Source organism: Bacteroides sp. OF03-11BH (assembly GCF_003604005.1).
Classification (GTDB): domain Bacteria; phylum Bacteroidota; class Bacteroidia; order Bacteroidales; family Bacteroidaceae; genus Bacteroides; species Bacteroides ovatus.
In genome coordinates this window covers 115,344-173,014 of the sequence record NZ_QTMW01000001.1, presented here as the reverse complement: position 1 = coordinate 173,014, position 57,671 = coordinate 115,344, and the positions used below count along the sequence as shown (strand labels likewise).

Sequence of the window (57,671 nt, the reverse complement as noted above, 5' to 3'; positions counted from 1 at the left end):
TAATTTCCTGTTTCATACTATATAAAATTTGATGATACAAAGAAAAAAGGGGGCAATTACCCCAAAAAGGACAAAGGGTGGCCGGGCATGTGCTGCCGGTCACCCTTTGAATTATATGAAAGCCGTTTATTTATGCCTCATAACGGCTTTGTTCAATCCATTTCATAGCCTCCGAACCGTCGTTAAACGCCCGCAACGTCAGTTGGGAACCTTCGGAAGCGGTAAACGTTTTACCACCTTTCAAAAGGAAATTACCGCCTTTTTCCACTGTTGGCGCAACGCCCGAACATCCCATAAGGGTAATTACCGATCCATGACTTCCACCGGTAACACCGGCTATTTTAGCCGCACCTGCGGAAAGCTGGTACTGCCCGTCCGTCTGGTAATCTATATCCGTGGCACCGGCTTCCACTACGGCCACCGGCTCTTCCAGGGTATCGGTACCCCGGTAAATGGCGATATCATCCCCCTTGCTGATCTGGGTGAAAGTAAGTTCGTTCGTATTCGATTCATTGGAACCGGTATAAGAAACGGATAACTTACACGGGTTACAGGGCGTTCCGATCAGATCGGCAGGCTTTCCGCTACAATAACGGAGCACAACGATACATTTCTTGGACAGCCAGTTTGTCTTAAACTCGCGAATTTCCTGTTCGTTACCGGGATGATTGAACTTAATGGAAGGCGTATAGCCTTCGGCGTCCGTTTCTCCGTCACTGTTGGAACTGATTTCAGCGGTACCGGGTGTCAGATAAATACCGATCGCATAACGTCCCGCCTTCATTACGATATCCTCTTCGATAACCACGCCGGCATCGTTTCTCGGCGGAAAGGAAAGAATATCGTCAACGTCGTAAATTACGAGCTGATCTTTGGGCTGAATACCGTTACCGGGATTACCGGCCGGCCTTCTTACGCTTGCTTTTACGTATGTCATAACTTAATGATTTATAAGGTTATAAAATGGAAGGGATAAAGTACCCCTTCCGTTAAAAATTAGCCTCTTGCCACTTCGTAGAATTTACCGTCGGCGGCTTTTGCCAGCTTGATAAACTTACCTTCGGAAAGCGTCATAGCTTCGGTTAAGACAAAGTTTCCGCCGGCTGCAATGGTGGAAGCATATTCAGAACCGCTTCCGTAGATCGTGTAAACGACACCGGTTTCCGCATCGGTAAAGTTAATGATTGCCGTTGCCTTTGTATTCTCACCGGTAACGAATACTTCACCGTCAAGCAAGGAAGGTGTCGTTTCATCCGGTGCAAACTGCAACGCATCGGAAGAAGCGTTTTCGCGGCCGATCTCGATAAATTTACCGTCGGCACGTTTCATCAGTTTAATAACATCCCCTTTACCGGGCTGCCAGGCGTCGGAAATAAGTTCAAAGTTTCCGCTTTTCTCAATCTTAACACCTTTATCCACGCTTCCGCATTTCAGGGAAATAACCGTACCTACCGGCGCATCTTCAATATCAGTAATAGCAAATTCGGCTGTATTGGCTACGGTAACAATGGAGGTATGAAGCTTGGCCGACGGGTTCTTGTCCTTGTCAGCGTCCACAAAGTAAGACGCCGGGCGGTCATACTCATTACAGAAGATCATCTGACGGTTATAGTCCATATCTTCTTTCTTGGTGTACTTGAAGCCCACGGCAATAGCCCAGATACTTTCACGCCAGTTACTCCAGACTTTCAGGCTCCAGTCTTCCTGCTCCAGGTTGAAAGCCGTCATTTCACCCGGTTTGTCCTCGTAGGTTTTAATGTTGCCTTCAAACGTCCAGAAGATACGGTGGTGGTTGTCAGCATTGGGAACCGGGATAATCTTCACCGCCGGATATTCCTTTACATACATGATATTAGCCTTGTAATCCTGGTTCTGCCCGTAATGCAGTTCATTGTATTTATGATACAATACAATAAAGTGCGAAGGCATATAAAGTGCCAGGTTACCGCTGTCACGAAGAACCGCCGGGATCATGGAAGTACCCTTGTACACCTTTTCACCGATGTTTGCTTCGGTAAGTTCTCCCAGCTCGAACGGTTTGATCTGGTAAACGAACTTTCCGTTATTGATATCGGTATGTCCATTCACTTTCTTGTTCAGGAACTCATACAGACCGTCAGCTGCAGCAAGTGCTTTGCCCGGTTCGTTCAAATTCGGGTCCTTACGGATTCCGTTAATACGGCGTTGTTCACGCTCGTTATGCAACTTTTTGGCGGTTTCGGCTAAGATGTACTCGATAAAAGACCACTTGATAGGGTTTGAACCTTCCTTGTTCAAAGTGCCGATCCAGGTTTTCTCCAGAGCCTTTAAATTTTTGAAACGGTGTGCAAACATCACGTTGAACATGCGCAAGGTTTCATCGTCGAACTCGTAGGAACCTTTAGTCACCTTGTCGAAGTCGGATTCCTCATTACCGGCCTGTGAGAACTCACCCAGCCAGATATTAACCAGCGTAGCCAAATCCTGATAACCGGATTCAAGCGGGAAAATACTTTCAATGGAAGGAAGTTCCATTAAAAACGACTGCAAACGCTGTTGCCAGGGAATACGGTAAAAGGCACCGAGGTCTTCCTTCAAACGGCTGTAGTCAATGGAACTTGCTTTCGGAAGAGCGATCATTTCAAAACCGGCAGCCTCCATTAACGCAGCTTTGGCACGAAGGTTATACGGGCGGTCCAGTGAGAACATTTCACCCTGCAAGCCTCCCAGCTGCTTTTCATCCTGGAGATTGAATTTTCCCTTACCGTCCGCCTGGGCGTTGTGTTGCTTCCCTTTACCCGGATCATCTTCCGCAGCGGCCGAAAGTTGGGCGATAATACCGGAAAGCTTCGTTATTTCGGCATCCTTCTTGGCAATTAACGCGGTGTTGTTTCGGTTTTCGTCACGCTGTTGCGTCTGCAAGGCTTCAAGCTGTTCCTGTGCCTGTGTCAAACGGGCGGCAGTATCACCTAACAAACCGCGAAGGAAAGCGGTAGTTCTGGGTTCCTCGGTTTCCTCTCCCTGGTTCCCGTCTTCGGCTTCGTCCTGGAAATCGTTTTCGAGAGACGCTTTAAAGTCCGTGAGGAATTTTTCGGTAAAACCGTAATTTTTCAGTTTTGCCACTTCCTCGGCCGTGATAGAGTTTTTGTCCTCTACCTTGCTCCATTCCGACAGGCCCAACAGGGCCAGAATGTGAGCGGAAAAGCTCTTAAATTTCATATATACAAAATTTTGAAGTTAATACTATATGTTATACATCGCATTTACTTTTCTGACGGTAGCCTGTGCCAGTACCCACTTTACCGCGTCTTCCAGCGTACCGAACTGATCGATATAGCCGTTTGCCACGGCTACGTCGCCGGTGAATATCTGTCCCCGGAAAAGGGGAAGTTCCGGATCGTAGGCAATACCCAGATTCCGACTGATCGCATCGCAGAAAATGCGGTGCATGACGGCCAGACGTTGCTTTATAGGCTCTTCGTTGTTGTCATCTTCAATCGCGCGGGTTTCATAGTTTTTCAGATCGGCACTATCCGGATAGATTTCCCGGTAATCAATGCCCTGTTTCTTGAAATATTTCTTAAAGGATTGGTAAGTAAGCATGATACCGACGGAACCGACTTCACACATAGGGGAAGCGATAAAGGTTCTGCCGGCGGCGGTTCCCAGCCAGAAATGGGCACTCCCCATGGTACCGGCCACATAGGTAGCTATAGGTTTGGAAGATTCGGCAATCATTTTAGCCGCCAGGTCCACATGCGCAACCATTCCGCCCGGACCGTTGATCCACAGGACCGCACCGCAAATCTTAGGATTATCGAAAACATCCCGGAGCTGCTTTTCCAGGCGGTAAGTCTCCCAGGAATACAAGGTGCCCTCCAGGATAATGACGGCCACACTGTCAGCCGGCAGCGTCTCATCGTCCAGTTCCCACCGGTTGGCAAGGTAAGGCGTAGTAGCGTAGGCGGTTATTTTATTATTGTCGAGCCGTTTTTCGATCGCATCCAGGTTGCCGGCTGCAACACACGGCACAAGTAAAGAAAGCAACCGGTAATAATCATTATCAGCGATTGCCCAAGGTGCTGTAAAAATCTCCTGTATTTTGTCCACGTTCTCTTTTTTACGACAAAGAAAACGCCTATATCATAGGTAGAGAAGGACTGAAAGGAACCTATAGGAACGCATCAACACCCAGCCCCGTACCGGACAGGGTGCAGTTATACAGGCCCCCGCCGATCTCAAAAGAAAAGGTAAGCGGGTAATCAGGAGAACCGGAAACACGGGTATTACCCGTTTCATCAGTATAGAGAGCGACAAAGGGCGTCGCTTTCAGATTTTCCAGGTAAAGCGTCTTATTTTGCGACACGTCGGCAAGCTTGAAGGTATGTTTTTTAGTATAGACGTCTTCATTTTTGCTATCACCCGGTTTTAAGGTTCCCGGTACGATCATAAGAATATCAGGTTTTCCGATAGAGCGGATAACGACTTTCGAACGCACGACGCCAAAATGAATAATGTTGTAAACGGGAACCAGTTGCAGACTATGGGCGGCGGAAATTAACTTTCTTGACATAATTACAGATATAAAGTATTGATAATCAAACATTCAGCATTTTTCAGACGTTTTTCAGCCAAAAACCGGACAAAAAAGGACAAACAGATACACTTGGTAGGTAAAAAATAACTTGCTTTTTTACACTTTTTTTCGGTTATAGGCCCTTTTCTTCTTACGTCTGAAACTATCCCGCCACCGCTGGTAGTTTTTCAGTAGTCCGTCTTCCTGAATGGAAGATATATTATACTTTTTCAGAAAGGTAAAAACGGTTTCCTTAAATTCGATACCGTGCAGGTGCTTGTTTTCGTCCATGAGTTCGTGCAGCTCGGCCCACATCAGGGCACGCAGACGCTTTTCAAGAATGGCGGTACCGCGTACGGAAATGTAATTGAACTGTTCCGGAGACTTGCCGCCGGCAAAATTGGCCTCCCGGCGGTCAGGCAGCATAAACTCCAAGTTGCCACGGTCAGCCGGACAATTTACCGGCCGTTTCTCCATGAGGTCGTAAACGGTCACATAAATATCGGACGAGGAAGGAAAACGGACGGTACCGACCGTTTCGTCGTAATATTTGCCCCGGACGTATTCGGCCAGGTAGGATTCGATCTGTATTCGGGTGGTAATCATAGCAATAACATTCCTTTTTAAAGGCAAAGATATTCCTTTATCGGCTGTTGGTCTGCCATTTACGGGAAAATGTAGGCATTCGACCGCCATTTTGATAAATATACTCCGGGAGAATAATTATAATACACTTTTTCATGCCGCCACACGCCCGGAATTTTCTCCGCCAGGCTGTGCTGATATAATCCGGTACTAAATTTTTGTAATTTCGTAACCGAGCAACCGGCAAAGATAAATTCCTGTATCTTAGCAACTTAGTAACGTTACTAATTTCCGTTACAAAAAAATGGCCGGAAAACAGTTTGTAACCGGGCTTACCGGTAGAAGATAAAAAGGCCGGTGTTACAAACCGGAAAAATTCGTAACCGTTTTGTAACTGCAACTTCGTAACCTTTATTTCCTATTTATTTATTTGATTTTCAGACTTTTTTCTTTCAAGCAAACAAAGGTTACAAGGTTACTAAAATTTTGTATGAAATAGAGGTGGGGTATGGGGAGGGAAGCCGGGCGGGACGCATCTGTTTCCATACGAAAAGAGGGACCGACACATTCGTATCTGGTCCCTCTTTTCGTATTTTATACCGGCTCCGATCCGTCTTATACGCGATGTTTGCACCTGCTTAAAATCCATTCCTTTACGTCCGGGGGTATATAGCGGTGCACGACGGCCGTATAGTCTTCGTTAAATTCATACTCCAGGTAGTTGTCGCCTTCCAGGATAAAAACACAGGCCGTTTTGATGATCCATTCGAGCTGCTCGCCCGAATAGCGTTCCAGCGCCAGGACGGTACCGGGTTTCATACGCTCCAGATAGCGGTAGACCTGTTCGGCGAATTTCCGGAACTTCTCGCCGCTGTTCCAGAGCGCGGTAAACTCGGACATGCTGTTTAATTTCAAATGCGCGTTATTCATTCATCCGGTCGTTCATCAGGTACAAACATGAGTGTCGGATCGGCCGGTTCCGTTCCACCACCGGCAGCCGTTTCCGCCGTGCCGCATGAACGCAGATAGATCATGTCGGCGGCCTTGCCGTCGTTATCCTTGCGTACGATACGCCCCTGGGAGTTACAAAGGTCCTTCGGGTTGAGTTCGTCAATGTAAGGGCAAAGGGCCACAAAGCCTTTGAGGGCCTTTGTAAAACGCTGCATCGTGATTTTATTCACACCGGAAAAGCTTTTGTAATCAGCAAAAGCCTTTTCACGGACGATAAAGCTGTCCAGGTGCTCGCTGTCCGGAGAGAAATAAGAGTTCGCCCAGTCCTCAAAGTTATTGCCCATATCGGCCTTGTATTTACGCCTGATAATGTTTTCCATGGGCGGAAGCAGTTTTATAGATTCCTCGCAAAGGGAAAGGTAAAAACGGCAGCACTGCAAGAAGAAATTTATATCGGCGTTCCACTCGTTCTCGCTGTAAGTCTTGGAAAACAAATCCTTACCGAAATCGTCCCGGATAGAACGCGTTTCCCGGTAGTCGTTATCTTCCGTACGCTGGTGGTAGTAGTCGGAGAATACCAGGTACAGCAAACGGGCTTCCGTAGACGGATCAAAATCAATAGGTACGTAATTAGTTGTAAATCCCAGCTTGGCCGATTCCTCGAAAGGTATAGTAAACGACTGGTTATTCTTCGGGTTCACGGTCATATCTGACGTGATGATATCGTAAAACAGGCCCGTATTAAGATACCGGTCGCAATCATCCACCAAAATAAAATCGGTATGCTGGTTTACCTGGTCGAACACATGCGGATTATCCATTAACTTAGGATTACGGCCGGAAAGCTTGACGGTCTTCATAAAGTAGGAAAGAGCCTTGAACATGAATGATTTACCCGAACGTCCGTTACATTCACCGTCTTCACCGATCTTGTTATCCATGGCCTGTGGTGCCCAGGCACGCGAAGGGGATTTATAACGATGCAGCATATAACCGATAGTAAATATCTTATTGATAAGATTTCTTTTCTGTTCGGCGACTTCTTCCGCCGTGAGGCCTTCCCCCTCGATATCGAATTTATGTTTTTCCCGGTAGGATTCAGCTTCCCCCACGCTCTTGTCATCGAAATTATACTCCAGTTCCTTACGCCAGTAAACGCGGCTCGAATTGATTACATAACCAAAAAAGTTAGACGGGACGGCATTGATCCGGATATCAAAAACATCGTTCCCCTCTATGTCTTTTTTACGGGAAATGGTAAACATGTCTTCCATTAGACGGACTTTGTGTTTCAGGACGTTTTCTTCCCAAACGTAGTGGGACAATGTGCTGCCGTTGGCCGGATGCTCCTTTATACCAGTACCGCTTACCTCCATGCTGCAACCGGGAAAGAAGAACATCTGCGTATTATGGGTATAATTGGTAAAGTCCAGTTCGATCTCCTGCAAGTTGTCCAGGGCCGTATCTGACAGTTTGGGGCTGTTCAGAATAAGGTTCCTTATATCGCGGGATAAAAAGCTCTCTTGGGCCCACTCACGGATAAACTTCCGGATATCCTTTGCCTTTATCAGTTTTACGATATTGCCGGTAATACGGATGTATTTCGTTGAACTGGAATTTTCATCATGAAGCGAATAGAAACCGTTAAGACGTAAAAAGTAGTGAAGGCAGTCCGCGTCTATATTGTGATCCCATTGCCGGGATTTCTCGTTAAACTTGGAATACCAGAATTTGGCGGGCATGGCAAGCGTCATAAGGTTACGGAAATCTTCGTTCTTGCTTCTTAATTCCATGAAGTCCCGGAAGTCCTTACGCGGTTTGCCCCGCTGGTCCCGGTAAGTGGTAAGCCAGGCCGGTAGCCAGATCGTATGGATATCGATAAAGCGTAATGCAAGTTCCGTACCCTTCACCCTGCCCGTCGTGTCGATATCGGGTATGTTATACAGGACCTCAACGTATTTCATGATCTCCTTGTAGTCCTGTTCGGAAAGTTTATACGTCTCCGAATTAAACCAGATCGGGGAAAAGCCCAGCGATTTAACACACAGGGCGTCGCGCTCTCCGGAACATATAAACGCCTCCTGCAGCTTCTGCTCCTTATAGGGCTTTTCAGCATTGGCCGGATTCTTTTTAAAGGCGGCTTCCTCCCTGGAATTAAATTCCCGGTATAAGGCTTTCAGTTCGGAAAGGCCGTTTATATAGTCTTTCGGCTTGACACCTTCCGGGGTGTAGGAAAAACGCCACTGCTTGTCCGGATTCAGGGGCTCGTATATTTTATAGAACTTCACTTCGGGCGTGTCACCCTCGGCCGGTTTTACCAGACATTCGCGCATAAAGATAGGGTATGTCGCAGTCGCGTATTTATAAGTTACCTCGCGATTTTTTACATACCCTATGTATTTGGCCGAATACCAGTGCAGGGCCTCGGCGTTCTCCTGGGTGACACGGGGGCCGAGTATGCGTAACTGATCCGGGGTGAGATGATCGGCAAGCTCGAAAATTTTAGTACCGTCTTTCTGATCCTGGGAGGCCGGAACCTTACGGATATCCGGCTTGTTTACGTTACGGTTGAGTTCATCGGTTACGTTGTACATGGATGCAAGTTTAAGGATAGCCTCGTTAAACCGGAGGCCTTCCTCATACATGCAGATATCGACAGGGCTTTGAGCCGTTCCGGTATCGCCGAAATCCGTTACCTTATAAACCTGCTGGGAACCTTCCTTTCCGAACAATTTGATACAGGCCGACGCGTCGTCCTCTGACGGCCGGCGTTTGAAATGGCGGTTGGTTCCGACACAATCCCGGGCTTGCGGATAATAATGTAGAATAATATCCAGCCCGTTGTTGGTTACTTTGTAGATGTCTTCTGCCTTTATCATCGTTATAAAGTTACATAGTTACTTATTTTTCGTTGTTTTCCTCCTGCTTTGTTTTCAAGTCTCCCCAAGGTTGATACAGGAAAACGAATAATAACAGCCAAAGAAAGGCGGTTTTACCCGTATAATAAATGACAAAGGCAATCAGTCCCATAAAGGCAACCACGATAATAGCGTGGGCGATGTATTTTAAATTTTTATCTTTCATTGTTCAAACATGTTATACTGAATTGAAAAACCGAATTTGCTTAATCTCCTTTCCTGGAGAAGGGAACGTTTGTCATGTGAAGGCATAATGGCCACCAGGTGCTTTGTATCGAACTGGTAACCTTTCTTCCGCATCTGATAACGTAGGTTTCTTAGGCGTCTGTCTTCTTTCATGGCATTTCGTTAAGATCGTCTTAGTTTACAGAAGGCATGGCACACTATCGCAAAGGATAGCGTTTAAATCCTCCTGTATGGTTTCCTGCTGCTTCTTGTTCAGGTGTACCAGGAAATAACCTTTTCCGCCGGAAAGATTCTTAATCTCCGCCAGATTATACTTCCGGTCCACCGCATCCACGAACGCAGGGGATTCCATGGGGCGGAAGCTACTGAATATTTTATAAGTTCCACTGCTGCCTTCTATTCGTAGCGTGGTTAATTCATCGGGGGTGGTAATTGTTGATTTCATTTCTATTCTGTTATACGCCAAACAAAATTTGCTGTTTGGCAGATTTTAAATTATAACTTTCTATTGCTCTATCCAGTATGGCACGCCCTATCAACGGGTCTACACAGTTACGGAGAAGTTTTTCTTTTGCTGGATAACTATATTTATCCAGGTCAAATCCAAGCTTTGACATTTCCTTTTTTCTAATTTCTCCCTGAGTAATTCCCAACTTATCTTTATCGCCGCACATTCGACTTATTTTTATACGGCTTTCCAGATGCGGTATTTTAAAATTAGACCAGAAATAGTGTCGCCCACTTACCTGAGGAGGAATTAACGGGTCATAATAGCTCTTCACATTTTCAATGACATAACAACCTTGAAAAAAGTGTTGTAGTAATATTATCTCTTGATAAAGATTCATGTCCGGGTAACGGATGATTCCTTTAGCATTCAGGAAGTAATTTGTTATTGAGTGAGACGGGCATGGTGGCGAAGCCCAAACAAAATCGTACTCCATATAATGTTCTAAAAGGAATTGATGCGCATCCCCAATTACTACCGTGTCACCTGGATATAAGTCTTTATATATTTCCGCAATTCGGGGGTCGAGTTCAACCGCTGTTATATGATGAATATCACCCCAAAGTTTACGGTTTCCTCCAATGCCGGCATATAAATTAAGTATCTTCATTTCTTACTTGATTTGAATTATTTTTCACCACTTATTTTTAATTTTACCAATTCACCAATAGGATAGGTCGTATGTTTCGGTCTGTTTATTTTCACTTTATGAGAAGAAAGAAACAACGGAACAGATTCTATTCGATAGAAAGTGTAGTAAGCTTCTTTAGGAGCCGTTTTTACATATTTCTTTAAATATTCTTCTGCTTTATTTCTCGTATCAAATGCGGCAAGGATAGAAAACCAAACGCCGTCTTCTTCGTATTTTCCAGATTCCCTTTTAGTTACTATGTAAATTTTGCTCATTGTTGTTTATAGCTGTGCCGGAGGATAGCATCGAACTACCAATAACACCCGCTTTCGCCCTTCGGGGTTATCTCCACACTCCGGCGGTTATTATATGGAGCGGCAAAAGCCGCCCCGGTTATTTATTCACTTTTCTTTTCCGGAAGAAAAACAAAGTCCGCCCAAATATCAAGGAATTGTCGACCGCAATACGCTGCCAGTTCTGACGTTTTGAAGGCAAGCCGAACACCGATGCTCGCATTCGCGTACGATGAATCGTAACTCGCGTACGCATACGAAACACCGCCCAACGCGACCGCGCCGTTGCTCGACCGATACACCACACGAGACTTTTCTTCCTCGTCCAACTTATTGTATTCTTCCCCTGTATAAAGAATAAACCAAGGATAATAACGGTATTCATCCTCTATAAATTGAGGTTCCCAGCCTTCATTTAAAGCCTTGACAATGATACGGAGTTTCAGGAAAGCCAGAACGTCAGGTTCAAGACCGAGGGATATTTTATCCCGGCTCCATGCTTCCGCATCAATGCCAATTTCACGGCAGGCGTCCTCAAACGTCTTAATACGTTCTTTTACGTCTTTCTCCGGTTCATCAATAAGAGTTAAGATGCCATTTCTCCAGACGGCCGTTTTACCTTCCGGAATTTCGATTTCTAATTTCTTTGATTTCATTTTTCTTTTATTTATTGATTTTCACTATGGAAGATTTTTACGCCTGTTACTTCCTCGATCTTATCCTTGGCAAGTTCGGGAATACGACAACGACTACCCCGCCAATTACGAAAGGTATGTAATGGCACTTTACATGCTTCTGCCAATTTAAGGGACATTTCAGAAGATTCTTTTACCGGCAAATTCAAAAGGTACATTCTTAGTTTCTCGCCGTCATCATTCCTTTTTAATTTTTTTTTCGTCATACCTTTGTGATAAATATACTCATTATTATTAACTTTACATAGCAAAGGTATAATTATTTTCACCACAAGTGAATAAGAATTACGTTAATAAAAGTTATAACAAAGATGTAATATGGCTAATTTCTTGTTAATAAGAGAATTATGTGAGTTAAAGAAAATCACTATACGAGAACTTGCATCACGTATAGGAAAAGAAGATAGTAGCATACAGGCTATTGTCAGGAATGGAACAACGAATACAAAAACCATTGAGGCAATAGCAAAGGTTCTGGAAGTTCCTGTAGGTGTATTCTTTGATAATATTCCCATACCTGGAATAAAATCAAATGAACTTGATAAAGATGCAAAAATAGCTGATTTAGAAAGGATAATTGAGGAGAAGGAACGTCTAATACAAGTCTTATTAAGTAAGAAATAACCTGTAATAGATAAGAAATGTAGGCATATTGTAGGCTATACAATCATGCAAATAATTAATAATCAGGCGATTAAAGAACGTTACTTGAATCACTTAGCAGAAAGGCTGATTATCAAATGGTTAATCAGCCTTTTTACTTTTCTAATTAGCTGCTATTGATTAAAAAAAACGAGAAAACTCTCACTTTTGAGCAATTTACCTTGTCGAAATCTTGTCCGAGTGTTTTCTCTAAATTTTGAAACTATGGCAACAATCAGATTAGCTCTAATCCCAGCAAAGGTGTTAAGTGATGGATCTCACAAAATTTGTATAGCCATCCATCACAAAGAAGAAACAAAGTACATTGTCACTCGATTCAAAGTCGACAGTCTTTCACAATTCAAAAACGGGCAAGTAGTCAAACGTCCAGACGCAGCACTAATCAATACCAAACTACGTAATATACTCAATGAATACCAAGAGAAACTTGACAGCGTCAAATGCATTCAGGGTTCCTTTGGGGTCAGCCCGAAAAAACTTCTATTTTTAATTATGACTGCACTGATAGTAGTTGGATGTAGTAAAAGTGATGAAGAAAAAAGTGACATTCAGGAAATTTGGCTAAATGGATACAAAGCTCTTACTCCAGAGTCTGATTACGAAAATATTTCCACCACATTTTTATTATTTAAGGCTGACAACAATGAGGAATTTGATGTGAAAAAGCAAACTTTTTCAGGGAATATACTTGATTATCAAAAAATACAAGATGAAACTTGGAATTTGCTGTCAAAATCAAAAATTAAAAAGAAAGATGGTAGCATAGTTGATGCTACTTATTCTATATTTGCCTCGTCAATAAAGGAAACATATACTTCCGCTAAAGTAAAGATTGGTAAATATTTTATGGTAGCAATATATAGCGACTCTAAAACAGGATATCATTGGCTATATTCAAATAAATATGCTTGTCAATATGTTGACATACCATATCGATATAATCCATGGGACTATTCTGTGGTTTTCCCATGTGATTTGCATAATTATGGAAAGATAGAATGGGTTTCATGGAATCAAACTCCTTATCCATATGAGTTTGAATTTTCAAAATAGGTCCATCTGCCGAAAACATTTAAAATCAGCAATACTCATTTCAAATCGGACTCTCTATAAAATAGAGCAATTTCTCAAGCTCTGAAAATAAAATATAGATACCTCTAACACTTTACTGTATCTGTTTCAAATTGCTAATAATAAAGCGATGAATTCAAATTCATCGCTTTATTATTAGCCCTAGATGGAAATATTTCCTTTACTCTTTTGTATTCTCATCCCCCACTATACCTGATGAAGAATTATCAGGAGCCTGATCTATCAAATCCATAAACTGATCCAGTTTAGGAGTTATAATAATCTCGGTCCGGCGGTTACGAGCTTTTCCTTCTGCCGTATCATTACCGGCTACCGGATTAAATTCACCTCGACCGGCAGCAGTCAGGCGTTTGGGATTTATACCATAAACATTCTGTAATGCCTGAACAACAGATGAAGCACGCAACGCACTCAAATCCCAATTATTACGTATATTCGTACGAGATATCGGATCGGTATCTGTATTTCCTTCTACCAGAACATCATAATCTTTGTAGTCCTGAATGATTTTGGCTATTTTACTAAGCACAGCCTCTGCTTTATTGCTAATTTCATAACTTCCTGATTTATAAAGCATGTTATCTGCTAAGGAAATATATACAACACCTTTCAATACCTTAATATCCAAGTCACGCATCTCTTCACGGGTAAGCGAACGGGTAAGTTTATTGACCATTACGAGATTCAAAGAGTCTGATCTATTCTTTTCTTTAACCAAATGCTGGATGAAACGGTTTGAAGCATTGATCTCATCTATTAACTTACCCATATTCATATTCCCTTGAGAGCTCTGTGTAAGACTCTTATTCAAGATGCTTTGCATATCGGACAAGCTCTTGCGTAACTCACTATTATTCCGCTGCGCTTCGGCAAGTCTCTCCTCAAGACTTGTTGAACGTGCCTGATTTTCTCTTAGCTGCAATTGACTTTCCTGATATTCTGTTTGCAACTTTGTATAATCAGTTTTTAAACCTTTAAATTGCTTCTGACTTACACAACTCGCCAATACTATACATCCTGTCAGTACTAACAACGGTCGAAAAAGATTCTTCATAACTCTATTATTTTAATTACTAACTTTTTAAGTGACCAACTGCAGCCGTTTCCACAACAATTGCGTAAATCGGTTGGTTATGAACACATTTATCGAGATAAAGCTCGAACGACCTTATAACATTTCAAAAGAACGAAAGGTTTAGTATGTAAATAAAATCTGTTTTTATCAGAGTTTGATCCATCCTGCCAAGTTATCCAACTTAATTTTATAAATTTGCACCATACTAAAACATTACTGCGTGAAAAACAAACGTTGGATTTATTTAGCAATTACTTCCGCAATTATAGTGTTAGGATTGGCTTCCCGAAAACATGGTGATATATTGCCCGAATTTATCGCAGAGTATTCAGGCGATACGCTTTGGGCAGCCATGGTGTATTGTGGAATACGCTTTCTTTTCCCGTCATTATCTATACTCAAGACCATTGTTATTTCCTTATTATTTTCTTATTGTATAGAAATTAGCCAACTATACCAAGCAGACTGGGCAAATACTGTACGAAACACCACACTTGGAGCATTAATCTTTGGACATGGTTTTCTATGGTCAGATATGATCTGTTATACTGTTGGAGTATCATTATCCGCTGTTATAGATTCAGGAAGGATTATTATCTCCCAAAAGAGAAACCCCTAGAAAAAAAGCACTGCAAACCTACTTTGTTTACAGTGCTCTTTCCGATTATCATTTAAACTACCTATCACAATCTACAATGAAAACTATCGCTCAAAGGTAACTTCTTATTAGTGGAAACAACCTTTATTTCATTTTCACCAGGTTCTAGTTCCACATTTTTCCATTCCAGAATAGCATACGAATCCGGTGTTGTTTTACCATAACTCTTACCGTTTACAAACAATTCGGCTCCTGCCTGATTCGTGAAAGCAATAATTGTTTGCAAACGTTGTGTACGTACTGTGTTACGTTTGCCTGTTAAATAAAGCATTGGTTCTTCCCTATTCCAGTTGGCTTTATAGAAGTAGAAAGCATCTTTACGAACTTTCCGGTCGAAGGTGACCAAACCTTTATCATTAATTCCGGGACGGTCTCCTTCAGTGCGATGTGCAGCGCCAAAATCAAACATATTCCAGACAAAGCTCCCCCATACATAAGGACGGGAAGAGATTGTTTTCCAGTTTTCAATGTGATAATACGTCTGCCAGTTTTCAGGATGCCACCAACTGGTTGGTACAGTTTTAACCAACGAATCTTGTTGATGGTAAATACTTGCGCCGGCACCATATTCACTGATAGCAATACATATTTCCGGATGATCCTTATGCATTCGATCCAACCATTTCCCCAAATCAGCGGGAGTGCCACCATACCATCCATCATAACGGTTCCAAGCAATAGCATCCGTTATGAAATTCAAATCTCCCATTTGATTACTTGCGGAGGTCGTAGGCCGGGTAGTATCTTCCTGATGTGCCAGCACATTTAATTCTTTGATGTACTCAACCGGATTATCTCCCAACTCCGTCAACTCATTAAACAGCCCCCATACACAAATAGAAGGATGATTATAATGTTGACGAATCAGTTCTTTGAGCTGCTCTTTTCCGTTGGCACGGAAAGCAGGTAAATCCACAAAACCTTTATCATTATATCCACCAGGACCCACAAAAGGTATTTCAGCCCATACAATAATACCATTTTTATCCATCAGATCATAAAAATAAGTAGCCTGCGGATAATGCGCCAAACGAACAGCATTCACTCCCATCTCCAACATCAATGCCACATCTTCCTCATGGTGTTGCGGGCGCAGCGCATTGCCCACCTCACTCCTATCCTGATGACGGCAAACGCCTTGAAGAGGCAAATGTTTTCCATTCAGGAAAAAACCTTTATCAGGGTCGATCCGGTAAAAACGAAGTCCTAACGGTTGTGTAACACGATCTACCATCTGAGCATTCCGGAAAAGAGTCACTTCCGCCTGATAAAGGAAAGGATCCTGACGACCATTCCACAAATGAGGCTGATCGATTTCAAATGTAAGTTCCTGCTGCATTACTTCGTTTCCAGAAAGATTCACATTCTTTGTTCCTTCTTTCACCACCCTTTGACCATCTAACAGGCGTACGTTAAGCTCCACTTCCTGATTACCACTACTCCCGTTTGATAAATCAACAATAGCCCGCACCTTAGCATACCGATGGCTCACACTATCCTGTATCAGACGTACTCCGGGGGAAGCATAATCCAAAGGAGAAATACACGTCTCATCAGTAATCAACAAATGTACATCACGATAAATACCTCCGTAAAAATTAAAGTCACCGACCAGAGGCATAATATCCAACTGTTCACCATTATTCACCCGTACTAATATAGAGTTTTCTTTTCCATATTCCACCTTTCCTGTGATCTCAAAGATAAAAGCTCCATATCCCCCACGATGCTCACCTATATGACGACGATTTATAAACACATCTGCAATGTTATTCACTCCTTCGAAACGAATAAAAAGACGTTTTCCTTTCCATTCGGGACGAATAAATAAATTCTTCTCATAATTACCAATTCCCCGTTTATAGTCTATCTTACCGGACAAAGCATCCTGCGCATTCCAAGTATGAGGCAAATCAACTCTTACCTCTGTTCCCTTCTGTACCTGATGCGAAAACCGGAAATTCCAATCATTATTTAGCAAGATATCCTGTCGCTGGGCAAACATCGACATTCCGTAAAGCATGAATAAAACAACCGATACCAAACGGCTGGACTGTAATAAAACTGTTTTCATATTATTTCTTTAATGATGACTTCTTTATTCTGATAAAAGAAGATAATGATTCAACCTTATTCTTATATTTTTTTTCATCGACCCGATTCTTGTTTTCCTTCCCGTCAATCCGATGGTCAAACAACATACTGGCTTTCTTCACGTCGCCTTTCATCCATTCCGCATAACTATAACGCCGGTCAACGGCATTATCTCCTCCTTCCCACTGAATATAGACTTCACCTTTCGTCTTAGCTTTCAGATTCTTGAAAACCCCGGCAAAGCTTTGCCCGCTTAGCTGTTCAGCGGGAACAGGCAGTTTACAAAGTTCACATAAAGTCGGGTACAAATCAACAAATTCCACCATCGATTTTGTTTTTCCTTTTTTCATTCCCGGCACACGGACAATCAACGGTACATGAGTAGAAGTATTCATCAGATTATGTTTACCTATAAAATCATGTTCTCCCAGATTCCAGCCATGATCTCCCAACAAAACCACAATTGTATTATCCGATAATCCCAGTTCATCCAATGCATCCAATACCTTGCCAATCTGTGCATCCACATAACTCATACAAGCATAATATCCATGTTTTACCTCCCGCTGGAAGTCAATATCACTCGTATCCGCAACCCGTGCATACGCATATATCTCGCTCGAATTACGAACCTGCTCCGGCAATCCTTCAGGTCGGAAACGATTGGTAGCCAAAGGTATTTCCTCCCGTTTATATAAATCCCAATATTTCTTTGGGGCATTGAACGGCAAATGAGGTTTCCAGAAACCACAAGCCAAGAAGAAAGGTTTGCCAGCCTCCTTCATCCTTTTCAAGTCACGAATAGCTCGGTTTGCAAGTTTCCCATCATCATAGGCAGTATCAGGAACATCAGCAGATTCACAAAAAGGTCCCCTCATCGTTTTCGGATTAATCGTTTTTCCCGATTCCGAATTCATCCAAAGTTCCCATTTATTATATTCCGCCCAATATACATCATATCCATCCGGATGATTCCGGTAAGGAGGCTCACTCCACGAATCCGCATGATCGCTGATATGATGAAACACCTTGCCGTCCGAAATAGTATGATAACCATTCCGGGTGAACCATCCCGAAATAGGTATTGCTTCGGGACAATCTTTGCTGGCATAGGCGGAAAAACTAATAAAGCGATCGGGGTAATGAGGATATACACCCGTCAATAAACTAGCCCGGGATGCCCCACTCACAGGAATATTACAATACGCATTCTGAAACAAGACGCCACTTGCCGCCAAACGGTCCATATTAGGAGTTTTCACTACATCTACCCCGTAACACCCCAGTTCGGGGCGCATATCATCAGCCATTATAAAAAGCACATTCATTTGGGATGCATCCTGTTGTGCACGTAGTATAGATGAGATGCAGCAAGCTGTTCCACAAAAAAACGCATATTTTATTGATATTCTATTTTTCATTTTCTACCTTAAATTTTCAAGACCTGCAATATACTAAAATATTACAGGTCTTGTGCATCATTTCAATTTAAAATTACTTTGTCCATACCGGATTTTGTTCCAAATTCGTATTTAACGCCAATTGCTTCAAAGGCAACGGATACAGATAATAATGTTCCTGCCATCCAAGCGGGGTATCAAAGAAATAAACATATCCTTCATCAGCACCTGCACCACCCGTTACTTTCAAATTCTTGGCCGAAGCCCCTGTCACATAGGCACCCAGCGGTTGTTTGTTAACATAGTCTCCTTTCTTCCACCTGCGCAAATCATCCAAACGGAAACCTTCGCCCATCAATTCAACTCGTCTCTCTCTACGCACTTCCCACAAAAGAGCAGGAACGGAAGGATCACGCTTCGGATCAAAAGCATCATTAATATCATTCACCACCATTTTCGCCACATTAGCTCTTGCCCGAAGTTTGTTAATAGACTTATCCGCAGCAGCCTGGTCGAACTTGTTCAATTCGCACATCGCTTCGGCATAGTTTACCATCACCTCACCTATACGGAACAGCGGGGCATCTGTTGTATTCACCCCATTCGCGTTGGTAGCTACAGTATGTGTATTATAATATTTCCATACCCAGAAGCCCATTTGGGAAGCGTTCCAGCCCTGTCCCCAGTTCATATTCTTAAAGTGAGGTTGTCCTTGCACGGTGAATCCTTTAAAGTTGGAAGACGGCAAACGATGATAAGTTTCACCGGAAATCGTAGCCATTAAATCTATAAATTCCCTGTCCTGTGCATTATCCGTATATTTCCAATCAGCCGTACTGGGTCCGTTTTCTTTCTTCACCATATATGGAGGGCAGATCGTCAAATACAACCGGTAATCACGATCACGGAATTGTCCATACATATTCTTATCACCCCCATAACGGCTAGTCGTCGTGCTAACCGGTCGTCCATCCGTACAAAGATAACTGTCTACCGCGTCTTTCGTTGCCTCAATATAAGATTCACCTGTACGCACCATACGGGTCAAACCATGCATTAACTGTCCGGTTTCATAAGCCTTATACAAAAGAATACCTGTCACCCCATCCAGTGTTTCCGAATTAAACAACTCATCATATTTAGGATGCACATTCGGATATTGCTTAATCACCTCTTCAGAAGCACGGGCACATTCTTCCAGATAAGTATCCGCTCCCGACAAACCATGATATTTTCTCCAAGTTCCTTCAAATAAAGCAAAACGGGAAATAAGAGCTTTCACCACATACATATTAATTGTATTTTTCCCATCCGCTTCGATATTACTGCCAATATGTGTTTCCGCATATTTCAAATTAGACAGAATATTGGAAGCCACCAAGTCACGACTATCACGTTTTCCATAAAGCTCGGGACTTTCCTCAGTCAAAGCATGCTCTACCCAAGGAATATCACCAAATTTAGAAAGCATCTGAAAGTATTTATAAGAACGGAAGAAATATCCCACACTTCTCCAATGCTCCCTCTCGGTTTCACTCATTTCCGAATGATCAATATTATCGAGCATCAGGTTAACACGACGGATATAATCATAATCCCAATCTTTAGACTCATCCGTAGCCTTTGCTTTGCGATATGCCCACTGACCTTCATATCCATCCAATCCTTTTATCATGTTATCCGATTCAAAATCACCACGGAAAATTTCATCCGTTTGCCCTGTATCATACGTATATCCGAAGAACACGTTATACAATCCCCATGTATACGTTTTAAAGTTGTCATAGGTAGTAAAGACCGATGCTTCTGTTTGCTGTCCTTTGGGATAAACCTCCAGAAATTCGTCATTTAGACAAGACGACATCAACAAACAAAGACTAACGCTTACACATAGTATATATTTATTCATAATAATTACTCTTTAAGTTGTGAAACAATCAGAATGAAAGGTTTATACCGAACGAATACTGTCTCATATACGGATAGGTAAAACCACGTTGTCCTAAATCATCCGTGACAGAACGTTCCGGATCAAGTCCCTTCGGCAAGTGGTCGAACGTATAAAGATTCTCACCACTGAAGAACACAGCCAGATTATTAACTCCAATCTTACTCATCCACTTAGACGGGAAATTATAAGAAAGCGTTATATTACGAATACTTAAGTACGATCCATCCTGTAGATAACGAGTCTGTACACGTGTATTGGCATCTGTATTTCCGGCCGCTTTCTCATAAATACGGGGGAAATAACTATTCGTATTTTCCGGAGTCCAATAATTCAACTGTGAATCATAAACGGTAGTCCAAGCATCATAATGCGGATAAAACAGATCGTTCATCACCCACAAATCTCGTTTACCAACTCCTTGCAGCAAGAATGACAGAGAAAAACCGTTCCAACTTGCACTACCATGAATACCATACTGATAACGCTGGGTATTATTACCAATGATTTTACGGTCTCCCGGATCTTTCGTTGTACTGGTACCACTGTTGATAATATCATTACCATCCAAGTCCTTATATAATATATCTCCCGGATTCGGATTATAACCTTCCACTTTAGCAATACCCGGTTTCAGTTTGCCATCTGCATCGAAATCATCCACTGTGTACAAACGATCGGTCACATACCCCCAAATTTCACCCAGTTCCATTCCTACGCGATATGTTTCATTATCGTTCTTGTCCTTGCCAAACAGTCCTGTTTCGTTGTTGTATTTAGTAATCTTTGTTTTCGCATCGTAAAGATTAAAGCCTATGCTATATTTCACTTTTCCGATCTGATCGTTCCAGTCAACCGAGATTTCCCAACCTTTAGAACGAAGGTCAGCCGTGTTCTGTAAAGGGGCACTTGCACCTAATACACCCGGAAGTTCAGAGCCCGGAGCAAGCATACCCTTAGTATCTCTACGATACCAGTCGAACACCATATTCAATCTGTTATCCAATAGCCCAAGATCGAATCCGACATCAATTGTCGTTACTTTTTCCCAAGTAAAGCTATTGCTAACCAAAGCAGCTGGTTTCAAAGTAGTAACTTTAATACCGGAAACAGTCCAATAAGCCTGTTCCGCATCCATACCGGGAATATATGCGTAAGGAGTGATGCTCTGATTTCCAATATTGCCCCAAGAACCACGCAATTTCAAGTTCGAAAGAACAGAGTTCAAAGGTTTCATAAACGCTTCCTCGCTGATACGCCATCCGGCGGAAACCGAAGGGAAGAAACCGAAACGGCTATTCTTCGGGAATTTGGAAGAACCGTCATAACGTCCGTTCGTTTCAAGCAAATACTTGCCGGCAAACGAATAGTTAATGCGATAGAATAACCCTCTTACCGTATAACGTTCAAATTTGTCTTTAGCAAAATAATCACCTGTCGACTGCGAAATAGACGGCAGATCTTCATTAATCATATTCATACGCGACATCTCAGCATAACGATAATCACTACTCTCCTGATTGAAACCTCCCATCACCGTTACATCATGTTTGCCCCATGAGTTGTTATAGTTAGCATAGAAGTTCAATGCATTATAATCCGTAATACCATTGGAATATTCATACTTGGAATTGGCAGTGGAAACCTCTTTCACAAAGTTACCTCCATGTGCATAATAGAACTTCTTCTCAAATTTCGTTTTCTCGTTACTTAGATGATTGAATGTATACTCACCAATCAACTTCACATTCTTCAAAGGACTGATCGTAACCTTTCCGAAAATACGAAGATTATTCTTTTGAATAGTTGTCGGATATGCCAGATCAATCAAGTTACGAGGAGTATTGATCGGTAATTCTTCGCCGTCAATATTCATTGTTCCAGTAGGGAAATAAGAAGGGAATGCGACTGCTGCTCCCCATATACCATATCCTCCGGAAGTTTCCGGCAATGAAGAGTTCGAGTTCGTATATTTAATATCCAATTCCGGAGTAATCCATGAAAACACATCCGAGCGGAGATAAGAAGACACGTTGTAACGCTTGTACGTATCTTTATCCGAAGCCAGTACCCCATTTTCATTCACCATACCGAAGGAGAAACGATAAGAAATATCTTTCGTACCGCCACCTACCGAGATATTATGAGTTTGCTGGAAACCAGTCTCCATCATATCATCGAAAAGATCAGTTTCTGCCAAGCTATAACGCAGCCCGTCCACCATTGCATAACCATCCGGATATGCAGACGGATTAGCATTATATTCCTTCAAAAGTCCCAACCAGGTATCTACGTTCTGACCACTTTGATAATTGATTGTCCCCATGTCCTTATAAGCCTGTACCGTTTGGAGCGGAGTAGCCTTATGAGGCATATTGGCAGGTCTGCTAAAAGAGAAGTTATTTGAATAATTAATAGAGAGTTTAGTTGCATCCGAGCCTTTCTTTGTAGTAATCAAAATCACACCGAAAGCTGCCCGTGCTCCGTAAATAGCAGAAGATGCCGCATCCTTCAAAACAGTCACCGATTCAATATCGTTCGGATCGAGCATATTAATATCCATCTCCACGTTATCCACCAGCACCAGCGGTTTCCCATTCTTATCCAAACTGTTGACACCACGAATATTGAAACTCATTTCTTCACCGGGTCTTCCTGAATTACCTGTAATCTGCAAGCCGGGCATTGCCCCTTTCAAAGCGTCACTCACAGACACCACCGGACGGTCACCTAAAACATCATCCATCTTCACACTGCTCACCGCACCTGTCAGGTTCGCTTTCTTTTGTACGCCGTAACCAACAACTACTACTTCGTCTATTAACCGAGTATCTTCTTTCAAAGTTACATTGAGAGGACGTTGATCTTTCACCACCACTTCCTGTGTGGCATAGCCGATATACGATATGGATAAACGGGCATTCGGAGTAACCATCAAAGAAAAATTGCCATCCATATCCGTAATGGTACCTTCCGTAGAATCGACCACTTTCACATTTGCCCCAATCACCCCTTCACCTGTAGGATCAGTGATTCTACCTTTTAAGACAAACGCTTTTTCCTGTTCTTTCTGCGGTGTCACTGCATGGAACATAATCACCCGGGGTCCGTTCACTTCATAACTGACGTCCGTACCGGCCAGCAATTGTCCCATCACATCATTAATAGTACCGTTATTTATATTCACAGAGACTTTCCTATTCAAATCAATGTCATTATTACGAATCAGGAAAGAGTAATTGCCTTGCTTCTTTATTACTTCAATGGCTTCTTTCAAAGTAATATTATCTACTTTCACACTGAATCGCTTACTTTGTTCCTGTGCCGATAGCTGGCTCCCCCCAGTCAAAACGTTTCCTACAGACAAAAGCAGAAGCATTAATAATATTCTTTTTACTATTAATCTCATATTTTTCACTATTAAAGGTTAACATAATATCTTTCTATACAACGCTGAACCGCCGATATATCTATCGACTAAGTTCCCAATCATACTTTACTTTTTCTTATTTTACCTCCTTTTTCTTGTCAGTTATAAAGATAGTGTCTCCACTAACTTTCCATGTATATTGCTTCTCAACGTTGATTTCTCCCAATATATCATTGATACTTTGATTACTATTGAAACATCCGGAAAAGCGTTCCGCTTTCAGACGTTCACTCTCTAAACTGATCTTCACCTGGAATTTGCGCTCCAGACGGTGTGCGATGTCGGCAAACGGAGCATCTTCAAATGTCAGGCCACCATCCAACCAGTCACAGGCAGAACTAGCATTTGATTTCATTTTCTCCATGCGGCCCGTATTCTTATCGTAAAAAGCCTGTTCGCTAGGGAATAGTTTCATTACCGAACCGGACAAAGTGGCTAAATTGACACGACCTTCCAACAAAGATACCATTACATAATTATCGTCATCATAAGCGCGTACATTAAAAACAGTCCCTACCACCTTTACCTGTACACCATTCGTATTTACAAAGAAAGGAATCTTCTCATTTTTCGCCACCTTGAAATATCCTTCGCCATCAAGCGTAACATCACGTTCACGAATACCGAACCCACGGCAATAACGTAACACAGAACCCGCATTCAATGAAACCTCTGTTCCATCCGGAAGCACAATATTCGTCCGCGAACCAGCTGGCACTTTAATTTCATAAGGAGAATCCGCATTCGTATATACTTCCGTAAGATTTTCAGTATAAGTGTACCAGAAGTAATTACAGCCCAACAACAAAATAATTGCAGCAGCTACCTTCAGCCACACAGGAACTATCTTCCGCGAACGGACAGGTTTCATCTCAGCAGCGGCTATTTTTTCTTTTATCTGTGATAAATTAGCATCCTCTACTTTGGCAAATGCAGGCACAGAAGAAACAGCCCATACTGCGGACATCTCCCGGAAAATTTTAGCTGCATCTTCATTGGAAGCCAGATAAGCGAACAGAGCTTCTTTCTCCTCTTCGGTGCAGTTACCGGACAGATAGTTGCTTATCCGGATTTCCAATTCTTCTATATGATAAGAGTCATTCATAAACGTACTTTTTCTATGGGTGTATATAACTAGATACGCAATAAAAAAAGAAACGTTTAAAAGAAAAGCGATTTTTTTTAGAGAAACATCAAAATAGCTATCATATAAGGAGTACCCAGTGATTCGCGTAGCTTAGTCAATGCTATTTTCATCTGTACTCTTACAGTGGTCACATTAATATTCTGCTCCTCGGCAATTTCACTGTATGTCTTACCCTCATACAAACTTGCTTTAAATATGGCACGGCATTTGGCTGGCAATTCCTCCACCTTCTTCATGATGATGGTATTCATTTCGCTATGCTCCAATGCCTGCAAAGGATTATCGGAAGAAAGAATATGATTTTCGAGAAAAGCCCAGATTTCTTCCATCTGTTCCGTCATCTGTTTTTCGTTGAAGTAGGAAGAACGCAGATAGCTAATACTTGCGTTTTGAATAGCACGCCGCAAGTACGGAAGAGCCGGGTGAGTGATATGGTGGCGATTCTGCCAAAAAGCGACAAAGACATCATTCACAATCTCCCCTGCCACCCTCTTGTCATGCACATAATAAACAGCTATCGCACACAAATAAAGGTAGTAGGTATGATAGATTTTATCAAATGCTTTTGTATTACCGTGATTTAACTGTTCAATTAGATTTTCAGAGATTTCTGGTAGATTCATTCGTTGTCTTTCTTTAAGGAACGGTGCAAATATAGCGATTAATTCAGAAAAACAAAATTCCAATCAGATAAACCGGAGCCCGGCAATCATTCCTTAACCCTACAATCCCATCGGTATTTTCAACAAATACCAAACGATAAACAGCAATGTCCAGACAACCAGGATGCCTAATGAATATCTCCAAGTATATTTCAGCAATGAACCATACGTAATCTGCTTATCATATTGCCGCATATAGGTAAGCACCAGAGGCATATAGAATAAGAAAGGAGTAATGGCATTCGTCGAACTATCTCCGATACGGAAAGCACATTGTGCTATATCCGGAGCAATTCCCATCTGTGCAAACATCGGGATAAAGATAAAAGACATAAAAGCCCATTTGGAGGTAGCAGATACCATAATCAGATTTATCAATGCCGTAAACAGAATAAACAGAACAAGAGCAGACAAAGGAGCCGGTTCAAACGAAGAAAGCAAGTCAGCCCCCATAATCGCCAGACATTTATCCAGATGGGAATATTCAAAACAGGCAAACATCTGCGCAGCGAAGAAAGCGATAACGAAATACACTCCAAGAAGCTTCATTGGCTGCGTAAGTCCTTCAATCACATCATTGTCAGTGCGATACCGTCCGGAACTGAATCCATAAGCCATTCCCGTAATACCTGCTCCCAAAGAAAGCAAAAACAAAATACCGGCAATAAAAGGCGAATGCATCAAACCACCATTCACACCCCGCAAAATTCCATAAGAAGAAAAAGTAAGCCACAAGATAAGAGCCACATAGATAGCTGCCACAACAATGGAAATCATAATGGCACGCCGCTCTTTACGAGACAGAGGATGGTAAGCCACCACCTTCATACTGCCTTCATACTTACCTAACGTAGGAAGAAGCCATTTTTGAGTAATCCAATACACAATAGCCGTAATGGGCACCGTTGAAGCACTCATAAAAAAGTAATTGCAAAGAGGTTCTGTATTCCCCTGATAACCCGTTTGTGCCAGTGCAGCCTCTTGCGTGGTATGCGCCAACAACGGGTCCATCGTACTCAATACAATATTAGCACTATACCCGCACGCAACGGAAACATAAGCCGTAACAATCCCTGCAATCGGATGAAGCCCCACCCATTGAAACAGCATAGCAGCAATAGGCAATAAAATGATATATCCACCATCACCAATGGCATTCGACAACAAGCCAAGCACAATCACCCACAAGATGATCTTCCTCTTTTCCTGCCGGTTTCCCACCCCCATGCGGATACAAGCATCAATAAAACCGGAATGTTGTGCCACTCCCAATCCGAACATAGCAATAATCACCATGCCCAATGGAGCAAAACCTGTAAAGTTCTTAATAGCATTCCGCAACCACCAGCGGATTCCTTCCGGACTCAACAGGCTTTGTACACGGATATCCTCACCTGTCTGCGGCAATGTCACTTTCAATCCATAGATATCGCATATCCATGAAAGAAAGACCACTGCCATTGTCAGCAGAAGGAACATCGTAGCGGGATGGGGCATGCGCCATTTATTCTTCATCATTTTCCGACTAAGCAAGAAGCTACCGTTAATACTTAATTTACTCTTCGTCAGGCTCCAGATTATCCAGATCAATAATACGCAATTCCAATGCACGTACTGCCAACCGGGTAGCATTCACTCCCACCCGTTCTCCATTCGGGAAAAGACGTCCAATAAGATCATTCTGCCGTTTCTCCAATGATTTCACACCAAAAGGCATTCCTTTCAGATTGGCAATCATCTCTTTCGTATAACCCAAAGCCAGATGACGGAGAAAACGTTCATCGTATTCATCAATATCATAGCTGATGACAGCCTCCTGACGCTTAGCATCATTGGCTACAGATTTCTTGAAACGATCTACAATCTTTTCCAGAATCGGATAGTTAAATACCAATTTCTTTCCATCCATCACAGCCTGTACATCTGTTTTCGTCAGTAGCTCACCCGTTTTGAGGATGATTCCATCGGCACCGGCATTCAATACGTCCACCCACAACTTTTCGTTCAGAATCTCACCCGTGAAGATCAATACCCGAACTCCTTTGTAACGTTTGAATATATTCTTGCAAATATCAACACCAATGGTCGTAGAACCTCCTAGTCCTAAGTCCAACAATACCAGATCGGGAAGCTGGGCCTCCATCAACGGCCAAAACTCACTTTCCGTCATTGCCGTGCCGATTACTTCTGCATTCGGTATTTCATGACGGAATATTTCTTCTGTCCCTTTCAACTCCAGTTTTACATCCTCTACAATAATAACTTTAAACTTCTGTTCTTCCATGTTCCTTATCTAATAACTTTTATGTGTTTTCCTTTTATCGGCGCGGAATAGTGAAATAAACTATAAACCCGCCGCCTTCAGCCGGCTCGGCATTGATACGGCATCCCCTACGTCCCGCAAATTCGTCGTGGTCGCGGATAATCTGCTTGCATACCAGATATTCCGTTCCCCTCAACTCCCCTTTTTCACCGGAAGTCATACGTGCCAGATTCGGATAAAATAGTTGATTCAACTCTTCCACACTCTTCTCACGTCTCGTATCCGTAAAGAGGAAACGAATATATTCATTATCCTTGCGCGCTTGCAGACGTATCACTCCATCTTCACGCACAGTCAATGCTTCATCAATCAAATTTTCCAATAGAAAACGCAACTGATTCACGTCTCCTATCACCTTCGCCTCCATCGGCTCTATTTCCAATTCTATCCTCTCCGGCCGATTCTTCATCAACTTCTTGAAATATTTTCCGGCAGCATCCAAAAGTTCCTGTACCGGAATCACCGTACGCCGGAAAGTGACCTCCTCCAATTGACGAGAAGCGCACGAACTCAAAATCGTAAAGATTCCCTTATAGTATTCAATCAATTCCGTCATAGTCTCCACCGCTTCACGCTCCTCCGTTTCCGAAAGATTCTGCGCATTCAACCGCCCTACAATCTGCTTGATTTTATTCGGATAATAAATCGTCTCATGTTTAATAGTCGACAGACAGTTGTCAAGCACCATATTCTGAACATGCAACATGCTGTCTTCCCAGGAAGCCCGACGTGTTTCTTCGTGTGCCGACTCGATATCCCGATATTTTGTAGCCAGCTTCACCACTGCGTTAAACACGACAATAGCCACATAACGAGCTACCAGTTCAAAAAGCAGTCGATCCGTCTCCTGTTCCGTTCCTTCTCTGCGCTCCAGATAAAGCACACCGACACATTGATGCTCGCCCCCTGCTTCCACCATCAGCGGAATTGCCTGAAGATGCTGCTCAGAAAGATATTCTCCGGCACTAAAACACTGCTCTACCATCTCCGGCATTTCCTGTCCGGGACGAGAAGCATATTCCAGCCGATGTGTCGTTTCATTATAAACGGCAATTCCCATCCGGTCAATCGTCAGTAATTCATTTACCGAACCGAATGCTTCATCCACAATCCGCTGCGGAATTTCTTTAAGCGTACTCTCTTCTCGTTGAAGTGCCTCTGCATTTTCCTGTTCCTGCGGTCTCACCAAAGATGCAGCAAACACCTTCTGGTTAATCTCAAGTACCTGTTCGAGATTCAAACGATTCTGCAAACGTTTTCTCATGTACAGAAAATAATATCCAACCAACGAAACAATCAATAAAACAAAGCATAAAATAATTCCTACCGTCTTATTGGTATTCGAACGCTCCAACTGCCGGCAATATGCTTCGAGGGTTTGATCCTCTCCCTGTAACTTATACAAATCTGTAAATGCCGAATTATTATAACTATAAGCATCCAACTGTTTCAAAGCCAGAAAAGCAACTGCCGCCTCATTCCTGATATCCAGAATTACATGATAATCCGAATCAAACAATTCGTTCCACCAACTGATTTCAGCAGGCGTTCCCTCACCTACCAGCTTCATATACCGATGTGGACGATCCGGACGCGCATATTTTTCATAATGCTCATTCAGAAATAGCATTGCAGAATCTATATATTGCAAAGCCAACTCATAATTTTCATCCACATTAGCAAAATAGGCAGCATTCGCATAATCCGACGCTACATCCAGCAAATCCTCATACGCAGAATCCATAACTACTACAATCGAATCGCCATCCTGCAACATGGGAGGAATCGGATCATGCAGACAAGAAACCATCCCCAACGGAAGCAACAAGCAAAGCAACAATACCCCCATTGCTTTACGCACTCCCGAAGGCAAACGAAAATAAAAACGGCTTCCCTTCCCCAGTTCACTCTCCACATCAAAAACGCATCCCCGGAATAAATCATTCGTTTTCTTATACTTCTCAATGATTCCCTTACAATTCATCAATCCGAAACCACTACCTTTGTTTTCTTTCAACACTTCCGGATCGGCCGCATTCTTCATTCCGATCACACGGGAATCATACACCTTCTCACCAATGATATGCGCCACATCCTCTTCGGAAATACCTCTTCCGTTATCCTCCACAGAGATCTCGACATACGCATCCTCCGTAGTACGGGCATACACTTTAATTGTTCCTCCTTCCGGAGTATATTTACGGGCATTTTCCGCCAGCGTATTAATCATAAACAAAGTTAGTGCCCGGTCGGCCTTCACCATAACCGTAGTCGGTTCAATTTCCAACTTCTGATTTTTCATTTCAAAAGCACGTCTTCCCTTGCCTAGCAGCTCAAACAGTTCATTGAGACTGAAAGTTTCAATATTCAGGCTAAGCGTTCCTTGCTTCATCTTAATCCAAAGAGCCAGAATATCGTTGTACTCATTAATCGTAGTTACCAGCTCATCAATGTATTGATACTTCTCTTTCTTAATCTTCGCATTATCAATATACCCCCGCTCCGTCAACTTATGCACTTCGTTCAAGATACGGTCAATATAAGGATTAATACCATTGACAATGCCCAGACAAGCCTTCTTTATAAGATTCTGACGTTTATTTCCCGCAATATGTTGTTCGTAAACATACCGTTGCTTTTCCAACTGCATCCGCTCGTCACTCAACGCTTCCACCATCTGCTCATTGTCCGCAGCCCAAACAATATACGGTTCAAGCACATGCACCAATGCTTTTTCATCACGGTTCAACCGATGCAGAGGAACCAGTGCCGCTTTTCCTTCCTCCGGAATTTCCAGTTGAAGACGTCCTTTCCCAAATAATTGATCGATACCTTGTTGAATTAATGGAACATTCATCGGAATGGACGAAGTTATATCCCGGCAAAGAGTCAGAATCCGTTGCAGACGCTCCACGTCTACCTGATTCCTTATTTTAGACCGTTTATTGAAAAACCACCAAAGAATAACCACCAATACAAGTCCGACAATAACCAAAGAAAGTACAAGCGTCATTTGTCGTGAATCGGCTTCCAATGAAAGATAGCGGCTCTCCAACTCCTTATCCTGACGGGTATAATTTAAAATATCCAAATATATATTCCGGTTGTAATCAGAAGCATACTTCATCCCGAGCCCCGCATACGACACACTCAATTGCTCCCGAATCCTTGAGATCCATTCAGGTACCGTTCTCACATCTTCCTGCATGATCCATGGAACCCCGGTATAAGTCGTATCTCCTTCTACAAAAACATGTAGTTTATCCAATGTATCCGCCGCATGGTGATAATAGAGCATGTGATGTTGATTCACACAATCCAACGCTTTTGCAAGCGTATCCAATGCCTCCGTATAACGTCCGTGCTCATTCATATATTTACCGATAGACACATACGCACCGGCAATCTGATACAAATCATTGTACTCACGAAATTTTTCAAGCGCACGCTGTGCCATTCGCAAAGGCAAAAGCGAATCTACGGGAAACCCAAACTGATCCAGCGCATATCCCCTTCTCGTCCGAAAAAGTTCGAAATTATTAGGTGAAACCATCAGATTAGCCAATCCTTGCAGACCATTTCCTTCGAAATAAGGATGATTAGTCTGAACAGCTGTCCGCCAGGTAATATAAAGTTGGTCGAACTCACGCATTTTCCGGTCTTCCGGCTTGGTTGCTTCCACCAACGAGGCCGAACCTTTAATATAATGATAATAAAGCAACTGATTAGTATCTGTCAAAGCTTCATCTTCCGGAATCCGGTTGAGAGATGTGATGGCCTCCTGCCGTTGCTGCAGATAATAGTAATAAATAGAAGAAACGATGAAAAATTCGGTGAATGCATAATCCAGCCGTAGCGCCTCGTGACGGTCGGCAAACAAATCACTCTCTTCACGAATACGTTTCATGCGCTTGAGCGCACTATTACGATAATCATAAAATTCTTTATTCATAGCCGTCCGCTGACAGATTTTCATCAGTCCGATGTCGGCAATCAACAGTTCGAGTTCATTTTTAGTCAGTTTATATACTTCCTTATGCAACGCTTCCGCCCGGTCAAAGTCCATAGCCATAAAAGCACAGAACCCCAGGTTGTTGGATGCTTCCGCTTTCCCCGACTTGTAGAAATTCACCTGCCGATAGGCTTCATTGGCATATTTATAAGAAGAATCCAGGCTTCGATAACGATAAGCATACGCTTTCCCGTTTAATGAATCAATCAGGCGCACCTCTTTGGTCGGCACCATATCAGTGCACGAAAAAAAAGAGGCAAACAACACTATACCTATTATATATAAAGGAAAGCGTGAACTCATTTTTGACTATTAACTGTTTTCAGAAAGCAAATCTACAAATATTTCCGATAAGTTGGAGAGAAAAATATTTTTTATACAATAAGTCCTTCTAAATAATAAGAGAAATTCCTACCTTTGCAGGCAAATTAACAAATAGGTAACATCTATTACAAAATGAGCGAAAAAGCACCCTTTATGGTATTCTCGGGAACGAACTCGAGATATCTGGCAGAAAAAATCTGCGCAAGCCTGGATTGTCCTCTGGGAAATATGAACATTACCCATTTTGCCGATGGCGAATTTGCAGTTTCATATGAGGAGTCAATTCGTGGCGCACACGTATTCCTGGTTCAATCCACTTTCCCTAATTCAGACAACCTGATGGAACTTCTCTTGATGATCGATGCTGCAAAACGTGCGTCTGCAAAGAGTATTGTAGCTGTAGTCCCCTATTTCGGATGGGCACGTCAGGATAGAAAAGACAAACCCCGTGTATCTATCGGCGCTAAGTTGGTAGCCGACCTGCTGTCTGTTGCAGGTATCGACCGTCTGATTACGATGGACTTGCATGCAGACCAGATTCAGGGATTCTTCAATATCCCGGTAGATCACCTGTACGCATCAGCAGTATTCCTTCCTTATATCCAGTCATTGCAACTGGAAAATCTGGTTATTGCTACACCGGATGTAGGAGGTTCAAAACGTGCCAGTACTTTCTCCAAATACCTCGGTGTACCATTGGTACTCTGCAACAAATCACGCGAAAAAGCCAATGAAGTAGCATCTATGCAAATCATCGGTGACGTAGAAGGTAAAAACGTCGTACTGATCGACGATATAGTTGACACAGCAGGAACAATCACCAAAGCAGCCAACATTATGCTGGATGCCGGTGCCAAATCAGTACGTGCCATCGCCAGCCACTGCGTAATGTCTGATCCGGCTTCTTTCCGTGTACAAGAGTCCGGTCTGACAGAAATGGTATTTACCGACAGCATCCCTTACGCAAAGAAATGCCCGAAAGTAAAACAGTTGAGTATTGCCGATATGTTTGCTGAAACAATCAAACGAGTGATGAATAACGAATCTATCAGTTCACAATACATCATTTAACAGATGACAAGTGATAAATGATAGTTGAAGTTACTTTCAACAGGAAATTATAAAATGGATAATGACCGCTTTGGGTTATTATCCATTTTTCTTTGTCCATACCAATTATCATTATTCCATCACCTGGTACATATATGCAAAAAAATAGGCCACGCAATGCGCAGCCCACTACCATTTATCATCTATTGAAGTCTTCCGAATTTATAGGTTCCTTTTTTAATCACCTTCCCATCTTTATCTGTTTCCACAAAAGGACCATTTTTCTTTCCTTGTTTGAAAAAGCCCTCGAAGCGATTACCATCTTTATCGATTTGTACGCCCTGTCCGTCTTCCAATCCGTCAACAAAGCCACCTTTATATTGCATCCCAGCAACGGTTTTCAGAGTACCCTGTCCATTGGGACGGTTGTCTTTCCAATCACCGTCATAAACATCGCCATTGCTCCATTTATAGACTCCTCTGCCATCACGTTTATTGTTTTTCCAGCTTCCTTCGTACACAGCACCATTCGCCCAGGTAAAAGTACCCTTTCCGTCTTGCATGCCATTTTTGAAATTACCTACATACTTGTCGCCGTTAGCATGATAATAAACTCCTTCACCGGTGCGTTCACCTAAGAGATAAGAACCTTCATAACGATCGCCCGTGTGAAAGTAGTAAGTACCTCTTCCGTGTTGAATATCATCCGCCCAGTCACCATCGTATTTATCTCCATTGGTATATTCAAATACCCCTTTTCCGTGACGGACATCATCTTTCCAATCTCCTTCATACTTACAGCCATCGTCCCAGTTCATGATACCTTTGCCGTTCTTCTTATCATTTTTCCAATGACCGGTATATTTGGCTCCATTCGCCCAAGTGTATGTACCTTCGCCTTCACGTTTATCATTCACCCATTTACCTACATACAAATCACCGTTATGATAATACATTGTTCCTTCACCATGCTGATAATCCTGATACCACATACCGTCGTAACGGTTGTTATTCATAAAATAATAGATACCTTTTCCATGCTGCTGATCCTGGAACCACTGTCCTTCGTACTTTTCTCCGTCAGGAAACATATAAATTCCATATCCTTCACGTTTCCCCTTCACATATTCACCTTCAAAGACATCACCGTTTTTAAAGACTGTTTTTCCTTTTCCATTCGGTTTTCGTCCTTTCATTTCTCCTGTATAGACACTGCCATCCTTAAAAGTATAGTTGCCAATCTTTATTTCAGTGGAGAATGTATCTTTAATTTTTCCGAAAAATCCGCCTTTTTTTCCTTCATTTTCTTGTGCCATCACTCCCTCTTGTGCAAGAAGAGCCAATAAAAGTGTAGTATATAGATATTTCCTCATTGGTTTTAGTCGTTACTCATTTTAGAATTACAATTTGGACAAAGATACAATTTCTATCCCAAACAGCCCACTTTCGGAAAGCAATTTATGACAACTTTTTACCTGCAATGACCTCTTTTAATGTCTCTTTGCACAAATAGCGCTGTGCCAAATCTTGTATTTCCATCGGAGTAACCTCATTCACAGCCAGCAGAGAACGTGAAAAGTAGTCATCATCCAGACCGGAAGTAGCTATGAAGATCCACGCATCCGAAAGTGAGAAAGGCGACTCATAACTACGGCACATTTCTCCCAACATATAGTTGCGCACGATAGTCAGTTCTTCCGCCGACACAGGTTCCTGATGCAGGCGGTCTATTTCATGATACACTTCCTGTATCAACGGTTCCACATATTCATTATCCGTTTCTGTCGAGATAGCCAATAGTCCGCTATCCGGATAAAACATGATTCCTGCCGAAATACCATAAGTATATCCCTTCTCTTCACGAATATTAGACATCAGCCGACTGCCGAAATAACCTCCGAATAAAGTCATCAATACCCGAAGTTTCAAATAATCAGGATGATTACGAGTAATGGTCGTATATCCCATCTTCACAGCACTCTGCATGGCGTCTTCACGCTCTGTAAAAATTCTCTTTCCGGGAACAGCAGTAAAAGGAAAACTTAATCTCGACACCTGCTGCTGATGCTGGCCGAAAGAAGTGCCGAATGTATCTGTCACCCGGCTGATAATATCCTCCGTCACCTTACCGGACAAAAAGATAGAGCAATTACCCGAATGATAATACCGTTCATAAAATTCACGGAGCACTTCCGGAGTGATGGCATGATAATCTTCCTCCACCACTATTTTACCACATGGATGCTGTTCACCGTAAAGCGACTGCAACAGACTGCGGTGTGCCAGGAAATCAACTTTGGAAGTATTGACCAGATATTGTTGGATATTGGTATCAAGGATAGTATGCAATTCCTTCTCCGGGAAAAGCGGTTCTTTAATCATAGATTCCACCACCTCCAATGTTTTCGCCAAATACTTATTCAGTGAATAAACAGTGATATATGCATATTCCGACGAACTGGACAATTCGAGCCATGAGCCGTAGTAATCCAGTTTTTCGGCAATGGTGGCAGCCGTATATTTTTTTGTACCTTCACGCAGCATCCGGTTCGTAAACAGAGCTTGCAGTTTCTGCGACTGTTGCCAGCGTCCCCCGGCAAAAAGCACATCTATGCGTACCACTTCCTGTTCACCCGCATTAATAACAGTCAACGGAATACCGTTTGGCAACGTCATTCGAACGGGAGGAAGTATACGAAAATTTTTCAGGGTTTGTATTTCAGGTTGTATCGTACGATCCATAAGATTAGATTCTATTCTTCAAAAATTCTTCTGCCCGTTCCAAGTCTTGTGGAGTATCGATTCCAATAGTTTCCACCTCACTGATACCGACCTTTATTTTGTATCCGTTCTCCAGCCAGCGAAGCTGCTCCAAAGATTCGGCCAACTCCAAAGAAGACTGTGGAAGCATAGTAATCTCTTTCAGCACCTCTGTACGATAAGCATACAATCCGATGTGCTTGTAGTAGGTATGTCCCTTCAACCAGTCCTGTTTCTCGGCATTCCGCTGATAAGGAATGATAGAACGGCTAAAATAAAGTGCATTCCAGTTCTTGTTGACTACCACTTTCGGTGAATTCACGTTTTCCAGTACGGCAAACGGTTCATCAGCAGTAAAAGGCTTCACCAACGTAGCAATCTGCGTGGTTGCATCATCGAAACAAGCCTTTACCGCATCCAGTTGTGAAGGCTGAATAAAAGGTTCATCTCCTTGTATATTCACTACGACGTCAAAATCACCTCCAATCTTGGTACAGGCTTCATAACAACGATCCGTACCACTTTTGTGGTGAACGGAAGTCATCACAACCTTTCCCCCGAACGCCTTAACAGCAGCTTCAATGCGTTCATCATCCGTAGCTACATAAGCGTCATCCAAAACGCCTGCCACTTGTTCGTATACGCGTTGTATGACTGTTTTTCCGCCCAACATAGCCAACGGTTTCGCAGGAAAACGAGTGGATGCATAACGGGCAGGTATAATTCCAAGAAATTTCATCTACTTAATAAATAATGAAGAATGGAAAGCAGATAATGACTGTTGTATATATCCCCTTTGCCAATCCTCCGGTTTTAATATTTTGTTATCATATAAAAGCATGTCAATATCCAGACAAACCTTCTCCTCTTTCTTATCCTCCGGACGACGTCCGGACCTCCGTTCTATATCTTTCAGCGTTTTCCTCACCACCTCTTCATCCTTATCGGAAAAGAACAGAACCACTTGGTTGGAAAACAAGGCCGGATTCTTAAAAAACAAAGGTTTAGTTTCCAGTTCGGGAGCAAAACATATAGAAGAGAACGATTCTGTCAGCTTCTGCCTGGCAAAAGTCAAGTTCTCTTTCCTGTTGTAATTACTCCCTATGCAAACAATATACTTGTGCACTTCTTTAATTGAAAAGATCGTCCAGTCCTCTTTCTTCCACTTCGCCATCAGGAGTTTCCGAACCGGCACACGGGTCAAACCCTTCAGGGAGTTTGAATCTCTCCTGCTGGTCATATCCCAAGGTCGGATCGTCATACACTTTCTTCATATACATTGCCCAGATAGGCAAAGCTGCAGCAGCCCCCTGTCCATAGGTCATTCTACCGAAGTGAATATCACGTTCGTCCCCTCCTACCCAACAACCGGATACCAGTGAAGGAGTGAATCCCATAAACCAGGCATCGGAGTTATCATTGGTCGTTCCTGTTTTTCCACCCATATCAGCGGTAATTCCATATCGACGAACACGTCCACCCGTTCCCTCGTTGATAACGGCACGCAGCATAACCAGCATTTTGTAAGTGCTCGACGCGCTTATCACTTCTTCCATTTGCGGTGCAAAAGTAGAAATGACATTGCCATCACTATCCTCAATGCGGGTAACGAACAATGGAGCCACCCGGATTCCTTTATTGGCAAAAGCTGTGTATGCGCTGACCATTTCACCGACAGAAATTTCACAAGGTCCCAGACAAAGTGAAACCACCGGATCAATTGCTTTATTACGTACACCGAAACTATGGATCAGGCGTACCAAATCATACGGATTCAACTTACCCATCAGATATGCAGAAATCCAGTTATCGGAGTTTGCCAATCCCCATTTCAGAGTTACCATTTCTCCATAACGCTTATCATTTGCATTACGTGGTGTCCAGGGAGTTCCATTCTCATCAATCAAAGTTTGCTCTACGTGGCGTGCCTGATCGCAAGGAGAAAATCCGTTCTCCATTGCCAATGTATATAAATACGGCTTAATAGTAGAACCTACCTGACGACGTCCTACCATCGCCATATCATACTGGAAATATACATAATTCGGTCCGCCCACATAAGCCTTCACGTGTCCGTTTGCCGGATCCATTGACATAAATCCCGTCCGCAAGAAAGATTTGTAGTAGCGGATAGAATCCATCGGTGTCATAATCGTATCTTTATCACCCTTCCAGGAAAAGACAGTCATTTCTTCCGGTGTATCGAACGCCTTACGAATCTGTTGTTCCGAAGCTCCCGCCTCTTTCATGAGGCGATAACGTTCCGTTTGTTTCATTGCTTTCGTCAACAACTCTTCCACTCGTTTTTCCGGTAGTGAACGTGCATACGGAGCATTCTTACTTCCCTCTTTTTCTTTGAAGAATATAGGTTGCAGATAATCACCCAAATGCTCTTTTACAGCATCTTCGGCATACTGCTGCATACGTGAATTGATAGTTGTATAAATCTTCAATCCATCTGTATAGATGTTATAATTTGTACCGTCTTTCTTCTTGTTTTTCGCACACCAGCCATATAACGGGTTAGTTTCCCAAGCGATAGAATCCTCATAGAATTTCTGCATTTGCCAACCACGATAATCACTTCTTACCGGTTTCGGTGCTGTCATGACGCCGCGGAGATATTCACGGAAATAAGTAGCCAGCCCCTCTTTATGGTCAACACGATTGTAAGTCAGTTTCAACGGAAGAGCCTGCAAAGAATCACATTCTGCATCTGTGATATATCCGGCTTTACGCATCTGCTCGAGCACCACATTACGACGGCCACGGGAACGTTCGTTGAAACGAACCGGATTGTAAAGTGACGGATTCTTACACATACCCACCAATGTAGCTGCTTCTTCAATCTTCAAGTCCTTCGGTTCACAGCCAAAATAGGTATATGCAGCAGTTTTGATACCAACAGCATTATTCAGAAAATCAAATTTATTGAGATACATACTCAATATTTCCTCTTTGGTGTAGTAACGTTCAAGTTTCACCGCAATCACCCATTCAATCGGTTTTTGGAAAAGACGTTGAAGTGTATTTCTAGCCACATTTTCCGTAAACAACTGTTTAGCTAGCTGTTGTGACAAGGTACTACCCCCACCTGCATTTTTCTGAAACATCAAACCACGTTTCACAAACGCACGGAACAATGCTTTGGCATCAATACCCGAATGCTCGACAAAACGAACATCTTCCGTTGCAATAAGAGCATTGATAATACTGGGTGACAAATCCTTGTAAGCCGTGTACACCCGGTTTTCCTTGCTGTAAGACCATGTACCAAGCACTTTCTCATCTTCAGAAAAAATCTCTGTTGCAAATTTATAGCTCGGGTTCTCGAGTTCCTCTACAGGAGGCATATAGCCAATCCAACCCTTTGAAATGGAGACAAAGACTATAACAATAGCCAATACTATGACTGCCAAGAATATCCAAAGAGCTTTTATTATTTTTCGAATCATGTTTTTTCTCGCTTAAAATGACGCATTTAATTAAGATGCAAAGGTAGATAAAATCCGCTATTCAGCCAACGAGTTTGATTATAATTTCTATTTTGTTAAAATATAGAGCGATACTCCTAACAAATAGCATGAAACAAAACAAAAAAGAGCATTTTTCAAGAAAGCAACCCTCTTATTATATCTAAACACAAACAGGCGGGAAAAATCCCGCCTGTTATTCATTCATAAATATACCTATTTATAAGATAATCAATTACAAGGTTGCTGCCTGCACACCTACCACTCCGGCAATCGCACCGGCAACAGCAATAATCACTTTCAAAATAATACTCCACGTTTTTTTCATAGACATTTCTCTTTTTTAATTAAACACTAAATGAACACTCTAACCGTCAGCTATTAATCAACAAGACATTAAGCTGCGGGATCCGGTGCCTCTCCGCTACCGCCACCTTCATCTCCGCCACCTTCGCCTTCATCCGGTTTCTCGGGATCTTCCGGAGATACAGTAACGCTAATTTTCTTCAGATATTCATCCAGACTGATCAGATCTAACTTCTCATCTGCACGGGTAGCAGTTTTGGTGACACGCAACTCTTTATTAGCTTGGAAAAAGATACGAACACTATCCACACTCTTAGCATTAATATCCTTCGCCAACTCCGCACCTTTCGAACGGGCAGTCAACATAAACACACCCAAACCTTCGATATTCACAGACTTACCTTCCAACAACTGCTCCTTCATTTTTTCCACAAAATTCTGGATTACACTCTTGATGTCACCGATAGACAGCGAAGAACGATCCTGCATTTTCTGTGCAATATATTTCAGGTTGACGGACTGACCTAAAGTGATCAGATGCGGATAATATCTCTTAGGAGAATTGGGAACACGCGGATCTGTTGGCCGCGTAATGACTTTGTAAATTACACTCATACTACGTTTTTTTAAAGATTTAAATTCAAGTTTATTTATTCACCTTTTGTTGATCAACAATGCAAAGGTGAAACTTTTATTCCGGATAGAAAAGAAAAAAGCCCCTTACAGAGCTATTTTCATTTACCTAAGTATATAATAAACTATAAATCAACAACATAATCAGCATCCTATAATCTTCCAGTCCCCAATCGTACACCGTTCGCTATCAAAACTGACAGCCACCTTTACAACAGGCAATCCACATAAAGCAAAGCGTTCCGGATAATTCTTCAAATCAATTTGCTCCATCGCTTCACCCGCACTTTTATCCAGTTTCAGTTCCATCACATACAATGTAGTCTTCGTACGAAGCACTATATCTACCCGTCCACGAGGAGTACGAACTTCCACATCCACATAATACCCCAACAAACTGAATATGATATAAAAGACCTGCTGATAGTGTCCTTCGAACCTTGTATTGTCGCAGTAGGGAATCGTAGACAGAAATTCCTGCAAACGGTGTAAAGCAGCATCCATATCACCATTCTGAATATCATAAAAAAGATAAGCCACCATGGTAGTTGCTTCAGGTGTCTTGTTATTTACATAATAAGGAAGAAGGCTCTCCATAAGTCCCAGCCTTACTTCTTTATTGGGAATATCCAGCGTATAAAGGTCTAGCATCTTATTATAATCCTTAATAGTGATATACCCACTTTGGTACAATAAAGGCACTGCATCAGTCATCGTTTCAGTAGGAGCATCGAAAGCTGAGGACTTTAGTTGTTTACATCCAATTTCGGAAGGTTTCACTCCGAATTTATTCAACATCTTAATCAGATATGTAGGAGTACCGCTACCAAACCAATAAGATCCAAATTTTCCATCAGCAAAAGCATTTAGCAAACTGAAAGGATTATATATATCGGGCGAAGGAGATGTGAAATGATAACCATCATAATTTTCTTTCAGTTTCATCAAAGCCTCTTCAGGTGTTATCTCCAATTTCTTTGCCAATTCTCCCAAATCATCCTTCATTTGCAAACGTATCTCATCTTCACTAATTCCACAGATAGCAGCGTATGGCTCATCCATACTAATATTCTTTATATTATTCAACTCACTAAAAATACTTAGTTGGGAGAATTTGGAAATACCAGTCAAAAATACATATCGCAAATAAGGATCACAAGCTTTTAACGGACTGTAGAAGTTACGCATGATATTACGCAATACATCCAGGTTTTCCCATTCGTGCACCACATCCAGCAGAGGAGCATCATATTCATCAATAAGCACGACCACTTTCTTGCCGGTTTGCTCATAAGCACGTTTTATCAGTCCCATCAAACGCTGATTGGGATTAACCTCCTCCTCCAGCCGTCCATAAATCTGCTCATAACCATATAGTTTCAGATTCAATTCTTGGAGCAACTGTTCACTATCCGCATGTTTGGCAGTACTCATATCGAAGTGAAGTACCGGATATTCCGTCCACTCCTTCTCCAGTTTCTCCATAGCCAATCCATGAAACAGCTCCTTACGTCCGGAAAAATAGCTATGCAGCGTGGAAGTAAGTAATGACTTACCAAAACGTCGTGGACGGCTCAAAAACATATAGCTGGAAGCCGAATGAGTCATCCGGTAAACATATTCCGTTTTATCAATATAGAGGTAATTCCCCTCCCGTATCTTCGAGAATGTCTGTATCCCGATAGGATATAGTCTTTGCAAATCTTCCATATCAACCATATTTTTCACATACTTAAGCATTTATAATCTCCCAGCCCCCAATCGTACACCGTTCGCTATCAAAACTGACAGCCACCTTTACGACAGGCAATCCACATAAAGCAAAGCGTTCCGGATAATTCTTCAAATCAATTTGCTCCATCGCTTCACCCGCACTTTTATCCAGTTTCAGTTCCATCACATACAATGTAGTCTTCGTACGAAGCACTATATCTACCCGTCCACGAGGAGTACGAACTTCCACATCCACATAATACCCCAACAAACTGAATATGATATAAAAGACCTGCTGATAGTGTCCTTCATATTTCGTATTATCGCATTGCGGTATAGTGGACAGGAACGTTTGCAAACGGCGTAATGCAGTATCCATATCCCCATTACGGATATCACGGGAAAGATACGCCACCATTGTCGTGGTTTCCGGAGCTTTACTACCGACATAATGTGGAAGAAGACTTTTCATCAGGCCTATTCTCACTTCCTTATTAGGAATATTCAATGTATACAAGTCTAATTCCTCATCATAATTCTTAATAGTGATATAGCCACTTTGATATAGCAGCGGGATAATACTTGTCATCCTTTCTGTTGGTGCATCAAAATCCTCGACCGAAACCCTATTATTTCCAATTTCGGAAGGTTCCACGCCAAACTTCTTCAACATATTTATCAGATACGTAGGCGTACCGCTACCAAACCAATAAGATCCAAATTTTCCATCTGCAAAAGCATTTAGCAAACTGAAAGGATTATATATATCGGGCGAAGGAGAAGTGAAATGATAACCATCATAATTTTCTTTCAATTTCATCAAAGCCTCTTCAGGTGTTATCCCCAATTTCTTTGCCAATCCTTCCAAATCATCCTTCATTTGCAAACGTATCTCATCTTCACTAATTCCACAGATAACAGCGTATGGCTCATCCATACTAATATTCTTTATATTATTCAACTCACTAAAAATACTTAGTTGTGAGAATTTAGTAATACCAGTCAGAAATACATAACGCAAATAAGGATCACAAGCTTTTAACGGACTGTAGAAGTTACGCATGATGTTACGCAATACATCCAGATTTTCCCGTTCATGTACTACATCAAGCAAAGGAGCATCATATTCATCAATAAGCACAACCACCTTCTTACCTGTTTGCTCATAAGCACGCTTAATAAGATTGACTAAGCGTAGATTGGCATCCCCCTCTACTGTGTTAATAGCAAACGTACGTTCATATTCAGCAAGCATAAAATCAAGAAGACGTTCCAATCCTCCTTTATCCACATGTTTCGCCATACTCATATCGAAGTGAAGTACCGGATATTCCGTCCACTCCTTCTCCAGTTTCTCCATAGCCAATCCGTGAAACAGGTCCTTGCGTCCGGAAAAATAGCTATGCAGCGTAGAAGTAAGTAATGATTTCCCAAAACGTCGTGGACGGCTCAAGAACATATAACTGGAAGCCGAATGAGTCATCCGATAAACATATGCTGTTTTATCAATATAGAGGTAATTCCCCTCCCGTATCTTCGAGAATGTCTGAATCCCGATAGGATATAATCTTTGCAAATCTTCCATATCAATCATATTTTTCACAAAGCTACTAAAAATTATCCATCAGTCATTGCATTACAAAAAAAATATCAACTATCTTCACAGACAGTTGATATTATAGAAATCACATCGGATTTACACCGACATGAGGGCGTTGATCAGGAATACACCGCTGTGTATTTCCTGACCACAAAATGTAGGGATCTTCATGTGTGTAGCATGAAGTTAGGGACCTACACATTCTTCATCTCACTTTTTCTAAAAGTACTTTGAAGCACTCTATTTCTCTTTATTATCGCTAGTTTCTCCATATCCGTAACCATAGCCATATCGTTTACCATAACCATAGTACTTACCATATTTACCATAACCGTAATAATAACCATATTTTCTTTTCTTCAAATCCAAACCATTGATTACAGTACATAGGTTAGGTAACTTATTTCCATCAATAAGTTCATTAATCAAAGTATACTCATTCTTACGAGTATAATCCGCGCGACATACATAAACAGATAAATCAGCCACACGTCCTATCAATAAAGTATCGGTAACCATACCAACAGGAGCTGTATCCAGAATTACATATTCAAAATTCTTCTTAAGAGTCTCAATCGCTTTATCCAATCCATCACGGGCCAACAATTCAGTCGGATTAGGAGGAACTGTTCCACCAGGAAGAATATAGAGATTCTTACTGACATCGGAAAGCTGTACCAAATCCATCAAGTTCTTTTCCGGATTGGCCAAATATTGAGTTATACCTTGTTCTCTTTTTGATATATTGAATACCTTATTCAAACCTGGCTTGCGGATATCAAGACCAACGATTACTACTTTCTTGCCCAATAAAGAAAGACTGATAGCAAGATTACCAGAGATAAAGGATTTACCTTCACCACTGACTGTGGAAGTAACCAAAATCACCTTCTTGTCATTTCCAAGCATAAACTGAAGATTCGTTCGGACATTGCGGAAGGTTTCACTCATCAGGTTGTTTTGATTCTCAAATACAGCAATAGCTCCTTGTTTTTCATCAGTCAATGGGATATCACCGACAATAGGTGCACTGGTAAGTTTCTCTACATCTGCACGACCTTCAATCTTAAATTTAGCTAATTCGAGTAAATAAATAACCCCTACCGGAATTCCAAGACCTAATATCAAAGCGATCAAATAAGTAATCTTACTTCTAGGAGACACAGGAGCATCATCCGCTATAGCGTCATCTATTATCTTTGCATTATTGGCAGTAGCAGCCAAAGTTATAGCATTCTCTTCACGCTTCTGAAGTAACATCAGATAAAGCCCGGCTTTTATCTCCTGTTGACGAGCAATACTCACAAACTCACGTTCCTGTCCAGGCGCCTCACTGATGCGACGGGAATAACGATTCGCTTCACGATCCAGATCCGCTTTTGTGATATACAATCCACGCAACACCCTATCTAAAGAGACTTGTACATTCTCTTTCATTGCACTAATGCTTGTATCCAGATTTATAATAGTAGGATTATTCTCCGTTGATGTACGCAGCAAACGTTTTCTCTCAACAAGCACATCATTATATCGATTGATGGCAGCAGCAAGATTCAAATCCTGCAACCCGATATTACTAGGTAAAACCTCATAACCTTCATTTTGCATATATTTCTGCAAATCCTGCAGCAAATTAATCTGGGTTTGATTCTCCACACGTTTCTTTTCATATTCAGCACTACCCGTCAAAGCTATCTGTGCATCACTGGTTAAATCTGTAATACCCGCTCCACGCTTAAAACTTTCCAGATCCTTTTCCGTACTACCGAGTTCTTTCGAAATAATACTAATACGTTCATTGATAAATTCTGCTGTTTTCTGCGCCACCTCGTTCTTATCATTATTCGTATTGATATTATACATCTCCAACAGCTTATTGATAAAATCCTTGCCGCGCTGTACATTTGAATTTTTCAATGATATGACAGCTACAGAAGTGGTTTTGGAAGTAGGTTCGATAGTCATATTCTTACAACACCATTTCGCTACAGCCAAAGGCCTATTAATTGTTGCTGTAATATTACGTGTAGTCTTTTCCGGATCTGTAATTTCTTCCAATGTCCTTTTAGAAGATAATACCGAGTCCGGCGTCAGGAAAAAAGCCAATGTCCCTTTGCCGGTAGGAAAAACAGCCGGCAATTTTTCGAAATGTTTCTGATATTTATTACCGGCAATCTTCACATTCACATCCATACTTCCCTGTGGTTGCAATGCCATCTCCACAATCATCGGTTCCTCCAACAAATCAGCTTCCTGCGGAGTCAGACTCACTTGTACCGGTGAAGTCTTATACGTGTTTCTGGAAGGGAATTCATCTTCATCCGTATAGGAAATATAAAGCCCCAAATCTTCAACCACCTCTTTAACGATAGTCTTGGAACGGAGAACTTCAATCTCGTTATCAATATTCTGCGAAGAAGAGACCATACCATCCAATCCCAGACTCTCCAACCCGGAAAGCATTCCGGCACTACCACCTTTCTTATCATCCTTTATTAAAACCGTAGCGGAAATATTATATACGGGAGTGGATATATAAAGATAGACCCATGCCGCAATCAAACACGCCACAACCGCACCCACAAACCAAGGCCAGTGGATCAAATACTTAAACAGTAGTTCCTTAACGTCTATATTTTCTTCCTTAGATTCTTGTGCTTCGTTGAAATCTGTTTCTTTCATTGCAAATCATTATTTTAAAATATTTACTAATAGGCTGACGATAGATACCAAAATAGAAGTAGCAGAGAACCAAAGACTGGTACTGTTGCCCACATCCGAATTTCGAGCCTTTGCTTTATTAGGGGTTACATAAACAATATCATTCTGCTGTAACCAATAGTAAGGTGAAAGAATGGTTTCGGCCTTATTCAAATCCAAGGTTACAATTTGCTGTTTGCCGTTTGCGTCCTCACGAATCAACTTCACATTATCACGAAGACCGTATACTGTCATATCACCTGCCATGGCTAATGCTTCCAACAGATTTACTTTCTCATTAGAGATAGTAAAAGTACCCGGTCTGGTAACTTCGCCGATAACAGATATTTTATAATTTACCATACGCACCGTTACAATGGGAGTCTCCTTCATGTAAGGCTTCAATTTATCTATAATCAGCTGTTCAGCTTCCCTTTTCGTTAAGCCGCCTAACTTCAATTCTCCTAATACAGGAAAATTTATATTTCCTTCATTATCTACCAAATAAGGTTGTAATACAGGTTGAGTAGTCACATAAGACGAAGTACTCACAGCTATTCCAGCATTACTGGCCACTGTCAGGTTAAAAGGTATCGCAAGTTCAGGACTAGTGCACGATACCACAATAGTCAACAAATCCTTTGGCATTATCTTGGCATCATACAATTTTTCCTGTTGTTCTACCTCGTTCACAACTTCCACATTTTGAAAATATGGAACCTTTTTATAAGACTGACAAGCAGTCAATAGGAATGGCAACAATAGTAGCCATAAATTTCTGTTGTTAAGTCTTCTCATCATAATTCGTAAATTCATAATTAAACGCCCTTTAATTTCTAAGTTTTTATTATCGTCTTTTTATTGTCAATTATTTAATATGCTTCTTTTTCTCCGCGTATGGCATTATACACTGTCTTATACATAATATATAAATCCAATAAAAAAGTCCAATGCTCTATGTACCAGATATCACGTTGCACGCGACCCTCCATCTGCCAGAGTTCTTTCGTCTCACCACGATAACCAGTCACCTGCGCCCAACCAGTTATTCCAGGTTTAACAAAGTGACGAACCATAAACTTATTTATCAGATTAGAATATTCCTCCGTATGCTTCAACATGTGTGGACGGGGACCTACAATAGACATATCACCCTTCAACACATTGATGAATTGTGGTAATTCATCCACACTAGTCTTCCTCATAATCTCTCCGATACGTGTTTTACGAGGATCATTTTCCGTGGCCTGAAGAGTATCACATTGCGTATTAACCTTCATCGAACGAAACTTGTAACACCAGAATTCACGACCATCCTCACCACTGCGTTTCTGCTTGAAAAAGACAGGGCCGGGAGAACTTAGCTTGATCGCAATTCCGAAGAATATATAAACGAACGGGAAGACTGTAATAAGAAATAGCCCTGAACAAATGACATCAAAAGTACGCTTGATAATACGGTTCTCCAATGACTCCAATGGCTCACAACGAATGGAAAGCACAGGAACATTACCCAATAACTCAAAATGCATCCTACGTTTCAAATAGTTACGGACATTAGGAACACTAAAAAAACGGACCAAATGATTTTCACAGTAATTAATAATAGGAACAATCTCCGCACTACGCACAGAAGGAAGACTACAATAAAGCTGATTAATCTCTCCCGCATGTTTTTCTAAAAAAACACTTACTTCATTGGGTTGTCCCAAATATGGAACCTCCTGTGGATACCGACCCGAAGGAAAATCCTCGAAATAACCCAGTACACGATAACCAGACGTAGGATCATCCGTCATCGCATGATAAAGTTCCTGCATATTCTCATGGCTCCCAACCAATACGACCTTACGAACATTTCCTCCCTTTTTTCGATAAAGCTCCAGAAAGTGACGGGAAATTAAACGATAGCTGATAATAACAATTATTAAAGCAACATAAAACAGTCCGAAATATCGGGAATGTGAAAAATGAAAATGAAAAACAAGCAACGTACAAACCGATAAAAAGACAAAAGGAACCATGTTACGTAAAACACGGATCATAATCTGTTCAGGACGTACCACAGGACGATGAAGAATAACACCTGAATGCATATTACAAAGTAAATAGCACAGAGTGATAAGAGTCATACCCTGAAAGATAGAACCGCAATGAATACACCAGAAACGGGTACCCAGAAACAAATTAAATCCCCATAAAAGCAGGTTCAGCAAAATAAGATCCCCAAAAAGGACCAAAGATTTTAGGACTTTGTTAAAACGTTGGACTTCCTGCATACACTTTATTTTTATAATTCTTATCTGGAATAATTACCTATTTTTTCAGTAATGCGAGTACAAATTGCGGTACTTTCCAAGCCATCTTTTCCAATTTGGTCAAAGTAGGCCATAATCCGTGCGAGACATACACCCTAATATCCTCTTCCCACATCTTCTTACGTTTAGCACTATCAGTAGAAAGCCCACCCATACGCATCCGCACGATATATTCATTGAGATATGTCACCGTGAGTCCACCGGTCAACAGATAGCGTACCAATAGGTCACTATCAGCTGCAATTTTATAACTCTCGTTATAAAGCCCCAGTCTCATCATTACATCGCGTCGTATATAGCAAGTGGGATGAAGCGGAAGCCATCCATGACGCACTTTCCAAAGACGATACCCTCCCCCAATCCAGTTGCGCACCACTTTGTTCGTATTATCAGGATTCACAAAGAGACCATCACCATATAAGAAATCAGCATGTGTCCGTTTTATTCGTTTTACAATGCGCCCAATTACCCCATTATCATAAAAAAAATCATCCGAATGCAGCAATCCAATTATCTCTCCCGTAGCCACACGAATACCCTTATTGATAGCCTCATACATACCATGGTCAGGTTCCGATATAATGATCGAAATTCGATCTACATATTCTCGGATAATATCCAACGAACCATCCGTACTGGAGCCATCCACCACAATAAACTCTATGTCATTATAATCCTGTGCTAAGACACTCTCGATAGCACTCCTAATCGTTGCTGCACGATTGTAGCACGAAGTTATAATTGAAACTTTCATAAAAAATAGCTTTATCCATTAATAAAACATATACTGCCTCTTTTACTCATATTTATGAATCCAATCTAAAGTGACCTTAGTACCCTCTACCCTAGATACCGGCAAATGAGGAGCTATTGATTTTATAGGCTCCAAATTATGAACATTGTTCGTTGTCATATTATGCAGTCGGAAGCTAGTCATAGGGAAAGCGATTCCTATTTTTTTTAAACAATCCCCCACATATCCCATCCATCGGAAGCAAAAATAAGGGACATGAGGAATTTTAATACCTTCGATATTTGCTATTTCATTAGCCCAATCTGTGATAGAATAGGCTTCGTAGTCTCCTAGATAATACACATTTCTGTTCACTTTTTCAGACTCCGCCTTCAAGATAGATTCTATTTGATAAATAGCATTGTCAACATATCCATACGTCTTTTTACAAGCTTTCTTGCCCATATGAAAATACATACGATTCATCACAATATGGAAAAATTTATCGTAAGGTTCTCCAAACCATGGTCCCCAGATTGATGTGGGCCTTATAATGCTCCATGTATAAGACGGATTTGCCTTCTTTATTCTTCTTTCTGTTTCAACTTTACTTTCTCCATAAAGTGTATGAGGCGCATAGTCTTCAAAATCTTTAGGCATGTATCCGGGTTCACACACATACATTGATGAAGCAAACACTGCTTTTTGGACTGTACCAGCTTCATCAATTGCTTTCAACAGGTTACTTACTCCAGTCATATTGGCATCGTAATCTTTCAAAGTCAAGCCTCTTAAATCTGTTCGAGCTGCCAGATGAATCACTATATCCGGTTTGTATTCCACAATTTTCTCCCTCAACTCTTCATACTCTCTAATATCCACGCGTTTCCAAAATCTATTGTGAGAATCGATTTTAGGCTCATTAATATCGAAAGTAAGAAGTTCGGCATCTGTTTTTTTTAACAGATGTTCTATCAGATTAGTACCAATAAATCCGCTTCCACCTGTAATTAGTATCTTTTTCATTAATGAGGTATATGATTAATTTTCTTAGACTTTTTACTCATTATAAAAGGTTTATATATTCTTCTTGATAGCGCCTAGACATTACTTCAGAGGTAAACTCTTTAGTGTAAACGTATTGAATGTTTTCTGAAGCCTTTAAACTATCAAATTCCAGTATTCTTGTTATCCCTTCAAGCAACTCTTTCTGATTGTGTTGATTGTAGAGAATACCTGTATCATCTCCCAACATATTCATTACTGCTCTATGCGATGGAATATCAGACAAAAGCATAGGAAGTCCAACACTCATACTTTCCAACAAGGTATTCGCCAATCCTTCTGTATTGGAAGCCGATATATAAAAATCAGATGCAATTATATAATCATAAACCCTGTTTGAAAAACCAGGCATTATGATATTTGTACTTTCTTGTTTTTTAAGCTCATCCCACATGGGGCCCTTACCAAGCATCACAAGTCCAATGTCTGATCTGTCGAGTAAACGAAACGCATGGATGATAATATCAGGATTCTTTTCTTGTGAGAATCGACTAATAAAAATGAAATATTTCATCCCCTCTTTCAATCCAAATTCTTTTCGATATTTTGATTTTTCATCGTCATTATACTTCCAAACAGGCATAGAGGAACCATTAGGAATACATTTAAAATCCCAACCTTTATTAGTTAAATAATCTTCTCTAATATTGGGAGCACAACAAATCCCATTTTTTATCCAACGAGTGAAAATATGATCAAGTAAAATAACAATTTCACCTTTAATTTTGCCATATAATACAATCTGAAACTCATTTGGATAATTGTGAATAGTGAATATCTTAATAAATTTCTTTGGAAGAAATGCCATAAGATATAAAGATCGCGGACAATGAGCATGTAACACATTCGGTTCAATCTCATTAACAGTGTCTTTTAGCCTTAAATATAATGAAATTGGATTCAGAAATTTATTCTTCGAAAGTTGATATATACTTATAGGTAATTTTGAGAAATCATGCATTCTTGTCGTTTCTTTCTCTGGAACAAATGTAATAATAGAGACTTCAAATTTTAAGAAATCAATATTCTTAATGATGTTATACATTACATTGACAGGTCCTTCGTTGCATAGCGAGGACACTAAGTAGCAAATTCGTTTCTTTTCCATAGCCTATACCTCTATTGAAGAGCATTTTTAAGATAATCCCATGAAACTTTCTTTAAAATTTCAAGCTTTGAATTCACTTTATTGTAATCTATTTTTTTATTTTGCAGTTCACGGTATATAATTGGATCATTTTCATCAAAATATCTATCTTCAAGACCCACAGATTTAAGTAAATCCTTTAATCTACTATTTTTCCCATTACTAGGAGATATCACAACAAACTGTTTATTGTAAATCAAGCTGAAGGCTAATCCATGAAAAGAGTCCGTTATTACAAATTTAGCTCCGGCAATATACCTAATCCAATTCTCAATCGATGGTGGATAAACATACCTAAAACCAAATGTAGGTCTAATGGTTGAAATCATTTTTGGTGTTTTACCCAAAGATCTCGATAGCCTGATTGTTTTCTCCAATTGTAGTTTACCTCTATTGAGTAAATAACAAATCACCTCATCATTATTCACTATACTTCCTGTTATTTCATTATAGTCAGCATGTAATAGCGTAGGGTCTAAAACTACTTGTGAGTTGAGTTTAAATAAGCTATTCAAAAGATATTTTCCAGTCTCTTCTCTAACACTTATGCTACAAAATCTATGAAGAGAGCTATTTATGCTCGGTAGTAAACTCTGATATTGTTCAGGCCATTTTGAAATTCCAAAACTAGAAGCATAGGAGATTCTTCGAATGTCAGATTCTCCAAAATCCAAGAAGTATGCCAAGCATTTACTCTGACTGATCCCCGGATTCCAAACTTGATCACTGCCTACCATTAAACAATCATAATTTGAAGCTATTGCATTTAAGTCGTCCATAGATTGAATCACCTTTGTTTCACTAGGATAAAATGTTTCCATAAATCTATCAAACGCTTTTATCTTAAAATAAAAGATTATCGAACTATTCGATCTTTTTTCATCTTGCCGGAAATTTATAAATTCAACTTCATGACCTAGTTCTTTTAGGGCTCGACACGTTGCATAACTTTGCATTACTGCACCATAGTTTGCAGAATGATGATATGTTAGTAATCCGATTCTCATCACTTATTGATTAAATTTTACATACTGTTTATATGAATAGCGATGCGAAACTGCAACTTTAAAGTCATCCTTATACGTTCCAACACCTATCAAAAGAACTGGAATCTCATTTCCGGGAATATTCATTTCTTGCTTTATCTTTTTTATGACTCTCCATTTATGTCCCATAGTCAATGGTATGGTAGCTAATCCATTATAATGAAGGGAGTAAAGAAGATTCATCGCATAAAGTCCTCCATCAACAAAAGGTAGATTTTGTTCATAAAAGCCATAATTCCTCAAATCACCACATATAAGAATAGCACATTGCATTTGTTCATAAAACCCCTTGCTCCCTCCTTGTAACTTGAACATTTTTTCAACTAACTTATTTTCTGTATACACATGAATTACCCAACTCTGTCTATTACAAGCTGATGGAGTGCGTTCACAAAGTTTTAATGCAGCATAAACTTTATCTATATCTAATGGTGAATCACCAAAATCACGAATAGAAAAACGTGATTGAGAAAATGAATCAAAAGGACATTGGGTTTTACTTGAAACATCTTTTAAGCTAAGATTATATATTCCGCCAACATCATTGCTTTTTATATTGTAACAAGAGCACAATTTATTGAGTGCTATCTCTATATCAGCCATAGCAGCACCCATATTCTCATTAAATTCGATATACTTCTGTAAGACGGAGACAGATTCAACAACAAACTGTTTCGAGCCACCTTTTTTTAGCAAATCCGCAAGATCCTCAATAAGAGAAAATGCCTTTTCTTTTCCAAATCCCACCCTTACTCTACCAATAGACATTCCCTTTTCCAAGGCATGTATTCTGATTTGCAATTCAGCTTGTTTCTTATATATATCCTTTGTTTGATTTGTGCTTCCATTATACAAAGTCAATGAAAAGGATTCTCCTATTTTTTCATATATAATCCGTAGCCATACAATAAAGCTATTTCCTTTAATAGCTGATTTAAACCTTTCTTTCATTTGAAACAATCTAAAGATTTATTTACTCAATACATCATCAAACATTTTCACATACAGAGACGCAATTCTTCCAAACGAATAGTATTGTTCTGTATGCTCTGCCATTAAAGCTTTCAACTTACTATAATCACATGCATACTTATCTATGGCATTAGCCATTACACGAACTAAATCGTTTACATTCCCTGGTTCAAAAAGATATCCATTCACACCTTCAAGAATTTCATCAGAAAAGCCTAATAAATTTGATGCTATAATTGGAATATTATAATTAAATGCAATTTTTGTAGGGCCACTTTGAGACACTACTCTATAAGGTTGAACAAAATAGTCAGTGGAAGCAAATAGATTAGCTATTTCAGAATTATCTATTGACCGAATATCTATATCAAAAAGCTCTGGATATTTAATTTTTGTCTGATAAAAACTCCAATCTTTACACATACCATTAATCGATACCCTAAAGTTTCGATATCCTTTATCATAAAGTACACATGCAGCATCTATTAACAAATCAATATTTTTAGCATAATTAATTGTACCAAATGAAAGGAATCGAATAATACCATCTTTAGGTTTCACAATGGTAGGAACACCAAAGTCTTTTAAGGCTAATGGAATCTTAAATACCCTTGAACTAGGAAAATGTTTTTGAAAAAGCTCCGCTTGTGACTTAGAAAACATATTAACATATTTCACTCGTGAATAAACCAATCTACGCAGTATATTTAATAGTCTTTTATGTCCCATACCTATATGAACTTCTCCTTGATGTGCTGTTTGAATATAATGTCTCTTTGGTAATAAATAAAACATTGGCAATTTCCATGGTGAATAGATACTATCATTCATATAAATTATATCAGGAGTTTGCCTTTTTATAGCTTTGCCAAGGCGTATATTTATTAGAATATTCTTAGGATTGCGCATTTTATAATTGAACCTAAAAAATTCAATTGTCAAATTCATATTTTCTTTCCTTATTTGTTCGAAGTCTGACTCTTTGAACCTATTATTCCTACTAAAAAGTACGATCCAATGAATATCATAATGCTTTAAAATTTCATGCATATTGAAATAATTCAAATCGCAGTCAATGAAGCAATCTGGAGTAATCCAACATATTTTTTTCTTATTCATACAAAATAGGGTATAAGGTAAACACTAACGATATAAAGTTATTCACAATATTCATCGACAGAAGTATATATAATCCGTTTCATCGGATGCTAATCTCCATGAAGATTTACTATTGTAAGAGTAACCACCTCCTCGAACTTATACACTGATACTTTAAGTCATGATTTCGTTCGCCTATTATTTTTGCAGGAATGCCACCCACGATAGCATAATCTGGAACGTCTTTAGTCACTACAGCTCCTGCTGCCACTACCGCCCCCTTACCTATTGTTACCCCTTTTAATATTGTCGCTCCCACTCCAATCCAGACATAATCACCAATAACAATAGGTTGATGATCTCCTTCAAATGTGGGAGAGTTAACATCATGTCCACCGCTAATAATGTTGCATCGGTGACTAATCGAGACACTATTTCCAATAGTTATACCACCAAATGCTTGTAAAATACACCCTCTATTAATATGGGTATAGTTTCCTATATTTAGTTTTGTTACTCTGCCTATATATCCACACATATCAATTCGTGTATGATGGCCTATCTTGCCACCAAACATTATAAGACAATATTTACGTATTATGTGAGATGGAATATATGTAACTATATTGTTATAGAAATAACCAATTAGAGACATCAAAATAATTTTCAAATGGTTCATGGTCTTTTATTTTAATAGTTATCAATAAGTTCTATCCATCGTTGACCAACTCGTCTGACATCAAATTCTCGGCTTTTTTCCATGGCTTTAACGCTGATTATTTCTTTATTCTTTTTTGATAACAATATAAATTCTTTTATCTTCTGTACATATTCACCTTCATCGAATGGCGTAATGACATATCCATTGACCTTATCATCTATTATATCTGGTAGAGATGCAAATGAATTAAAAACAAATGGCACACATCCATACTGCATTGCTTCAATTAAGACCATACTAAATCCCTCGTAGTTACTTGTCATGCAACTGCATACGGCTTTTTTATAATATTCCGTCGGATTTTGAAAATCATGAAATGTGATACGTTTAAGACGCATTTCATGAGCCAGATTCTCATACAATTCTTTTTCGGGTCCTCCTCCTACTATTTCAAGTCTATAATCGAGTAATTCATTTTGCAGTCTTTTCCAAATATTAAGAAGAGATTGAAAACGCTTTTGTCTAGTATTTATTCTTCCGACATATAGAATCATTTTCTCTTTCTTCTGATAATCCAATTGATATTCTTCATCAATACAGAATGGATTGGGCAAAGCACATATACATTTAGGGTTGAAATCATAAAAACTTTTTAGGTCATCCCTAAAGAAATCAGAAAGAAGGACTATCTTCATTTTATTTAATTCAATTCTTCTGAATGATGCTAAATATCTCAAATCAAAACGTATACGTTTTAAGCATCTGTCAACAAAAGATTCTTTCAATATATTTGGCAACTTTGCCGAACTGGGATACATCAATTTGGATGGAACATTGTGTACATGAAAGAAAACCTTTTTATCAATTAACCGAGAACAGTAATTGAACAATTGATAACTTGGAAATGGACAAATTACAATATCTACAGCCATTTCCATCATTACCTTGTCTAACTTATCAAAATATCCAACATTATCAATAGAATACTCCATAAATATCGCTTTGGTATAGACGGAATTTTTATCATAATCAGTTTTTCTTTGATACGTAGCAAACACATTATATCCATGCTCCCTAAAATAAGGCACAAGATTATGATATACCCTTTCGACTCCTCCAGTTGTGGGATCTATTGCATTCGTAAACGTTATAAGTATATTTTTCATATACTATATTTCAGAATTGATGTATTCAACAAATTGTTTGTATTGAAGTTGATTATCAAATGATTGAGCTCTCAATACTGAATGTTGAGCCATATTTTCTAATTTAGCTTTATCCATACCATATATATTTTCCATTGCTGCAGCCAATGAATTAACCAGATTCGCATCATTCTCCACAACAATGCCGCACTCTTCATTAACGATTTCCGGCATTCCTCCACTTCTCGTTATAATGACAGGCAAGGAGCTTGCAATTGCCTCAAGGCAGGTAAGTGCAAAAGGCTCCTCCCATATGGAAGGGAATACACCCACATTTGCAATTTGATAATATCGATGAATGACTTCATACTTTACAAAGCCTGTAAATATGACCCGTTCTCCCAACTGATGAATGATAGACGCAAGTTCTTTTTCGAATAGGGACACGTAAGTAGAAGAAAATGCAAAACTTCCGACAATAAGCAAATAGGCATCAGGCATTTTATCTTTAGATTCCAAGAAAGCAAGTAGCAATTCTTTTATACCTTTGTAATTTCTCAATCTACCCGAGAAAACAAAAAGAAAAGAATTTGCAGGAATATTTAATGACTTTCTCAATGTATGTCTTTCTTCATTTGTAGTCCTTACATTGAACTGATTAAAATTAATTGAATTATATAATAGCTTGATGGCAGCACCATATTTTCCTTCAACATTTTTCTGCAACACAGTGCATATATAGTTGCTAATCCCCAAATAAAGGTCTGTTGATTTTGCATTCAAATCATCCCAATGACGCAAGCTATGGGGCGGTACATTATGTATGCGTTGTATAACGGGCAATGCGGTTTTCCTCTTTATATAATCAGCATTAATTGAAGAACCTTCCAAAAGAACAGCATCAATATTGTTACAATTCTTGATGAAACGAACCAACGCGCTTGCATAACAATATCCAATAAATGGCAGACCTGTCCGTAAGGCTATAAAATTATAACAACGCTTTAGAAAGTCTGTCATTCGATTCAAAATACTCGAAGTACTAACAAAGTGAAAATGGGTATATCTATACTCTTTTGCCTTTTCTCTTGCATTAACGTT

49 protein-coding genes (2 of these 49 cut by a window edge) are annotated in these 57,671 nt (G+C 40.6%); 4 read left to right on the top strand and 45 right to left on the bottom strand.

From position 1 onward, the window contains the following. The 14 genes from DXA54_RS00730 to DXA54_RS00665 form a co-directional block, all read right to left on the bottom strand. A protein-coding gene (locus tag DXA54_RS00730; RefSeq protein WP_117816295.1) for a hypothetical protein crosses the window boundary here: on the bottom strand, positions 1-16 show its beginning. The gene continues 932 nt to the left of window position 1, outside the view; 16 of the gene's 948 nt are visible here — the first part of the coding sequence; its start codon is at positions 14-16; the stop codon falls past the left edge of the window. Between the two features lie 114 nt (positions 17-130). Continuing rightward, on the bottom strand, positions 131-937 hold the full coding sequence (locus DXA54_RS00725; RefSeq protein WP_007478423.1) for a hypothetical protein: 807 nt from the start codon (positions 935-937) through the stop codon (positions 131-133). Positions 938-996: 59 nt separating this feature from the next. Beyond that, a complete protein-coding gene (locus DXA54_RS00720; protein ID WP_117816297.1) occupies positions 997-3,198 on the bottom strand; it encodes a hypothetical protein in 2,202 nt (733 codons plus the stop codon). A gap of 24 nt (positions 3,199-3,222) precedes the next feature. After that, a complete protein-coding gene (locus DXA54_RS00715; RefSeq protein WP_117816299.1) occupies positions 3,223-4,089 on the bottom strand; it encodes a S49 family peptidase in 867 nt (288 codons plus the stop codon). A 61-nt stretch (positions 4,090-4,150) separates the two neighbouring features. Beyond that, complete coding sequence (locus DXA54_RS00710) at positions 4,151-4,585, bottom strand: hypothetical protein (RefSeq protein ID WP_182303342.1); 435 nt, start codon at positions 4,583-4,585, stop codon at positions 4,151-4,153. Between the two features lie 87 nt (positions 4,586-4,672). Then, complete coding sequence (locus tag DXA54_RS00705) at positions 4,673-5,161, bottom strand: hypothetical protein (RefSeq protein WP_117816303.1); 489 nt, start codon at positions 5,159-5,161, stop codon at positions 4,673-4,675. 594 nt (positions 5,162-5,755) lie between these two features. After that, positions 5,756-6,070 (bottom strand): hypothetical protein, encoded by a 315-nt coding sequence (locus DXA54_RS00700; RefSeq protein ID WP_117816305.1) that lies wholly within the window; start codon positions 6,068-6,070, stop codon positions 5,756-5,758. Further along, positions 6,067-8,970, bottom strand: a complete 2,904-nt coding sequence (locus DXA54_RS00695; RefSeq protein ID WP_117816307.1) for a hypothetical protein — start codon at positions 8,968-8,970, stop codon at positions 6,067-6,069. Before DXA54_RS00695 ends, DXA54_RS00700 begins: the two co-directional genes overlap by 4 nt. 22 nt (positions 8,971-8,992) lie before the next feature. Continuing rightward, positions 8,993-9,175 (bottom strand): hypothetical protein, encoded by a 183-nt coding sequence (locus tag DXA54_RS00690; protein WP_004318165.1) that lies wholly within the window; start codon positions 9,173-9,175, stop codon positions 8,993-8,995. 198 nt (positions 9,176-9,373) lie between these two features. Next, positions 9,374-9,640 (bottom strand): hypothetical protein, encoded by a 267-nt coding sequence (locus tag DXA54_RS00685; RefSeq protein ID WP_032533269.1) that lies wholly within the window; start codon positions 9,638-9,640, stop codon positions 9,374-9,376. Positions 9,641-9,650: 10 nt separating this feature from the next. Continuing rightward, positions 9,651-10,313 (bottom strand): DNA cytosine methyltransferase, encoded by a 663-nt coding sequence (locus tag DXA54_RS00680; protein WP_117971695.1) that lies wholly within the window; start codon positions 10,311-10,313, stop codon positions 9,651-9,653. Between the two features lie 17 nt (positions 10,314-10,330). Beyond that, positions 10,331-10,609 (bottom strand): hypothetical protein, encoded by a 279-nt coding sequence (locus DXA54_RS00675; RefSeq protein WP_004325856.1) that lies wholly within the window; start codon positions 10,607-10,609, stop codon positions 10,331-10,333. 122 nt (positions 10,610-10,731) lie between these two features. Next, on the bottom strand, positions 10,732-11,283 hold the full coding sequence (locus tag DXA54_RS00670; RefSeq protein ID WP_120078818.1) for a hypothetical protein: 552 nt from the start codon (positions 11,281-11,283) through the stop codon (positions 10,732-10,734). Positions 11,284-11,294: 11 nt separating this feature from the next. Then, entirely contained in the window at positions 11,295-11,528 is a 234-nt protein-coding gene (locus DXA54_RS00665) for a hypothetical protein (protein WP_029425873.1), read from the bottom strand. A gap of 112 nt (positions 11,529-11,640) precedes the next feature. Between DXA54_RS00665 and DXA54_RS00660 the strand changes: the two genes are divergently transcribed. Together DXA54_RS00660 and DXA54_RS00655 are read left to right on the top strand one after the other, a co-directional pair. Continuing rightward, on the top strand, positions 11,641-11,946 hold the full coding sequence (locus DXA54_RS00660; RefSeq protein WP_004325853.1) for a helix-turn-helix domain-containing protein: 306 nt from the start codon (positions 11,641-11,643) through the stop codon (positions 11,944-11,946). 243 nt (positions 11,947-12,189) lie between these two features. Next, the gene (locus DXA54_RS00655) at positions 12,190-13,038 is read left to right on the top strand and encodes an Arm DNA-binding domain-containing protein (protein ID WP_120078817.1); all 849 of its coding nucleotides are present in this window, start codon (positions 12,190-12,192) and stop codon (positions 13,036-13,038) included. A 199-nt stretch (positions 13,039-13,237) separates the two neighbouring features. Here the strand turns inward: DXA54_RS00655 and DXA54_RS00650 are convergent, their stop codons facing one another. After that, positions 13,238-14,131 carry a flagellar motor protein MotB gene (locus DXA54_RS00650; RefSeq protein ID WP_074558072.1) on the bottom strand — a complete coding sequence of 298 codons (894 nt, stop codon included), beginning with the start codon at positions 14,129-14,131 and terminating at the stop codon, positions 13,238-13,240. Positions 14,132-14,372: 241 nt separating this feature from the next. Here DXA54_RS00650 and DXA54_RS00645 point away from each other — a divergent pair, with 241 nt between their 5' ends. Then, the gene (locus tag DXA54_RS00645; RefSeq protein WP_004295836.1) at positions 14,373-14,771 is read left to right on the top strand and encodes a DUF2809 domain-containing protein; all 399 of its coding nucleotides are present in this window, start codon (positions 14,373-14,375) and stop codon (positions 14,769-14,771) included. Between the two features lie 64 nt (positions 14,772-14,835). Here DXA54_RS00645 and DXA54_RS00640 read toward each other — a convergent pair whose 3' ends face one another. The 9 genes from DXA54_RS00640 to DXA54_RS00600 form a co-directional block, all read right to left on the bottom strand. Further along, positions 14,836-16,833, bottom strand: coding sequence for a glycoside hydrolase family 2 protein (locus tag DXA54_RS00640; protein WP_371682928.1), 1,998 nt, complete (start codon positions 16,831-16,833; stop codon positions 14,836-14,838). A 52-nt stretch (positions 16,834-16,885) separates the two neighbouring features. Beyond that, positions 16,886-18,325, bottom strand: a complete 1,440-nt coding sequence (locus DXA54_RS00635; RefSeq protein WP_165863206.1) for a sulfatase — start codon at positions 18,323-18,325, stop codon at positions 16,886-16,888. A gap of 73 nt (positions 18,326-18,398) precedes the next feature. Next, positions 18,399-20,213, bottom strand: a complete 1,815-nt coding sequence (locus tag DXA54_RS00630) for a RagB/SusD family nutrient uptake outer membrane protein (protein WP_004308905.1) — start codon at positions 20,211-20,213, stop codon at positions 18,399-18,401. Between the two features lie 28 nt (positions 20,214-20,241). After that, positions 20,242-23,631: a TonB-dependent receptor gene (locus DXA54_RS00625; protein ID WP_165863207.1), complete on the bottom strand. Its 3,390-nt coding sequence runs from the start codon at positions 23,629-23,631 to the stop codon at positions 20,242-20,244. 127 nt (positions 23,632-23,758) lie between these two features. Continuing rightward, positions 23,759-24,787 carry a FecR domain-containing protein gene (locus tag DXA54_RS00620; RefSeq protein WP_004295831.1) on the bottom strand — a complete coding sequence of 343 codons (1,029 nt, stop codon included), beginning with the start codon at positions 24,785-24,787 and terminating at the stop codon, positions 23,759-23,761. A 77-nt stretch (positions 24,788-24,864) separates the two neighbouring features. Further along, on the bottom strand, positions 24,865-25,452 hold the full coding sequence (locus DXA54_RS00615; RefSeq protein ID WP_004308903.1) for an RNA polymerase sigma-70 factor: 588 nt from the start codon (positions 25,450-25,452) through the stop codon (positions 24,865-24,867). A 99-nt stretch (positions 25,453-25,551) separates the two neighbouring features. Beyond that, the gene (locus tag DXA54_RS00610) at positions 25,552-27,006 is read right to left on the bottom strand and encodes an AbgT family transporter (RefSeq protein WP_120078814.1); all 1,455 of its coding nucleotides are present in this window, start codon (positions 27,004-27,006) and stop codon (positions 25,552-25,554) included. 40 nt (positions 27,007-27,046) lie between these two features. Further along, entirely contained in the window at positions 27,047-27,775 is a 729-nt protein-coding gene (locus tag DXA54_RS00605) for a DUF5932 domain-containing protein (RefSeq protein WP_004295828.1), read from the bottom strand. A 34-nt stretch (positions 27,776-27,809) separates the two neighbouring features. Beyond that, positions 27,810-32,129, bottom strand: a complete 4,320-nt coding sequence (locus tag DXA54_RS00600) for a DUF5113 domain-containing protein (protein WP_165863204.1) — start codon at positions 32,127-32,129, stop codon at positions 27,810-27,812. 153 nt (positions 32,130-32,282) lie between these two features. Between DXA54_RS00600 and DXA54_RS00595 the strand changes: the two genes are divergently transcribed. Further along, complete coding sequence (locus DXA54_RS00595) at positions 32,283-33,221, top strand: ribose-phosphate pyrophosphokinase (protein ID WP_032847337.1); 939 nt, start codon at positions 32,283-32,285, stop codon at positions 33,219-33,221. Positions 33,222-33,403: 182 nt separating this feature from the next. Here DXA54_RS00595 and DXA54_RS00590 read toward each other — a convergent pair whose 3' ends face one another. The 21 genes from DXA54_RS00590 to DXA54_RS00495 form a co-directional block, all read right to left on the bottom strand. Then, positions 33,404-34,573, bottom strand: a complete 1,170-nt coding sequence (locus tag DXA54_RS00590; protein ID WP_004325840.1) for a phosphatidylinositol-4-phosphate 5-kinase — start codon at positions 34,571-34,573, stop codon at positions 33,404-33,406. An 85-nt stretch (positions 34,574-34,658) separates the two neighbouring features. After that, the gene (locus tag DXA54_RS00585; protein ID WP_004308899.1) at positions 34,659-35,942 is read right to left on the bottom strand and encodes a M16 family metallopeptidase; all 1,284 of its coding nucleotides are present in this window, start codon (positions 35,940-35,942) and stop codon (positions 34,659-34,661) included. A 4-nt stretch (positions 35,943-35,946) separates the two neighbouring features. Further along, entirely contained in the window at positions 35,947-36,699 is a 753-nt protein-coding gene (gene kdsB / locus DXA54_RS00580) for a 3-deoxy-manno-octulosonate cytidylyltransferase (protein WP_004303421.1), read from the bottom strand. After that, complete coding sequence (locus tag DXA54_RS00575; protein ID WP_004295821.1) at positions 36,700-37,086, bottom strand: 2-amino-4-hydroxy-6-hydroxymethyldihydropteridine diphosphokinase; 387 nt, start codon at positions 37,084-37,086, stop codon at positions 36,700-36,702. Positions 37,087-37,090: 4 nt separating this feature from the next. Continuing rightward, positions 37,091-39,415, bottom strand: coding sequence for a transglycosylase domain-containing protein (locus DXA54_RS00570; protein ID WP_004308897.1), 2,325 nt, complete (start codon positions 39,413-39,415; stop codon positions 37,091-37,093). 253 nt (positions 39,416-39,668) lie between these two features. After that, entirely contained in the window at positions 39,669-39,761 is a 93-nt protein-coding gene (locus DXA54_RS28110) for a smalltalk protein (RefSeq protein WP_004295819.1), read from the bottom strand. A gap of 68 nt (positions 39,762-39,829) precedes the next feature. Next, entirely contained in the window at positions 39,830-40,354 is a 525-nt protein-coding gene (locus DXA54_RS00565) for an HU family DNA-binding protein (RefSeq protein ID WP_004295818.1), read from the bottom strand. 162 nt (positions 40,355-40,516) lie between these two features. Next, positions 40,517-42,091: an ATP-binding protein gene (locus tag DXA54_RS00560; protein ID WP_120078813.1), complete on the bottom strand. Its 1,575-nt coding sequence runs from the start codon at positions 42,089-42,091 to the stop codon at positions 40,517-40,519. A gap of 13 nt (positions 42,092-42,104) precedes the next feature. After that, positions 42,105-43,670: an ATP-binding protein gene (locus DXA54_RS00555; protein WP_004303423.1), complete on the bottom strand. Its 1,566-nt coding sequence runs from the start codon at positions 43,668-43,670 to the stop codon at positions 42,105-42,107. A 255-nt stretch (positions 43,671-43,925) separates the two neighbouring features. After that, on the bottom strand, positions 43,926-46,367 hold the full coding sequence (locus tag DXA54_RS00550; protein ID WP_004295816.1) for a GumC family protein: 2,442 nt from the start codon (positions 46,365-46,367) through the stop codon (positions 43,926-43,928). Positions 46,368-46,376: 9 nt separating this feature from the next. After that, entirely contained in the window at positions 46,377-47,201 is an 825-nt protein-coding gene (locus tag DXA54_RS00545; protein WP_004308893.1) for a polysaccharide biosynthesis/export family protein, read from the bottom strand. Positions 47,202-47,257: 56 nt separating this feature from the next. After that, positions 47,258-48,664 carry an undecaprenyl-phosphate glucose phosphotransferase gene (locus DXA54_RS00540; protein WP_004295814.1) on the bottom strand — a complete coding sequence of 469 codons (1,407 nt, stop codon included), beginning with the start codon at positions 48,662-48,664 and terminating at the stop codon, positions 47,258-47,260. Positions 48,665-48,701: 37 nt separating this feature from the next. Next, positions 48,702-49,457, bottom strand: coding sequence for a glycosyltransferase family 2 protein (locus DXA54_RS00535; RefSeq protein ID WP_004295813.1), 756 nt, complete (start codon positions 49,455-49,457; stop codon positions 48,702-48,704). 42 nt (positions 49,458-49,499) lie between these two features. Then, entirely contained in the window at positions 49,500-50,462 is a 963-nt protein-coding gene (locus DXA54_RS00530) for an NAD-dependent epimerase/dehydratase family protein (protein ID WP_004295812.1), read from the bottom strand. A 40-nt stretch (positions 50,463-50,502) separates the two neighbouring features. Beyond that, positions 50,503-51,609 carry a glycosyltransferase family 4 protein gene (locus DXA54_RS00525; protein WP_004308889.1) on the bottom strand — a complete coding sequence of 369 codons (1,107 nt, stop codon included), beginning with the start codon at positions 51,607-51,609 and terminating at the stop codon, positions 50,503-50,505. Between the two features lie 11 nt (positions 51,610-51,620). After that, positions 51,621-52,655, bottom strand: coding sequence for a polysaccharide pyruvyl transferase family protein (locus DXA54_RS00520; RefSeq protein WP_032852501.1), 1,035 nt, complete (start codon positions 52,653-52,655; stop codon positions 51,621-51,623). Between the two features lie 3 nt (positions 52,656-52,658). Further along, positions 52,659-53,645 (bottom strand): nitroreductase family protein, encoded by a 987-nt coding sequence (locus DXA54_RS00515; protein ID WP_004295809.1) that lies wholly within the window; start codon positions 53,643-53,645, stop codon positions 52,659-52,661. Between the two features lie 18 nt (positions 53,646-53,663). Beyond that, complete coding sequence (locus DXA54_RS00510; RefSeq protein ID WP_004295808.1) at positions 53,664-54,785, bottom strand: glycosyltransferase family 4 protein; 1,122 nt, start codon at positions 54,783-54,785, stop codon at positions 53,664-53,666. Between the two features lie 109 nt (positions 54,786-54,894). Further along, positions 54,895-55,443, bottom strand: coding sequence for an acyltransferase (locus DXA54_RS00505; RefSeq protein ID WP_004295807.1), 549 nt, complete (start codon positions 55,441-55,443; stop codon positions 54,895-54,897). An 11-nt stretch (positions 55,444-55,454) separates the two neighbouring features. After that, positions 55,455-56,591, bottom strand: coding sequence for a glycosyltransferase (locus tag DXA54_RS00500; protein ID WP_004295806.1), 1,137 nt, complete (start codon positions 56,589-56,591; stop codon positions 55,455-55,457). 3 nt (positions 56,592-56,594) lie between these two features. Beyond that, positions 56,595-57,671, bottom strand: the 3' portion of a protein-coding gene (locus tag DXA54_RS00495; RefSeq protein ID WP_004295805.1) for a glycosyltransferase family 4 protein. The gene runs 141 nt beyond the window's last position; only the last 1,077 of its 1,218 coding nucleotides appear in the window; its start codon lies off the right edge, out of view; the stop codon is at positions 56,595-56,597.

Coding starts and splice junctions, on each gene's coding strand:
- DXA54_RS00725 (WP_007478423.1), bottom strand. CDS start 937: ATGACATACGTAAAAGCAAGCGTAAGAAGGCCGGCCGGTAATCCCGGT.
- DXA54_RS00720 (WP_117816297.1), bottom strand. CDS start 3,198: ATGAAATTTAAGAGCTTTTCCGCTCACATTCTGGCCCTGTTGGGCCTG.
- DXA54_RS00710 (WP_182303342.1), bottom strand. CDS start 4,585: ATGTTTGATTATCAATACTTTATATCTGTAATTATGTCAAGAAAGTTA.
- DXA54_RS00705 (WP_117816303.1), bottom strand. CDS start 5,161: ATGATTACCACCCGAATACAGATCGAATCCTACCTGGCCGAATACGTC.
- DXA54_RS00700 (WP_117816305.1), bottom strand. CDS start 6,070: ATGAATAACGCGCATTTGAAATTAAACAGCATGTCCGAGTTTACCGCG.
- DXA54_RS00695 (WP_117816307.1), bottom strand. CDS start 8,970: ATGATAAAGGCAGAAGACATCTACAAAGTAACCAACAACGGGCTGGAT.
- DXA54_RS00690 (WP_004318165.1), bottom strand. CDS start 9,175: ATGAAAGATAAAAATTTAAAATACATCGCCCACGCTATTATCGTGGTT.
- DXA54_RS00685 (WP_032533269.1), bottom strand. CDS start 9,640: ATGAAATCAACAATTACCACCCCCGATGAATTAACCACGCTACGAATA.
- DXA54_RS00680 (WP_117971695.1), bottom strand. CDS start 10,313: ATGAAGATACTTAATTTATATGCCGGCATTGGAGGAAACCGTAAACTT.
- DXA54_RS00675 (WP_004325856.1), bottom strand. CDS start 10,609: ATGAGCAAAATTTACATAGTAACTAAAAGGGAATCTGGAAAATACGAA.
- DXA54_RS00670 (WP_120078818.1), bottom strand. CDS start 11,283: ATGAAATCAAAGAAATTAGAAATCGAAATTCCGGAAGGTAAAACGGCC.
- DXA54_RS00665 (WP_029425873.1), bottom strand. CDS start 11,528: ATGACGAAAAAAAAATTAAAAAGGAATGATGACGGCGAGAAACTAAGA.
- DXA54_RS00660 (WP_004325853.1), top strand. CDS start 11,641: ATGGCTAATTTCTTGTTAATAAGAGAATTATGTGAGTTAAAGAAAATC.
- DXA54_RS00655 (WP_120078817.1), top strand. CDS start 12,190: ATGGCAACAATCAGATTAGCTCTAATCCCAGCAAAGGTGTTAAGTGAT.
- DXA54_RS00650 (WP_074558072.1), bottom strand. CDS start 14,131: ATGAAGAATCTTTTTCGACCGTTGTTAGTACTGACAGGATGTATAGTA.
- DXA54_RS00640 (WP_371682928.1), bottom strand. CDS start 16,833: ATGCTTTACGGAATGTCGATGTTTGCCCAGCGACAGGATATCTTGCTA.
- DXA54_RS00635 (WP_165863206.1), bottom strand. CDS start 18,325: ATGAAAAATAGAATATCAATAAAATATGCGTTTTTTTGTGGAACAGCT.
- DXA54_RS00630 (WP_004308905.1), bottom strand. CDS start 20,213: ATGAATAAATATATACTATGTGTAAGCGTTAGTCTTTGTTTGTTGATG.
- DXA54_RS00625 (WP_165863207.1), bottom strand. CDS start 23,631: ATGCTTCTGCTTTTGTCTGTAGGAAACGTTTTGACTGGGGGGAGCCAG.
- DXA54_RS00620 (WP_004295831.1), bottom strand. CDS start 24,787: ATGAATGACTCTTATCATATAGAAGAATTGGAAATCCGGATAAGCAAC.
- DXA54_RS00615 (WP_004308903.1), bottom strand. CDS start 25,452: ATGAATCTACCAGAAATCTCTGAAAATCTAATTGAACAGTTAAATCAC.
- DXA54_RS00610 (WP_120078814.1), bottom strand. CDS start 27,006: ATGAAGAATAAATGGCGCATGCCCCATCCCGCTACGATGTTCCTTCTG.
- DXA54_RS00605 (WP_004295828.1), bottom strand. CDS start 27,775: ATGGAAGAACAGAAGTTTAAAGTTATTATTGTAGAGGATGTAAAACTG.
- DXA54_RS00600 (WP_165863204.1), bottom strand. CDS start 32,129: ATGAGTTCACGCTTTCCTTTATATATAATAGGTATAGTGTTGTTTGCC.
- DXA54_RS00595 (WP_032847337.1), top strand. CDS start 32,283: ATGAGCGAAAAAGCACCCTTTATGGTATTCTCGGGAACGAACTCGAGA.
- DXA54_RS00590 (WP_004325840.1), bottom strand. CDS start 34,573: ATGAGGAAATATCTATATACTACACTTTTATTGGCTCTTCTTGCACAA.
- DXA54_RS00585 (WP_004308899.1), bottom strand. CDS start 35,942: ATGGATCGTACGATACAACCTGAAATACAAACCCTGAAAAATTTTCGT.
- kdsB (WP_004303421.1), bottom strand. CDS start 36,699: ATGAAATTTCTTGGAATTATACCTGCCCGTTATGCATCCACTCGTTTT.
- DXA54_RS00570 (WP_004308897.1), bottom strand. CDS start 39,415: ATGATTCGAAAAATAATAAAAGCTCTTTGGATATTCTTGGCAGTCATA.
- DXA54_RS28110 (WP_004295819.1), bottom strand. CDS start 39,761: ATGAAAAAAACGTGGAGTATTATTTTGAAAGTGATTATTGCTGTTGCC.
- DXA54_RS00565 (WP_004295818.1), bottom strand. CDS start 40,354: ATGAGTGTAATTTACAAAGTCATTACGCGGCCAACAGATCCGCGTGTT.
- DXA54_RS00560 (WP_120078813.1), bottom strand. CDS start 42,091: ATGGTTGATATGGAAGATTTGCAAAGACTATATCCTATCGGGATACAG.
- DXA54_RS00555 (WP_004303423.1), bottom strand. CDS start 43,670: ATGGAAGATTTGCAAAGATTATATCCTATCGGGATTCAGACATTCTCG.
- DXA54_RS00550 (WP_004295816.1), bottom strand. CDS start 46,367: ATGAAAGAAACAGATTTCAACGAAGCACAAGAATCTAAGGAAGAAAAT.
- DXA54_RS00545 (WP_004308893.1), bottom strand. CDS start 47,201: ATGAATTTACGAATTATGATGAGAAGACTTAACAACAGAAATTTATGG.
- DXA54_RS00540 (WP_004295814.1), bottom strand. CDS start 48,664: ATGCAGGAAGTCCAACGTTTTAACAAAGTCCTAAAATCTTTGGTCCTT.
- DXA54_RS00535 (WP_004295813.1), bottom strand. CDS start 49,457: ATGAAAGTTTCAATTATAACTTCGTGCTACAATCGTGCAGCAACGATT.
- DXA54_RS00530 (WP_004295812.1), bottom strand. CDS start 50,462: ATGAAAAAGATACTAATTACAGGTGGAAGCGGATTTATTGGTACTAAT.
- DXA54_RS00525 (WP_004308889.1), bottom strand. CDS start 51,609: ATGGAAAAGAAACGAATTTGCTACTTAGTGTCCTCGCTATGCAACGAA.
- DXA54_RS00520 (WP_032852501.1), bottom strand. CDS start 52,655: ATGAGAATCGGATTACTAACATATCATCATTCTGCAAACTATGGTGCA.
- DXA54_RS00515 (WP_004295809.1), bottom strand. CDS start 53,645: ATGAAAGAAAGGTTTAAATCAGCTATTAAAGGAAATAGCTTTATTGTA.
- DXA54_RS00510 (WP_004295808.1), bottom strand. CDS start 54,785: ATGAATAAGAAAAAAATATGTTGGATTACTCCAGATTGCTTCATTGAC.
- DXA54_RS00505 (WP_004295807.1), bottom strand. CDS start 55,443: ATGAACCATTTGAAAATTATTTTGATGTCTCTAATTGGTTATTTCTAT.
- DXA54_RS00500 (WP_004295806.1), bottom strand. CDS start 56,591: ATGAAAAATATACTTATAACGTTTACGAATGCAATAGATCCCACAACT.